This is a genomic window from Streptomyces sp. NPDC093510, from assembly GCF_040683555.1.
Lineage (GTDB): Bacteria > Actinomycetota > Actinomycetes > Streptomycetales > Streptomycetaceae > Streptomyces.
The window spans coordinates 1-55,622 of the sequence record NZ_JBFBEE010000002.1 but is presented as its reverse complement, the minus strand read 5'-3'; the positions used below and the strand labels follow the sequence as shown (position 1 = coordinate 55,622).

General features: G+C 70.1%; 56 protein-coding genes, 1 rRNA gene and 1 pseudogene (1 of these 58 running past the window's edge). 43 read left to right on the top strand and 15 right to left on the bottom strand.

The annotated features are described in order from the left end of the window. Positions 1 to 811, bottom strand: partial view of an alpha/beta fold hydrolase gene (locus AB0N81_RS02500; protein WP_365354939.1) — the 5' portion only. Its footprint begins 56 nt before the window's first position; the window shows 811 of its 867 coding nt (coding positions 1-811); its start codon is at positions 809 to 811; its stop codon lies beyond the left edge, outside the window. 199 nt (positions 812 to 1,010) lie between these two features. Here AB0N81_RS02500 and AB0N81_RS02495 point away from each other — a divergent pair, with 199 nt between their 5' ends. From AB0N81_RS02495 to AB0N81_RS02475, 5 genes are all read left to right on the top strand, one after another. Next, a complete protein-coding gene (locus AB0N81_RS02495; protein WP_365354937.1) occupies positions 1,011 to 1,766 on the top strand; it encodes a response regulator transcription factor in 756 nt (251 codons plus the stop codon). A gap of 23 nt (positions 1,767 to 1,789) precedes the next feature. Continuing rightward, entirely contained in the window at positions 1,790 to 2,812 is a 1,023-nt protein-coding gene (locus AB0N81_RS02490; RefSeq protein WP_365354935.1) for a LacI family DNA-binding transcriptional regulator, read from the top strand. Between the two features lie 111 nt (positions 2,813 to 2,923). Next, positions 2,924 to 3,958, top strand: a complete 1,035-nt coding sequence (locus AB0N81_RS02485; RefSeq protein WP_365354933.1) for a trypsin-like peptidase domain-containing protein — start codon at positions 2,924 to 2,926, stop codon at positions 3,956 to 3,958. Positions 3,959 to 4,054: 96 nt separating this feature from the next. Continuing rightward, entirely contained in the window at positions 4,055 to 4,792 is a 738-nt protein-coding gene (locus AB0N81_RS02480) for a response regulator transcription factor (protein WP_365354932.1), read from the top strand. Next, on the top strand, positions 4,789 to 6,237 hold the full coding sequence (locus tag AB0N81_RS02475) for a HAMP domain-containing sensor histidine kinase (protein ID WP_365354930.1): 1,449 nt from the start codon (positions 4,789 to 4,791) through the stop codon (positions 6,235 to 6,237). The genes AB0N81_RS02480 and AB0N81_RS02475 overlap by 4 nt, the downstream gene beginning before the upstream one ends. Positions 6,238 to 6,303: 66 nt before the next feature. Here AB0N81_RS02475 and AB0N81_RS02470 read toward each other — a convergent pair whose 3' ends face one another. Both AB0N81_RS02470 and AB0N81_RS02465 read right to left on the bottom strand, forming a co-directional pair. Then, a complete protein-coding gene (locus tag AB0N81_RS02470; protein ID WP_365354928.1) occupies positions 6,304 to 7,635 on the bottom strand; it encodes a DUF2993 domain-containing protein in 1,332 nt (443 codons plus the stop codon). A gap of 103 nt (positions 7,636 to 7,738) precedes the next feature. Further along, the gene (locus AB0N81_RS02465; protein WP_365354927.1) at positions 7,739 to 9,580 is read right to left on the bottom strand and encodes a bifunctional metallophosphatase/5'-nucleotidase; all 1,842 of its coding nucleotides are present in this window, start codon (positions 9,578 to 9,580) and stop codon (positions 7,739 to 7,741) included. Positions 9,581 to 10,017: 437 nt separating this feature from the next. On the opposite strand from AB0N81_RS02465, the gene mshD reads away from it, so the two are divergent. From mshD to AB0N81_RS02435, 6 genes and pseudogenes are all read left to right on the top strand, one after another. Next, a complete protein-coding gene (mshD, locus tag AB0N81_RS02460; RefSeq protein WP_365354925.1) occupies positions 10,018 to 10,965 on the top strand; it encodes a mycothiol synthase in 948 nt (315 codons plus the stop codon). 19 nt (positions 10,966 to 10,984) lie between these two features. Then, positions 10,985 to 11,169, top strand: a pseudogene (locus AB0N81_RS02455) (ABC transporter ATP-binding protein); the annotation flags it as partial. A 356-nt stretch (positions 11,170 to 11,525) separates the two neighbouring features. After that, the gene (locus AB0N81_RS02450; protein ID WP_365354924.1) at positions 11,526 to 11,750 is read left to right on the top strand and encodes a hypothetical protein; all 225 of its coding nucleotides are present in this window, start codon (positions 11,526 to 11,528) and stop codon (positions 11,748 to 11,750) included. Positions 11,751 to 11,983: 233 nt separating this feature from the next. After that, entirely contained in the window at positions 11,984 to 14,230 is a 2,247-nt protein-coding gene (locus tag AB0N81_RS02445) for an RNA degradosome polyphosphate kinase (protein ID WP_365354922.1), read from the top strand. 1 nt (position 14,231) lies between these two features. Further along, positions 14,232 to 15,362, top strand: coding sequence for a CHAD domain-containing protein (locus AB0N81_RS02440; protein WP_365354920.1), 1,131 nt, complete (start codon positions 14,232 to 14,234; stop codon positions 15,360 to 15,362). Next, positions 15,356 to 15,799, top strand: coding sequence for an NUDIX hydrolase (locus tag AB0N81_RS02435; RefSeq protein WP_365354919.1), 444 nt, complete (start codon positions 15,356 to 15,358; stop codon positions 15,797 to 15,799). The genes AB0N81_RS02440 and AB0N81_RS02435 overlap by 7 nt, the downstream gene beginning before the upstream one ends. On the opposite strand, the gene AB0N81_RS02430 is transcribed toward AB0N81_RS02435, so the two are convergent. Beyond that, positions 15,796 to 15,933, bottom strand: coding sequence for a hypothetical protein (locus AB0N81_RS02430; RefSeq protein WP_365354917.1), 138 nt, complete (start codon positions 15,931 to 15,933; stop codon positions 15,796 to 15,798). The two genes, AB0N81_RS02435 and AB0N81_RS02430, sit on opposite strands and share 4 nt — an antisense overlap. Positions 15,934 to 16,162: 229 nt before the next feature. On the opposite strand from AB0N81_RS02430, the gene pstS reads away from it, so the two are divergent. The 4 genes from pstS (at position 16,163) to pstB (ending at position 20,324) form a co-directional block, all read left to right on the top strand. Continuing rightward, positions 16,163 to 17,287, top strand: coding sequence for a phosphate ABC transporter substrate-binding protein PstS (gene pstS, locus AB0N81_RS02425; protein ID WP_365354916.1), 1,125 nt, complete (start codon positions 16,163 to 16,165; stop codon positions 17,285 to 17,287). A gap of 113 nt (positions 17,288 to 17,400) precedes the next feature. Next, positions 17,401 to 18,423, top strand: coding sequence for a phosphate ABC transporter permease subunit PstC (gene pstC, locus AB0N81_RS02420; protein ID WP_365354914.1), 1,023 nt, complete (start codon positions 17,401 to 17,403; stop codon positions 18,421 to 18,423). Continuing rightward, entirely contained in the window at positions 18,420 to 19,493 is a 1,074-nt protein-coding gene (pstA, locus tag AB0N81_RS02415; RefSeq protein WP_365354913.1) for a phosphate ABC transporter permease PstA, read from the top strand. Before pstC ends, pstA begins: the two co-directional genes overlap by 4 nt. Before the next feature lie 54 nt (positions 19,494 to 19,547). Further along, a complete protein-coding gene (gene pstB / locus AB0N81_RS02410; RefSeq protein WP_365354912.1) occupies positions 19,548 to 20,324 on the top strand; it encodes a phosphate ABC transporter ATP-binding protein PstB in 777 nt (258 codons plus the stop codon). Positions 20,325 to 20,454: 130 nt separating this feature from the next. On the opposite strand, the gene AB0N81_RS02405 is transcribed toward pstB, so the two are convergent. Both AB0N81_RS02405 and AB0N81_RS02400 read right to left on the bottom strand, forming a co-directional pair. Continuing rightward, positions 20,455 to 21,453 carry an inorganic phosphate transporter gene (locus AB0N81_RS02405; RefSeq protein WP_365354910.1) on the bottom strand — a complete coding sequence of 333 codons (999 nt, stop codon included), beginning with the start codon at positions 21,451 to 21,453 and terminating at the stop codon, positions 20,455 to 20,457. Between the two features lie 9 nt (positions 21,454 to 21,462). Continuing rightward, positions 21,463 to 22,083, bottom strand: coding sequence for a DUF47 family protein (locus tag AB0N81_RS02400; protein WP_365354908.1), 621 nt, complete (start codon positions 22,081 to 22,083; stop codon positions 21,463 to 21,465). Between the two features lie 227 nt (positions 22,084 to 22,310). On the opposite strand from AB0N81_RS02400, the gene AB0N81_RS02395 reads away from it, so the two are divergent. After that, positions 22,311 to 22,670 carry a metal-sensitive transcriptional regulator gene (locus tag AB0N81_RS02395; protein ID WP_365354906.1) on the top strand — a complete coding sequence of 120 codons (360 nt, stop codon included), beginning with the start codon at positions 22,311 to 22,313 and terminating at the stop codon, positions 22,668 to 22,670. A 42-nt stretch (positions 22,671 to 22,712) separates the two neighbouring features. Here the strand turns inward: AB0N81_RS02395 and AB0N81_RS02390 are convergent, their stop codons facing one another. Together AB0N81_RS02390 and AB0N81_RS02385 are read right to left on the bottom strand one after the other, a co-directional pair. Then, on the bottom strand, positions 22,713 to 22,904 hold the full coding sequence (locus AB0N81_RS02390; RefSeq protein ID WP_365354905.1) for a hypothetical protein: 192 nt from the start codon (positions 22,902 to 22,904) through the stop codon (positions 22,713 to 22,715). A 121-nt stretch (positions 22,905 to 23,025) separates the two neighbouring features. Beyond that, a complete protein-coding gene (locus AB0N81_RS02385; RefSeq protein WP_365354903.1) occupies positions 23,026 to 23,844 on the bottom strand; it encodes a hypothetical protein in 819 nt (272 codons plus the stop codon). 113 nt (positions 23,845 to 23,957) lie between these two features. Here AB0N81_RS02385 and AB0N81_RS02380 point away from each other — a divergent pair, with 113 nt between their 5' ends. Next, on the top strand, positions 23,958 to 24,113 hold the full coding sequence (locus AB0N81_RS02380; protein ID WP_365354902.1) for a hypothetical protein: 156 nt from the start codon (positions 23,958 to 23,960) through the stop codon (positions 24,111 to 24,113). Between the two features lie 85 nt (positions 24,114 to 24,198). Further along, positions 24,199 to 25,782 (top strand): FAD-binding oxidoreductase, encoded by a 1,584-nt coding sequence (locus AB0N81_RS02375; protein WP_365354900.1) that lies wholly within the window; start codon positions 24,199 to 24,201, stop codon positions 25,780 to 25,782. Between the two features lie 15 nt (positions 25,783 to 25,797). On the opposite strand, the gene AB0N81_RS02370 is transcribed toward AB0N81_RS02375, so the two are convergent. Together AB0N81_RS02370 and AB0N81_RS02365 are read right to left on the bottom strand one after the other, a co-directional pair. Beyond that, positions 25,798 to 26,511, bottom strand: coding sequence for a phosphatase PAP2 family protein (locus AB0N81_RS02370; protein ID WP_365354898.1), 714 nt, complete (start codon positions 26,509 to 26,511; stop codon positions 25,798 to 25,800). A 259-nt stretch (positions 26,512 to 26,770) separates the two neighbouring features. After that, positions 26,771 to 27,781: a bifunctional lytic transglycosylase/C40 family peptidase gene (locus AB0N81_RS02365; protein ID WP_365355641.1), complete on the bottom strand. Its 1,011-nt coding sequence runs from the start codon at positions 27,779 to 27,781 to the stop codon at positions 26,771 to 26,773. 232 nt (positions 27,782 to 28,013) lie between these two features. Here AB0N81_RS02365 and AB0N81_RS02360 point away from each other — a divergent pair, with 232 nt between their 5' ends. The 5 genes from AB0N81_RS02360 to AB0N81_RS02340 all read left to right on the top strand — a co-directional run bounded on the left by AB0N81_RS02360 (position 28,014) and on the right by AB0N81_RS02340 (position 31,043). Then, positions 28,014 to 28,679 (top strand): hypothetical protein, encoded by a 666-nt coding sequence (locus tag AB0N81_RS02360; RefSeq protein ID WP_365354896.1) that lies wholly within the window; start codon positions 28,014 to 28,016, stop codon positions 28,677 to 28,679. Continuing rightward, on the top strand, positions 28,676 to 29,722 hold the full coding sequence (locus AB0N81_RS02355; RefSeq protein ID WP_365354895.1) for a hypothetical protein: 1,047 nt from the start codon (positions 28,676 to 28,678) through the stop codon (positions 29,720 to 29,722). The genes AB0N81_RS02360 and AB0N81_RS02355 overlap by 4 nt, the downstream gene beginning before the upstream one ends. 336 nt (positions 29,723 to 30,058) lie before the next feature. Continuing rightward, the gene (locus AB0N81_RS02350) at positions 30,059 to 30,415 is read left to right on the top strand and encodes a DUF5753 domain-containing protein (RefSeq protein WP_365354893.1); all 357 of its coding nucleotides are present in this window, start codon (positions 30,059 to 30,061) and stop codon (positions 30,413 to 30,415) included. Beyond that, on the top strand, positions 30,381 to 30,695 hold the full coding sequence (locus AB0N81_RS02345) for a DUF397 domain-containing protein (protein WP_365354891.1): 315 nt from the start codon (positions 30,381 to 30,383) through the stop codon (positions 30,693 to 30,695). Before AB0N81_RS02350 ends, AB0N81_RS02345 begins: the two co-directional genes overlap by 35 nt. 81 nt (positions 30,696 to 30,776) lie before the next feature. Continuing rightward, positions 30,777 to 31,043, top strand: a complete 267-nt coding sequence (locus AB0N81_RS02340) for a DUF397 domain-containing protein (protein ID WP_365354889.1) — start codon at positions 30,777 to 30,779, stop codon at positions 31,041 to 31,043. Between the two features lie 27 nt (positions 31,044 to 31,070). Here AB0N81_RS02340 and AB0N81_RS02335 read toward each other — a convergent pair whose 3' ends face one another. Continuing rightward, entirely contained in the window at positions 31,071 to 31,541 is a 471-nt protein-coding gene (locus AB0N81_RS02335) for a GNAT family N-acetyltransferase (RefSeq protein ID WP_365354888.1), read from the bottom strand. 113 nt (positions 31,542 to 31,654) lie between these two features. On the opposite strand from AB0N81_RS02335, the gene AB0N81_RS02330 reads away from it, so the two are divergent. The 13 genes from AB0N81_RS02330 to AB0N81_RS02270 all read left to right on the top strand — a co-directional run bounded on the left by AB0N81_RS02330 (position 31,655) and on the right by AB0N81_RS02270 (position 45,869). Then, the gene (locus AB0N81_RS02330; RefSeq protein WP_365354887.1) at positions 31,655 to 32,341 is read left to right on the top strand and encodes a hypothetical protein; all 687 of its coding nucleotides are present in this window, start codon (positions 31,655 to 31,657) and stop codon (positions 32,339 to 32,341) included. 242 nt (positions 32,342 to 32,583) lie between these two features. Further along, entirely contained in the window at positions 32,584 to 33,267 is a 684-nt protein-coding gene (locus AB0N81_RS02325) for a DUF4232 domain-containing protein (protein ID WP_365354885.1), read from the top strand. A gap of 302 nt (positions 33,268 to 33,569) precedes the next feature. After that, positions 33,570 to 33,896, top strand: a complete 327-nt coding sequence (locus AB0N81_RS02320; protein WP_365354883.1) for a hypothetical protein — start codon at positions 33,570 to 33,572, stop codon at positions 33,894 to 33,896. Next, entirely contained in the window at positions 33,893 to 35,125 is a 1,233-nt protein-coding gene (locus AB0N81_RS02315; RefSeq protein ID WP_365354882.1) for a putative T7SS-secreted protein, read from the top strand. Before AB0N81_RS02320 ends, AB0N81_RS02315 begins: the two co-directional genes overlap by 4 nt. 27 nt (positions 35,126 to 35,152) lie before the next feature. Beyond that, positions 35,153 to 35,839, top strand: coding sequence for a hypothetical protein (locus AB0N81_RS02310; RefSeq protein ID WP_365354880.1), 687 nt, complete (start codon positions 35,153 to 35,155; stop codon positions 35,837 to 35,839). After that, a complete protein-coding gene (locus tag AB0N81_RS02305) occupies positions 35,836 to 36,558 on the top strand; it encodes a hypothetical protein (protein WP_365354878.1) in 723 nt (240 codons plus the stop codon). Before AB0N81_RS02310 ends, AB0N81_RS02305 begins: the two co-directional genes overlap by 4 nt. A 78-nt stretch (positions 36,559 to 36,636) precedes the next feature. Then, a complete protein-coding gene (locus AB0N81_RS02300) occupies positions 36,637 to 38,286 on the top strand; it encodes a hypothetical protein (RefSeq protein WP_365354877.1) in 1,650 nt (549 codons plus the stop codon). A 216-nt stretch (positions 38,287 to 38,502) separates the two neighbouring features. Continuing rightward, entirely contained in the window at positions 38,503 to 38,811 is a 309-nt protein-coding gene (locus AB0N81_RS02295) for a hypothetical protein (RefSeq protein ID WP_055570172.1), read from the top strand. Between the two features lie 223 nt (positions 38,812 to 39,034). Further along, complete coding sequence (locus AB0N81_RS02290; protein WP_365354875.1) at positions 39,035 to 39,874, top strand: hypothetical protein; 840 nt, start codon at positions 39,035 to 39,037, stop codon at positions 39,872 to 39,874. After that, on the top strand, positions 39,864 to 41,237 hold the full coding sequence (locus AB0N81_RS02285; protein ID WP_365354873.1) for a hypothetical protein: 1,374 nt from the start codon (positions 39,864 to 39,866) through the stop codon (positions 41,235 to 41,237). The genes AB0N81_RS02290 and AB0N81_RS02285 overlap by 11 nt, the downstream gene beginning before the upstream one ends. Further along, on the top strand, positions 41,234 to 42,793 hold the full coding sequence (locus tag AB0N81_RS02280; protein ID WP_365354872.1) for an SCO6880 family protein: 1,560 nt from the start codon (positions 41,234 to 41,236) through the stop codon (positions 42,791 to 42,793). The genes AB0N81_RS02285 and AB0N81_RS02280 overlap by 4 nt, the downstream gene beginning before the upstream one ends. 30 nt (positions 42,794 to 42,823) lie before the next feature. After that, positions 42,824 to 44,251 (top strand): ATP-binding protein, encoded by a 1,428-nt coding sequence (locus AB0N81_RS02275; RefSeq protein WP_365354870.1) that lies wholly within the window; start codon positions 42,824 to 42,826, stop codon positions 44,249 to 44,251. Continuing rightward, positions 44,241 to 45,869 (top strand): type IV secretory system conjugative DNA transfer family protein, encoded by a 1,629-nt coding sequence (locus AB0N81_RS02270; protein WP_365354869.1) that lies wholly within the window; start codon positions 44,241 to 44,243, stop codon positions 45,867 to 45,869. The genes AB0N81_RS02275 and AB0N81_RS02270 overlap by 11 nt, the downstream gene beginning before the upstream one ends. Before the next feature lie 23 nt (positions 45,870 to 45,892). Here the strand turns inward: AB0N81_RS02270 and AB0N81_RS02265 are convergent, their stop codons facing one another. Next, positions 45,893 to 46,615 carry an SDR family oxidoreductase gene (locus tag AB0N81_RS02265; RefSeq protein WP_365355640.1) on the bottom strand — a complete coding sequence of 241 codons (723 nt, stop codon included), beginning with the start codon at positions 46,613 to 46,615 and terminating at the stop codon, positions 45,893 to 45,895. A 111-nt stretch (positions 46,616 to 46,726) separates the two neighbouring features. Here AB0N81_RS02265 and AB0N81_RS02260 point away from each other — a divergent pair, with 111 nt between their 5' ends. Continuing rightward, entirely contained in the window at positions 46,727 to 47,692 is a 966-nt protein-coding gene (locus tag AB0N81_RS02260) for a helix-turn-helix transcriptional regulator (RefSeq protein WP_365354867.1), read from the top strand. 154 nt (positions 47,693 to 47,846) lie between these two features. Here the strand turns inward: AB0N81_RS02260 and AB0N81_RS02255 are convergent, their stop codons facing one another. Next, positions 47,847 to 48,467, bottom strand: a complete 621-nt coding sequence (locus AB0N81_RS02255) for a TetR/AcrR family transcriptional regulator (RefSeq protein WP_365354865.1) — start codon at positions 48,465 to 48,467, stop codon at positions 47,847 to 47,849. Positions 48,468 to 48,651: 184 nt separating this feature from the next. Here AB0N81_RS02255 and AB0N81_RS02250 point away from each other — a divergent pair, with 184 nt between their 5' ends. Together AB0N81_RS02250 and AB0N81_RS02245 are read left to right on the top strand one after the other, a co-directional pair. After that, positions 48,652 to 50,187: an MFS transporter gene (locus tag AB0N81_RS02250; protein ID WP_365354863.1), complete on the top strand. Its 1,536-nt coding sequence runs from the start codon at positions 48,652 to 48,654 to the stop codon at positions 50,185 to 50,187. A gap of 114 nt (positions 50,188 to 50,301) precedes the next feature. Beyond that, the gene (locus tag AB0N81_RS02245) at positions 50,302 to 50,895 is read left to right on the top strand and encodes an NAD(P)H-dependent oxidoreductase (protein WP_365354862.1); all 594 of its coding nucleotides are present in this window, start codon (positions 50,302 to 50,304) and stop codon (positions 50,893 to 50,895) included. Between the two features lie 52 nt (positions 50,896 to 50,947). Here AB0N81_RS02245 and AB0N81_RS02240 read toward each other — a convergent pair whose 3' ends face one another. Beyond that, on the bottom strand, positions 50,948 to 51,505 hold the full coding sequence (locus tag AB0N81_RS02240) for an N-acetyltransferase (protein ID WP_365354860.1): 558 nt from the start codon (positions 51,503 to 51,505) through the stop codon (positions 50,948 to 50,950). Positions 51,506 to 51,643: 138 nt separating this feature from the next. On the opposite strand from AB0N81_RS02240, the gene AB0N81_RS02235 reads away from it, so the two are divergent. Genes AB0N81_RS02235 through AB0N81_RS02220 form a run of 4 tightly spaced genes read left to right on the top strand, consistent with a single transcriptional unit; the run spans position 51,644 to position 55,271 of the window. Then, complete coding sequence (locus tag AB0N81_RS02235; RefSeq protein WP_365354858.1) at positions 51,644 to 52,588, top strand: ATP-binding cassette domain-containing protein; 945 nt, start codon at positions 51,644 to 51,646, stop codon at positions 52,586 to 52,588. Continuing rightward, complete coding sequence (locus tag AB0N81_RS02230; RefSeq protein WP_365354856.1) at positions 52,585 to 53,343, top strand: ABC transporter permease; 759 nt, start codon at positions 52,585 to 52,587, stop codon at positions 53,341 to 53,343. The genes AB0N81_RS02235 and AB0N81_RS02230 overlap by 4 nt, the downstream gene beginning before the upstream one ends. A 36-nt stretch (positions 53,344 to 53,379) precedes the next feature. After that, positions 53,380 to 54,600 carry a histidine kinase gene (locus AB0N81_RS02225; RefSeq protein ID WP_365354855.1) on the top strand — a complete coding sequence of 407 codons (1,221 nt, stop codon included), beginning with the start codon at positions 53,380 to 53,382 and terminating at the stop codon, positions 54,598 to 54,600. After that, positions 54,597 to 55,271 carry a response regulator transcription factor gene (locus tag AB0N81_RS02220; protein WP_365354853.1) on the top strand — a complete coding sequence of 225 codons (675 nt, stop codon included), beginning with the start codon at positions 54,597 to 54,599 and terminating at the stop codon, positions 55,269 to 55,271. The genes AB0N81_RS02225 and AB0N81_RS02220 overlap by 4 nt, the downstream gene beginning before the upstream one ends. A 74-nt stretch (positions 55,272 to 55,345) precedes the next feature. Here the strand turns inward: AB0N81_RS02220 and rrf are convergent. Next, positions 55,346 to 55,462, bottom strand: a 5S ribosomal RNA gene (rrf, locus tag AB0N81_RS02215). Positions 55,463 to 55,622: the final 160 nt, after the last annotated feature.

Here is a 55,622-nt window from a genome sequence, read left to right as displayed (position 1 = left end):
CCCAGGAGGCGATCCGTGCGACGAGCCCGTCCGTCGCCGCGTGCTCCGCGTGTCCCATGCCTTCTTCCAGCCACAGCTCCGCCCCGCCGTCGGCGGCCGCCGCGAGCATCCGCGGGTGGTCGAGCGGGAAGTACGGGTCGCGGTCGCCGTGGACGACGAGCAGCGGCGTCGGTGCGATGAGGGGGACGGACTCGACCGGCGAAAGGGGGACGGGGTCCCACTCGTGCGGGTGGATTCTCGTCCGCAGTCCGAAGCGGCCGACCACGCGGCCCGAGGGCCGCGTGACCACCCAGTGCAGCCTCCGCATCGGCGCCGTCCCCCGGTAGAACCAACGGGCCGGGGCACTCACGGCGACCACCGCGTCGGTCCGCGCTTCCGTGCGCCCCCTGTGCAACGCGGCGTGACGCAGGACGACCGAGCCGCCCATCGAGAAGCCGACGGTCACCACGTGCGCGTAGCCGAGCTCCCGTGCCCACTCCACAGCGGCCGCCAGGTCGAGCACCTCGCGGTCGCCGACGGTGGAGTGCCCGCCGGACCTGCCGTGCCCCCGGAAGGAGAAGGTGATCACTGCCGCACGCTGGGCGAACACGCCCGCGATCCGGCGCACGTGCGGGCGTGAGAGATCGCCGGTGAAGCCGTGCGCGACGACGATCGCGAGCTCTCCCGCGGGGTCGGGCCCGGGGTCGTGGGCGGCCTCGACGGCCACGCCGTCCTGTGTACGCAGCGTTGCGTGCCGCTGAACGTGACGCCGACCGCGAGTGATCGGCGGCACAGAAGATCGCTCGACTTGACCTGCCGGACCGGAACTCATGTGGGCTATTGTGCTGGGCAGAGGATCCGGGCAGCGCAGCCCCCGGGTCCTTTCGTGCTTTCAGGACTCCGGGCGCGGGTCCGCCGAGCACGGTACGAAGCAGTGCCGCATACGTCCTCGCAGGGACCGAGGAGGAACCAGACGTTATGGGCGAGCGAAACGTGCACGACAGTCGAACGACCCGGGCAGGTGGTCGGCGGTGAGTTCTCTGCTGCTCCTGACCAATGCCCTCCAGCCGTCGACGGAGGTGCTCCCCGCTCTCGGCCTGCTTCTTCACAATGTGCGCGTCGCCCCCGCGGAGGGGCCCGCTCTCGTCGACACCCCCGGCGCCGACGTCATCCTCGTCGACGGGCGCCGCGACCTTCCGCAGGTGCGCAGCCTCTGCCAGCTGCTCCGCTCCACGGGGCCCGGCTGTCCGCTGGTCCTCGTCGTGACGGAGGGCGGCCTCGCGGCCGTCACCGCGGACTGGGGCATCGACGACGTACTCCTCGACACGGCGGGACCCGCCGAGGTCGAGGCACGGCTGCGGCTCGCGATGGGCCGCCAGCAGATCACCTCCGACGACTCCCCCATGGAGATCCGCAACGGTGACCTCTCCGTCGACGAGGCGACGTACAGCGCGAAGCTGAAGGGCCGGGTCCTCGACCTGACCTTCAAGGAGTTCGAACTGCTCAAGTACCTGGCGCAGCATCCGGGGCGGGTCTTCACGCGCGCCCAGCTGCTCCAGGAGGTGTGGGGCTACGACTACTTCGGCGGCACCCGCACGGTCGACGTGCACGTGCGGCGGCTGCGGGCGAAGCTCGGCGTCGAGCACGAGTCGCTCATCGGCACGGTCCGCAATGTCGGCTACCGCTTCGTCATCCCGGAGAAGGTCGAACGCGCGGCCGAAGCCGAGAAGGCGAAGGCCGCGAAGGCCGCCGGGAAGGAAGCTGCCGTACGCCCTGCCCAGCGGTAGTTCCATCCGCGTAGACTCCGCGCGTGGCCAAGGTGACTCGGGATGACGTGGCAAGACTTGCGGGTACTTCGACCGCGGTCGTCAGTTACGTCATCAACAACGGACCCCGGCCGGTCGCCCCGGCCACGCGCGAGCGGGTACTCGCCGCGATCAAGGAGCTGGGGTACCGGCCCGACAGGGTCGCCCAGGCCATGGCGTCGCGGCGCACGGACCTCATAGGCATGATCGTGCCGGACGCGCGCCAGCCCTTCTTCGCGGAGATGACGCACGCCGTCGAACAGGCCGCGTCCGAGCGCGGGAAGATGGTCCTCGTCGGCAACTCCGACTATGTGGAGGAGCGCGAGACCCACTACCTCCGTGCCTTCCTCGGCATGCGGGTCTCCGGCCTCATCCTCGTCAGCCACGGCCTGACCGACCAGGCCGCCGCCGAGATCGACGCGTGGGACGCGCGCGTGGTGCTCCTGCACGAGCGGCCCGAGGCCATCGACGACGTCGCGGTCGTCACGGACGACCTCGGCGGCGCGCAGCTCGCCACCCGGCACCTCCTGGAGCACGGCCACGAGTACGTCGCCTGTGTCGGCGGCACCGCCGACACCCCGACCGTCGGCGACCCGGTCTCCGACCACGTCGAGGGCTGGCGGCGCGCGATGCGGGAGGCCGGGCGGTCGGTGGAGGGGCGGCTCTTCGAGGCCCCGTACAACCGCTACGACGCCTATCAGGTGGGCCTGGAGCTCCTCGCCCGCCCCGACCGGCCCACCGCGATCTTCTGCTCCACGGACGACCAGGCCATCGGCATCCTGCGGGCGGCCAGGGAGCTGCGCATCGACGTGCCGGGCGAGCTGGCCGTGGCCGGCTTCGACGACGTCAAGGAGGCGGGCCTCACCGACCCGCCGATGACGACGGTCGCCTCCGACCGGCCCGCGATGGCCCGCGCCGCGGTGGACCTCGTCCTGGACGACGGTCTCCGGGTGGCCGGCTCGCGGCGGGAGCGGCTGAAGCTGTTCCCGTCCCGGCTGGTGGTACGGCAGTCCTGCGGCTGCGCGTAACCCCGGCCCGCCCCTTCGCCCCGCGGCCTTTATATCGGGCATACGCACTTCTGCCGGGCTTCTCAGGACGTACTCAGGCAGCTCTCATCTACGGCCGCCAGTCTCAGAACCATGACCGAGACCTTCCGCCACAGCGGCGAGTACCCCCAGCAGCAGTCGGCAGCGTCTGTGCACCACGGCGGTACGCAGGGCGCGTACCCGCACGGCGCGTACCCGCCCCCGCCCGCTCACGCGCCGGAAGCACCTCAGGCGCCCGCACCCGCGCGAAGGCGCCGCGCCAGGGGGCCCGCGGCCCTGCTCGCCGCCGTCGCCATCGCGGCGGCCGCGGTCGGCGGCGGCACCGCGTACGCCGTGCAGACGCTCACCGACAGGGGCGGCGGCTCCACCGCCACCAGCACGGACGTCGTGCCGACGAGCAAGAAGGGCACCGTCGCCGGGGTCGCGGAGGCGGTCAGCCCCAGCATCGTCGAGATCAGCGCCACGACGGGGCAGGGCAAGTCGACCGGCTCCGGAGTGATCACCAAGAGCGACGGCGAGATCATCACCAACAACCACGTCATCGCCGGGGCGTCGTCGATCAAGGTGCGGACGAACGACGGCAAGACGTACGACGCCGAGGTCGTCGGCACCGACAGCAAGAAGGACCTCGCGCTCATCCAGCTGAAGGACGCCTCCGGGCTCAAGCCCGCCACCCTCGGCAACTCCGACAACGTCAGGGTCGGCGACGAGGTCGTCGCCATCGGCTCCCCCGAGGGCCTCACCGGCACCGTCACCAGCGGCATCGTCTCCGCGCTCGACCGCGACGTCACCGTCTCCACGGGCGACGGACAGCAGCAGCCGCAGGACCCGCAGGGCGGCTGGCCCTTCGAGTTCGACGGGCGCGAGTTCAACGGCGACACCGGGTCGTCGAAGACCACGTACAAGGCGCTGCAGACCGACGCCTCGCTCAACCCCGGCAACTCCGGCGGCGCCCTCATCGACATGAACGGCAACATCATCGGCATCAACTCGGCGATGTACTCGCCCAGTTCGTCCGGCCAGGGCACGGGCGAGTCCGCCTCGGGCAGCGTCGGCCTCGGCTTCGCCATCCCGATCGACGCGGTCAAGGACGACCTCGGCAAGCTGCGGTCCGGCTCGCAGACCTGACGGCGGCCGCACCGCGCCCCCGCGTGCGAGGCTGATACCGGCAATACCCGCAGTACCGGCCCCGTTCCGCCCCTGACCCGAGGAAGTCCGAAGCCCATGAGCCCCGCCGAAGGCGACCGCACCGGTGACCGCGAGCAGCTGCGCATCCTGATCGTGGACGACGAACCCGCCGTGCGCGAGGCCCTGCGGCGCAGCCTCGCCTTCGAGGGGTACGGCACGGAGGTCGCCGTCGACGGCGCCGACGCGCTGGAGAAGGCCGCGGCGTACCGCCCCGACCTCGTCGTGCTCGACATCCAGATGCCTCGCATGGACGGCCTCACCGCGGCGCGCAGGCTCCGCGCGACGGGCTCCCTGACCCCCATCCTGATGCTCACCGCGCGCGACACCGTCGGCGACCGCGTCACCGGACTCGACGCGGGCGCCGACGACTACCTGGTCAAGCCGTTCGAGCTGGACGAGCTCTTCGCCCGCATCCGCGCGCTGCTGCGCCGTAGTTCGTACGCGGCCGGGGCCGGGCAGGCCGCCGAGGGCGACACCCTCGCCTTCGCCGACCTGCGGATGGACCTGGCGACGCGAGAGGTCACGCGAGGTGCGCGGACGGTCGAGCTGACCCGTACGGAGTTCACCCTCCTGGAGATGTTCCTCGCGCACCCGCGTCAGGTCCTCACCCGCGAACAGATCCTCAAGGCGGTCTGGGGCTTCGACTTCGAGCCGTCGTCCAATTCGCTCGACGTGTACGTCATGTACCTGCGCCGCAAGACGGAGGCGGGCGGCGAGCCGCGCCTCGTGCACACGGTGCGGGGCGTCGGCTACGTGCTGCGGGGCGGCGAGTGAACGGGCTGCTCCGACGCTTCCGGGGTCTGCCGTTGCGCTCGCGCTTGGCGTTGCTGGTGGCGACGGCGGTGGCGCTGGCGGTCGCGGCGGCGGCGGTGACCTGCTGGTTCGTGGTGCGCAACGCGTTGCTGGACTCGTTGGACGACGCGTTGAGCAGCAACCGCCCGAAGCCGGGCGAGGTGATCCAGCAGATCGACATCGACGCGGTGGCGGGCGGCGCGCGCTGCCTGCGCGAGATTCCCGGCCGCGACCAGTCGGATCTCTACAATCAGATCATCCAGGTCGTCGCCAAGAACGGCACGAACTGCGTGATCCTGGGCCGCCAGTCGATCAAGGTCAGCGACACGGACACCTCGGTGGCCGCCCGCGACCGTACGGCGACGTACCACAACACCACCGCGGCGAACGGCGAGAAGTACCGGGTCTACACCTACCCGCTGGAGGACTACCCCGAGCTCCGGCTCGCGGTCTCCGTGGCCCGCCCCTTCAGCGAGATCGACGACACCCTCGACAACCTCGCCCTGATCCTGCTGCTCGTCGCCGGAATCGGCGTCCTCGGCGCGGGCGCGGCGGGGCTCTGGGTCGCCCGCACCGGACTGCGCCCGGTCGACCGGCTCACCGAGGCCGTCGAGCACGTCGCCCGCACAGAAGACCTCGGCCTCCGCATCCCGGTCGAGGGCGACGACGAGATCGCCCGCCTCTCGGAGTCCTTCAACTCCATGACCGCCTCGCTGGCCTCCTCCCGCGACCTGCAACAGCAACTGATCGCCGACGCCGGCCACGAACTCCGCACCCCTCTCACCTCCCTGCGCACGAACATCGAGCTGCTCGCCCGCAGCGAGGAGACGGGCCGGGCCATCCCGCCCGACGACCGCAAGGCGCTCCTCGCCTCGGTCACCGCGCAGATGACCGAACTGGCCGTGCTCATCGGCGACTTGCAGGAGCTGTCCCGCCCCGACACCGGGGCCGGCGGCGCCAAGGTCCAGGTCGTCGCCCTGCACGACGTCACCAGGACGGCCATCGAACGGGCCCGGCTGCGCGGCCCCGAGCTGACGATCACCGCGGAGCTCGCGCCCTGGTACGTGCGGGTGGAGCCGCCCGCCCTTGAGCGGGCCATCGTCAACATCCTGGACAACGCGGTGAAGTTCAGCCCGCGGGGCGGCACGGTGGAGGTCACCCTAGACCGGGGCCGCCTGACGGTACGGGACCACGGTCCCGGCATCCCCGCGGACGAACTCCCGCACGTCTTCGACCGGTTCTGGCGCTCCCCGTCCGCACGCTCCCTGCCGGGTTCGGGCCTCGGCCTGTCGATCGTGGCCCGTACGGTGCGCCAGTCGGGCGGCGAGGTGACACTGGAGGCGGCGGAGGGGGGCGGGACGGTGGCGACGATGCGGCTTCCCGGGGCGGCGACACCGCCACCGGAGACTCCGGCCACCACTATCTGAACGAGACGCAACGTCTTGCAGGGCGTGTTGCGCGGCGCCTGGAGCCCGCTGATCGCTGATCGCTGACTAGCGGCCGATTCCGATGCCGGACCCCTCGATCCGCACCCGGATGCCCTCCTGCTCCACGGTCACGTCACGCAGCGACATCGCGCCGGCACCCGGCAGCTTCGGCAGTTGGAAGGCGAGGGTGAGGCGGTCGGCGAGGACGGGGCGGGTGAGCTGGGAGAGGCCGTTCAGGAGGGCGGGGTCGAGGCCCAGCTTCTTGAGGAGCTCGGGGTGGCCCATCGCGACGTCGATGAGGTTCAGGCCCATCACGTCGTTCACGAACCGCGGCGAGCCGGTGAGCTCGTTGAGCTTGGTGTCGCTCTTCAGGGCGCCGCGGACCACGTTCTCCGGGACGCCGAGCCGCTCGACGATCGCCGGGACGGACAGCAGCGCCTTCGCCTTCGCGGTCTCCTTCGCGACGCGGTCGGCGGAGCTCTTCGACAGGTGCAGGCCCTCCTTCTCGCGCGTACCGGGGCGGTAGGTCGCCAGGTCGCCGAGTTGCAGGCTCATGCCGCCGATGTCGGTGGAGATGCCGCGGTCGCCGTTGCGCTGGATGCGGGCGTCGGCACGCACCTTCAGGTCGTGGCCCGCGACGGGCAGCGTGCCGCGCGCGAGGACCTTGTCGGTGCCGTGACCGGTGAACGTGACCTGGGAGGCGCCCAGTTCGCGGTTGAGGTCCTCGAAGGAGAGCAGGACCTCTCCCTCCATCTGCCCGATGGAGGCACCCGTGATCGAGGTGGGCCCGTCACCGTCGATGGTCACGTCTGTGGCGGTCGCGGAGACCTTGGCGAGCGAGACCCGGTCGGCCGCGACGTCCGGGACGGTCACCTTCACCTTGTCGACGCGCTTGTCGAAGACCTGTGTGAGGAAGGGGAACCCTTCGATGTCGACCTCGGGCGCCGCGCTCAGGTTCATCTGGTCCTTGAGCTTCTCCGCGGCCTCGTGCTCGGCGTAGAGGAGCGCCCAGCGGTCACCGAGCGCGAGGAACGCGGTGGCGACGAGGACGGCGACCAGGGCCTTCGCGGCGAGCGGAAGGCCCGCGAAGCGGTTGCGGCGACGGCGGCTGCGGGAGCGCGTGCGGCTGCCGCGGCGGTGGTTCGGCGGCGTCCAGGGTGCGTCCGCGTCGGGCCCGGCCTTGTCCCCGCGGAGGAACTCCTCCAGCGGGTTCGGCGCGAGGGCGCCCAGCTCGTCGTACGGGTTCGTGTACGAGGTGACCGGCAGCCGAGCGGTGTCGTTCTCTCGTCCGCTGTGCGCGCGGGGCTCCTTGCCGTCGTACTCGCCGTCCGACGTGCCGTCGTATGTGTCGAGTGGTGCTTCCGAAGGTCGCGTGGCTATGCGGTGGGGGGAACGCATCAAGTGATCTCACCATACGTTCACACCCCACCCCAAGCCTTACACCCGGTAAGAACCGATATCGGCCAGTTCTTTAACGCGCTGTTTTCACTTCACTACGTCTTCACTTCACCACGGTAATGCGGTCCGCCTTCGGCGGCGCGATCGGCTTGTCCGCCGAGGAGTTGGCGGTCAGGTAGTCGTTGAACGCCTTCAGGTCGTCCGCGCCGACCAGCGGCTTCGTGCCCTTGCCCAGCTCGGGGAGACCGTCGCCGCCGCCCGCGAGGAAGGAGTTCAGCGCGACGCGGTAGGTGGCGGCCGGGTCGAGCGCCTTGCCGTTCAGCTTGACCGACTCGGCGACGACACGGTCCGCACCGCTCTTGGTCAGGTCCAGCGTGTACGTCAGCCCGTCCGACACCTGAAGAATCTTCGGAGACGCCTGGTTCGCCCCACTGACCTGCTGCTTCAGCGCGGTGAGGAGCTGCGCGCCGGTCAGGTCGACCAGATTGACGGTGTTGCTGAACGGCTGCACGGTGAACGCCTCGCCGTACGTGACGACACCGTCGCCCTCTCCGCCGCTCGCCTTGAAGACGATGTCGGAGCGGATCCCGCCGGGGTTCATCAGCGCCAGGTCGGCCTCGGGGTCGAGGGACTTGGCGTGCGCGAGCTGCGCGTCGGCGATGAGGTCGCCGAGCGGGGATTCGGGGGTCGTGGCACCGCGGCCCGGGATGTCCGCGGAGATGTATCCGATGGCCTTGTTGGCGACGGGCGCGGCGAGCTTGTCCCAGCGCGAGATGAGCGAGGTCATGTCGGGCGCCTTGGCCTGCTCACGGCTGACCACGTGGTTGGCGGACTTCACGCTGGTCCGCACGATGTCCTTGGTCCTGCGGTCGTACGTGAGCGTGGTGTCGGTGTAGAGCTTCCCGAAGGAGGAGGCCGAGGTCACCATGCGCGGCTTGCCCGACGGGTCGGGGATCGTGCAGACGTACGCGGCGTGGGTGTGCCCGGTGACGAGCGCGTCGACCTTGGGCGTGATGCCCTTGGCGATGCTGGTGATCGGCCCGGATATCCCGTCACCGGCGCCGGGCGAGTCACAGTCGTAGTTGTACGCCTGACTGGCCGGCGCCCCACCCTCATGAATGAGGGTGACGATGGACTTCACGCCCTGCTTGTCGAGGATCTTCGCGTACTTGTTGACGGTCTCGATCTCGTCGTGGAACTTCAGCCCCTTGACGCCGTCGGCGGAGACGATGTCCGGAGTGCCCTCCAGGGTCACCCCAATAAATCCGACCTTGACGCCCTTCTCCTTCCACACCCAATAGGGCTTGAGGATGGGCTTGCCGGACTTCTCGTTCGTGACATTGGCGGCGAGATACGGATAATCCGCGCCCTCGAACTCCTTCGCCTCCCCCTTCCGGTCCTTCTCGAAGCAACCGTCCTTGGGGTGGCAGCCGCCGTTCTGCATGCGGGCCAACTCCTTGGCCCCCTCGTCGAACTCGTGATTGCCGACGCTGGTGACGTCCAGGCCGAGCTTGTTCATGGCCTCGACGGTGGGCTCGTCGTGGAAGAGCCCCGAGAGCAGCGGGCTGGCACCGATGAGGTCGCCGGCGGCGGCGGTGACGCTGTAGGGGTTGCTCTTCCTCGCATTCCGCAGCGACGTGGCAAGGTACTCGACCCCGCCCGCGTCGATCTTCTTCTCGGTCCCGTCGGCCTGCTTCTCCGTGACCTGGCCCGAGGAGCCGGCCGGGGGCTGCAGATTGCCGTGGAAGTCATTGAACGACAACAACTGCACGTCCACCGTGCGCTTCTTCCCACCGTTACCCCCCTTCCCGCCGTCCGCCCCGTCCTGCCCCGCACTGGCGGGAAGCGAAGCGGCCAACGCGCCGACGGTGGCGAGCCCCGCCGCAACGGCGAGGACGCGAGTGGCACGGCGTCTGGGCCTTCGGTGCTTAGCTGTGGCGGGCACGTGTTCCCCCGGGGAGGTGTAGGAAGACTGGAACCGACTGGAACCGTCCGGAAGCCTAGAGTCAACGCGCGTAGCGCAACAGAGGGTTCCTGGTTACATCCTGGTTGCTGCTCGCCCTGAGCCACCTAGCGCTCGTGGACGAGTGCGGATTCCAGCCTGTCCGGCGCGTGAGGACGAGCGCGAAGCGCGACAAGCCCGTCCGGCGATTGAGGACGCGAGCGCGCAGCGCGATGCAGCACCCACCCGTCCACCGGGGCAGCGGATTCCAGCCCGTCCGGCGCTTGAGGACGAGCGCGGAGCGCGACAAACCCACCACCCGCCGCCAGGCGACAACGCAGCAGCAAGCCGCGGACCAAGCCCGTCCGGCGATTGAGGACGCGAGCGCGCAGCGCGATGCAGCACCCCCAAAGGCGCCCCGCCCGAATACGCTCGGAAGCATGACTGACGACCGCCCCCCCGAGCCCCCCGCCCCCCTCCGAAAGATCGACACCCTCACCGCCCTCACCCCGGCGCAGGCCGACGCCGTGCTCGGGCTGCTCGCCGAGGCCGCCCGTACGGACGGCCAGCAGGCGGTGTCCGAGCAGGGGCGGCTGCAGCTCCGGGGAGGCGCCCGCGACGGCGTCCGGCACCTGCTGCTCACCGTCGGCGACCAGCTCGTCGGGTACGCGCAGCTGGAGGACACCGACCCCGTCGAGGCCCCCGCGGCCGAGCTCGTCGTGCACCCCTCGCGGCGCGGGCACGGGCACGGCAGGGCGCTCGGCACGGCGCTGCTGCACGAGTCGGGGCGGCGTCTTCGCGCGTGGGCGCACGGCGGGCACTCCGCGGCCCGGCACCTGGCGCAGGTGCTCGGCCTCGCCCTCTTCCGCGAACTGCGGCAGATGCGGCTGCCCTTGGCGGACCTGGATCCGGATCAGAACCTCGCCGAGCCGGTCTACCCCGAGGGCGTCTCCGTACGTACCTTCGTGCCGGGCCGGGACGACGCGGCCTGGCTCGCGGTGAACGCCGAGGCCTTCGCGCACCACCCCGAGCAGGGCTCCCTCACCCAGCGCGATCTGGACGACCGGAAGGCGCAGCCGTGGTTCGACCCGGCGGGCTTCTTCCTCGCGGTGCGGGAGAGCGACGGCGAGCTGGTCGGCTTCCACTGGACGAAGGTGCACGCCGAGGAGCGCCTCGGCGAGGTGTACGTGCTGGGCGTGCGGCCGGGAGCCCAGGGCGGCGGCCTCGGCAAGGCGCTGACCACGACGGGGCTCCGTCACCTCGCGCAGGCCGGCCTGCCGACCGCGATGCTGTACGTGGACGCGGACAACAAGGCGGCCGTGAGCGTCTACGAGCGCCTCGGCTTCGTCACGTACGAAACGGACCTGATGTACCGCACGGAGTCCTGACGGCACGGAGTCCTGGGGCGGCGTCGCCACGTACCTGCTCACCCTCGCGGCGGGCCTCGACCGCCCCGCCGAGGGCACGCTCACCGTCCTCGGCGCGAGCCCCGGCGACGCCCGCGAGCGTATCGCGACGTCGCCCAGGACAAGCCGCTCCATCCGCAGCTGACCATCGCGGACACGCTGCGGTTCGGCGCTGAACTCAACCCCGTGTGCGCCGCGCTCGTGGTGACCGGAGTGGTCCTGTTCACCGCGGTCCAGCGCTGGGCGTGGACCACCGGTCCCGGGCTCGAGTACGAGCGGGCGCCCTGGTACGAGCGGGCCATGTACGGCTCCCTGGGCCCCGTCGCCATCGGATACGCCCTGCTGGGCCTCGCCGTCGGCGCCCTCACCGGGCTCCTGGTGCGCCGCACGCTGCCCGCGATGGCGGCCGCCACGGGCGTCACCTCGATCGCGGTCGTCCTGCTGCCGCCGGCCCGCCCCACCTGTGGGCCACCGGAACGACCACCTGGGCACGTACGTATCCCCAGGCCACGCCCGACTTCGGCTACCCGGTGGAACGCGGCATGCTCACCGCCGACGGGAACCGGCTGCCGGAATCGCTGTGCCGGCGCCCCGACCGCGACTCCGACCGGTGCTACGCGGAGCACCAAGTCACCGGCTGGTACAACGACTTCCACCCCTCGTCGCGCTTCTGGCCCCTCCAGCTCGTGGAGACCGGCCTCCTGCTGGTCCTGGCCGCCGCCGTCACCTACGCCGCCTTCCGCCTCCTGCGCCGCCTCGTGGCCTGAACCGCACGGCCCGAACCGTACGATCGGCCGAAGGCTGCACGCTGTAGACGCCTCGGAGCCTTCGGCCGATGTCCCGCACGTCATGTCGCCGTAACCGCTGATTCAGACAGCCTTGCGACGCTCGCTCAATGCAGCCCGCCGCGCCCGACCCCGCCCCGGAGAACGGGAGGCTCCGCCTCACTCCCGCGCTCTCCGACGCGCCCATCGGCGTACCCGCGCGGAACAATGGGTCCATGAGCCAGCAGAACACGCAGGGACGAGTCCAGCACCCCCAGCCTTCCGTGGGTTCCATCGCCGCGCACCGGCCCGCCACCATCGCCGCCACCGTCTCCGACCTGGACCCCGACATCGACGCGGATCTCGACGCGTACGACGAGGACGCCGCGGTCGGCCACGACGGCACCGAACTGCCGCAGGGGCGGTTCCTGGACCGGGAGCGCAGCTGGCTCGCCTTCAACGAAAGAGTGCTGGAACTCGCCGAGGACCCGCACACGCCCCTCCTCGAACGGGCGAATTTCCTGGCGATCTTCGCCTCGAACCTGGACGAGTTCTTCATGGTCCGCGTCGCCGGGCTCAAGCGCCGCATCGCGACCGGCGTCGCCACCCGTTCGGCCTCGGGCCTGCAGCCCCGCGAGGTCCTCGACCTCATCTGGAACCGCTCCCGCGAGCTCATGGCCCGGCACGCCGCCTGCTACCAGGACGACGTCGCGCCCGGCCTCGCCGACGAGGGCATCCAGCTGGTCCGCTGGCACGAGCTGACCGAGAAGGAGCAGTCCCGGCTCTTCACGCTCTTCCGGCAGCAGATCTTCCCCGTCCTGACCCCGCTGGCCGTGGACCCCGCGCACCCCTTCCCGTACATCTCGGGGCTCTCCCTGAACCTCGCCGTGGTCGTGCGCAACCCGGTCTCCGGACACCAGCACTTCGCACGTGTGAAGGTCCCGCCGCTGCTCTCCCGCTTCCTGGAGGCCTCCCCGCAGCGGTACGTCCCCATAGAGGACGTGATCGCCGCGCCCGCGCACCTCCAGGAGCTCTTCCCGGGCATGGAGATCCAGGAGCACCACATGTTCCGGCTCACCAGGAACGAGGACCTGGAGGTCGAGGAGGACGACACCGAGAACCTGCTCCAGGCCCTGGAGAAGGAGCTCATGCGGCGCCGCTTCGGGCCGCCCGTGCGCCTGGAGGTCGAGGAGTCCATCGCCCCGAACGTCCTCAGCCTGCTGGTGCGCGAGCTGAAGATCAGCGAGGCCGAGGTGTACCCGCTGCCGGGCCCGCTCGACCTCACCGGGCTCTTCAGCATCGCCAAGCTGGACCGGCCCGAGCTGAAGTACCCGAAGTTCGTGGCGGGCACCCACCGCGACCTCGCCGAGGTCGAGTCGGCGTCCGCACCCGACATATTCGCGGCTCTTCGCGAACGCGACGTACTCCTGCACCACCCGTACGACTCGTTCTCCACGTCCGTACAGGCCTTCCTGGAGCAGGCGGCTTCCGACCCCGACGTCCTCGCCATCAAGCAGACGCTGTACCGCACCTCGGGCGACTCCCCGATAGTCGACGCGCTGATCGACGCCGCCGAGTCCGGCAAGCAGGTCCTCGTCCTCGTCGAGATCAAGGCCCGCTTCGACGAGCAGGCCAACATCAAGTGGGCCCGCAAGCTGGAGGAGGCCGGCTGCCACGTGGTCTACGGCATCGTCGGCCTGAAGACCCACTGCAAGCTCTCGCTCGTCGTGCGCCAGGAGGGCGACACCCTCATCCGCTACTCGCACGTGGGCACCGGCAACTACCACCCGAAGACCGCCCGCCTCTACGAGGACCTGGGCCTCCTCACCTCCAACGCGGAGGTCGGCGCGGACCTCTCCGACCTCTTCAACCGGCTCTCCGGCTACTCCCGCCGCGAGACCTTCCGCCGGCTGCTCGTGGCCCCCAAGTCCCTGCGCGACGGCCTCGTCTCCCGCATCAACAAGGAGACACAGCACCACAGGGCGGGCCGCCCCGCCTACGTCCGCATCAAGGTCAACTCGATGGTCGACGAGGCGGTCGTCGACGCGCTGTACCGCGCGTCGCAGGCGGGCGTCGAGGTGGACGTGTGGGTGCGCGGCATCTGCGCGGTGCGCCCCGGCGTCGCGGGCCTCTCGGAGAACATCCGGGTACGTTCCGTCCTCGGCCGCTTCCTCGAACACTCCCGTGTCTTCGCCTTCGGAAACGGCGGCGAACCGGAGGTGTGGTTCGGCAGCGCCGACATGATGCACCGCAATCTCGACCGCCGTATCGAGGCGCTGGTCAGGGTCCAGGACCCGGCGCACCGTGCGGCCCTCAGCCGGCTCCTGGAGACCGGCATGTCGGACACCACCGCCTCCTGGCACCTGGGCGCGGACGGCAACTGGACCCGCCACTCGGTGGACCCGGACGGCCAGCCCCTGCGGAACGTACAGGAGATGCTCATAGACGCCCGGAGGCGCCGGCGTGGCACAGCAACACCATGAGATGACGAGTACCGGTACGAACACGGGCACGGGCACTGGTGCCGCGGGCGAGGCCCTCACGGCCTACTTGCAGGACCAGGCCACCGGGTTCCTCCGCTCGCTGCGGCTGCACCGCGAGTCCACGGCGGACGCGCAGGGCGCGGAGGAGTCCCTGGAGGCGGCCTGCGCGCTGCGGCGTGCGGCCCGCCGCATCGGCGGCACCCTGCACACGTTCCGGCCCCTCCTTGACCCGGACTGGTCCTCGTCCCTGCGCCCCGAACTGGCGTGGCTCTCCGGCACGTTGACCCAGGAACACGCGTACGCCACCCGCCTGGACCGCCTCCTGGAAGCCTTGCACCGCCTCTCGGGCCCGCCTCAACTCCCCTCTCCCAGCGAGTCCGTGTGCGCTGTCCCTGCTGCGGGCAGGCGTTCCGCGGGGCGATTGGGGCGTCCCCTGCTCGAGCGCGGCCGAGAGCTCGGGGAAGGGTGGGCACAGCCCACGGTGCCGGGTGCGGTTGACGGGGGCGGTACCCCGCGTGGCCTGGCGGTAGGCGCGGCCAAGGCCGCAGCGCTCCTGGAGCGGCAACTCACGCTCGCCAAGACCCGGGCCCACTCCACCGCCCTGCAAGCCTTCGGCTCCTCCCGCTTCCACGCGGTGGCGGACAACGTGGCCGTACTGGCCAGCGAAGTCCCCCTGAGCGGGACGGCGGGGGACGGCCTCGAACCGCTCGCGGAACAAGCAGCGACCGCCCTGGTGGACGCCGTCGCCACCCTCCCCCTCCACCAGGCCGGCCACCCCTACAACGCGGGCGCCCTCTCCCACGGCCTCGCCCCCACGGACTCCGCCCCGGACGCCCAGGACGCCCCCTGGCTGAAGGTCCGCTCGCTGCTGCGCCTGCACCGGTACGCCCAGGAGGTCCTGGGTCACGCCCACGCGGAGCCCCGTATCGCGGACGCGAGCCACGCCCTGAACGTCCACCGCGAGGCGGCGTCGGCGGCGGCCGCCGCGGCCCACGCGGCGCGGACCCCGCGGATCGCCCCGGCCACGGCGTACGCGCTGGGCGTGCTCCACGCCGACCAGCGCCACGAGGTGGAGGCGGCACGTTTCGCCTTCCAGCAGGCGTGGCTGCGCGAGGAGGCGAGGACATGGTGACGTACGGGGAAGGCGCTCCCGGCGAGGACGTCGTCCGGGCGGCCGGCTGCCTCCTGTGGCGCCCCGCGCCGACCGCACCGCACGGCATCGAACTCGCCCTGGTCCACCGCCCCAAGTGGTCGGACTGGTCCCACCCGAAGGGCAAGCTCGAACCCGGGGAGACGGCGCGGGGCGCGGCCGTGCGCGAAGTGCTGGAAGAGACCGGCATGACGTGCGAGCTCGGCGCGGAACTGCCCACCGCCCGCTACAGGGACGCCCGGGGGCGCCCCAAGGAGGTCCGCTACTGGGCCGCCGAAGCGCTGTCCGGCACCTTCGCCCCCAACTCCGAGGTCTCGGAGCTCCGGTGGCTGTCCCCCGACGCGGCCCGTCGCCAACTGTCGTACGACAGGGACGCCGAACTCGTCACGGACCTGCTGGCCGCACTCACCGCGTCCTAGAGGGCCGCGCCCTGGCCCTCCGCGTCCTGAGCCTTCCGCTCGCGGAGGGCCTTGCAGAACTCCAGGCAGATCCAGACGCCCACACCGGCGACGGTGAGCAGGACAGCCACGCCCAGGAGGAACGGGTGGATCATGCGCTGATCGTATCCCGCGTGCTGGACCAGCCCCATTCACTCTGCGTAGTCTGGGCGTTACGTTTTGTAGCGCATTGTCTAACCGGGCCGACCGCCGAGGTTCACCCGCCGTTCACTCGCGTCCATCGGCCGCTTCACTTGCCCTGCCTAATTTCGGCCTTACAACACGACGTAAGTCATCGCACGCCGCCAGCAAAGGGTCGGCGGCTCCCGGAAGGAAGACCCGAAAGTGAAGCTTCAGCGCAAGAACCGGCTCCGCGCCCTCTCCCTCGGCGCCCTCGCCGTCTCCGGCGCCCTGGCCCTCACGGCGTGCGGCTCCGACGACACGAGCTCGGGCGATGGCGGCAAGGAGACGAACGCCAACGCCAACATCAAGTGTGACGACGCCAAGGGCCGGCTCGCGGCCTCCGGCTCGTCCGCGCAGAAGAACGCGATCGACGCCTGGCGGAAGGTCTACACGACCAACTGCAAGGACGTGCAGCTGAACTACAACCCGACGGGTTCGGGTGCGGGCATCACCGCGTTCATGCAGGGCCAGACCGCGTTCGCCGGTTCGGACTCGGCGCTGAAGCCCGAGGAGATCGAGAAGTCGAAGAAGGTCTGCAGCAACAGCCAGGCCATCGGTCTGCCGATGGTCGGCGGCCCGATCGCCATCGGCTTCAACGTCCCCGGCGTCGACAAGCTGAACCTCGACGCCAAGACCCTGGCCGACATCTTCAACAACAAGATCAAGAACTGGGACGACAAGGCGATCGAGAAGCTCAACCCCGACGCCAAGCTCCCCAGCACCAAGGTCCAGGCGTTCCACCGCTCCGACGAGTCGGGCACGACGGACAACTTCACCAAGTACCTGAAGGGCGCCGCGCCGAGCGCCTGGCCTTACGAGCCGGGCAAGTCGTGGGAGCCCAAGGGCGGCCAGTCCGCGAACGGCTCCGCCGGTGTCGCGGGCCAGGTCAAGCAGACCCCGGGCGCCATCTCGTACTTCGAGCTCTCCTACGCCGGTGAGGGCGTCAAGACCGTCGACCTGAAGACCGAGGCCAAGGAGCCGGTGAAGGCCACCGTCGACAACGCCTCCAAGGCCATCGCCGAGGCGAAGGTCGTCGGCAAGGGCAAGGACCTGTCCCTGAAGCTGAACTACAAGCCGACCGCCGAGGGCGCCTACCCGATCACCCTGGTGACGTACGAGGTCGTCTGCGAGAAGGGCAACAAGGCCGACACGCTCGCCGCCACGAAGTCCTTCCTGACCTACATCGCCAGCGAGGACGGCCAGAACGTCCTCAAGGAGAACGACTACGCGCCGATCCCGGCCGAGATCATCTCCAAGGTCCGCACCACCGTCGCGGGCCTGAGCTAGCTGAACCGAGTGCGGCCGGCCCCGCAAGGCCGGGCCGGCCGCACCGTCCGGTGCACCGCCGCCACGGAGCGCCTGCGACACCCGCACGGCGCCTCCGCAGACCGGAGAACCCCATGGACATACCAAGCAATACGACCGCACCCCCGCCCGTCGACGACGTGAAGCCGACGGCCCCGGTGAGCAAGGCAGCCGCCCGCGGCGCCACCCGCCCCGGTGACAAGATCTTCCTCGGCCTCTCCCGCGGCTCCGGGATCGTGCTCCTCGTGATCATGGCCGCCATCGCGGCGTTCCTCACGTACCGCACGGTCCTCGCCCTCGCCGACAACACGGGCAACTTCCTCACCACGTTCGAGTGGGACCCGGCCGGCCTCAGCACCGGGGGCAAGCCGTACTTCGGCATCGCCGTCCTGGTCTTCGGCACCGTGGTCAGCTCGATCATCGCCCTGTTGATCGCGGTCCCCGTCGCCATCGGCATCGCGCTCTTCATCTCGCACTACGCGCCGCGCAAGCTGGCCTCCCCCATCGCCTACGTGATCGACCTGCTGGCCGCCGTGCCCTCGATCGTGTACGGCCTGTGGGGCGCCCTCGTGGTCGCGCCCAACCTCACCGGCTTCTACAGCTGGCTCGACGACTACCTCGGCTGGACCGGCGTCTTCGAGTACGAGGGCGGCGCCCCGCGCTCCCTGATGACCGTCGGAATCCTCCTCGCGATCATGATCCTGCCGATCATCACGAACGTGAGCCGCGAGGTATTCCTCCAGGTTCCGAAGATGCACGAGGAGGCCGCGCTGGCCCTCGGCGCCACGCGCTGGGAGGTCATCCGCATGTCGGTGCTGCCCTTCGGCCGCTCCGGCATCATCTCCGCCTCGATGCTGGGCCTCGGCCGCGCGCTCGGCGAGACGATCGCCGTCGCCACCGTGCTCTCCCCGAACTTCCTCATCAACGCGTCCGTGCTCGACTACGGCGGCGGCACCTTCGCGCAGAACATCGCCAGCAAGTTCAACGAGGCCAGTGAGTACGGCCAGGACGCGCTCATCGCCTCCGGCCTGGTGCTCTTCGTCATCACACTGCTGGTCAACGGCGCGGCCCGCCTGATCATCGCGCGCCGCAAGGAGTACTCGGGGGCCAACGCATGAGCACCACGACACCCACCCCGCCCGCGCCGCTCACCAAGCGGCCGTCCACCCTCAAGGCCGCGACGCTGCCCCGCTGGTCCCCGCCGGCCATCGCCGCGGCATCGGCCGCCGTCGCGGTCGGCATCGGTCTCGGGGCCGGCCTGGACAGCCGCATCCAGTGGGGCCTGATCGCCGCCATCCTGTTCATCGTCGGGTCGTACGTCCTCGCGGTGGCCGTCGAGGGCGGCCGGCAGGCCAAGGACCGCCTCGCCACCTCGATGGTGTGGGTCATGTTCCTGCTCGCCGTCATCCCGCTGGCCTCGCTGATCTACGAGACCGTGCAACGCGGCGTCAAGGTCTTCGACGTCTACTTCCTGACCCACTCCATGGGCGTCGTCGCCGACGAGGACACCGGCGGCGGCATCTACCACGCGATCATCGGCACCCTGGAGCAGGTGCTCCTGGCCTCCGTGATCGCCGTGCCGATCGGCCTGCTCACCGCCGTCTACCTCGTCGAGTACGGGCGCGGGAAGCTCGCCAAGACCGTCACGTTCTTCGTCGACGTCATGACCGGCATCCCCTCCATCGTCGCGGGCCTCTTCGTCCTCAGCTTCTGGATCCTGATCCTCGGCTTCGACTTCTCCGGCTGGGCCGGCGCCATGGCGCTCGCCATCCTGATGATGCCGGTGATCGTGCGCTCCACCGAGGAGATGCTCAAGCTCGTCCCGAACGAGCTGCGCGAGGCCTCTCTCGCCCTCGGCGTGCCGAAGTGGCGGACCATCCTCAAGGTCGTCCTGCCCACCGCGATCGGCGGCATCACCACGGGCGTCATGCTCTCGGTGGCCCGCATCGCCGGCGAGACCGCGCCGGTCCTGCTCCTGGTCTGGGTGAACCCCCTGATCAACACGAACCCGTTCGACGGGGCGCAGGGCTCGCTGCCGCTGTACATCTACCAGCAGTACGCGGCCGGCACCGACGCGTCGTACGACCGCGCCTGGGGCGCGGCCCTCGCCCTCATCGGCTTCATCATGATCCTCAACCTGGCGGCACGCGGCGTAGCCCGCTGGAAGGCCCCCAAGACGGGCCGCTGAGCGGCCAATCAGCGACCCTCTCGCACCGAAGACCCGAAAGAAGCAGTGATCCCCATGGCCAAGCGAATCGACGTATCGGGCCTGACCGCCTATTACGGCTCCCACAAGGCGATCGACGACATCTCGATGACCGTGGAGCCCCGCTCCGTGACGGCCTTCATCGGCCCGTCCGGCTGCGGCAAGTCCACGTTCCTGCGCACCCTGAACCGCATGCACGAGGTCACCCCCGGCGGCCGCGTCGAGGGCAAGGTGCTCCTGGACGACGAGGACCTGTACGGCAGCGGCGTGGACCCGGTGAACGTGCGCCGCACGGTCGGCATGGTCTTCCAGCGCCCGAACCCGTTCCCCACCATGTCGATCTTCGACAACGTGGCGGCGGGCCTGAAGCTCAACGGCTCGTACAAGAAGTCCGAACTGAACGACGTCGTCGAGAAGTCCCTCAAGGGCGCGAACCTCTGGAACGAGGTCAAGGACCGCCTCAACAAGCCCGGCTCGGGCCTCTCCGGCGGTCAGCAGCAGCGTCTGTGCATCGCGCGGGCCATCGCGGTCGAGCCCGACGTGCTCCTCATGGACGAGCCGTGCTCGGCCCTCGACCCGATCTCGACCCTCGCCATCGAGGACCTGATCGGCGAGCTGAAGGAGCGCTTCACGATCGTCATCGTGACGCACAACATGCAGCAGGCGGCCCGTGTCTCGGACCGCACCGCGTTCTTCAACCTGGCCGCCGTCGGCCAGCCCGGCAAGCTCGTCGAGATCGACGACACGGAGCGGATCTTCTCCAACCCGTCGGTGCAGGCGACCGAGGACTACATCTCGGGCCGCTTCGGCTAGGCCCCCCGACTCCCCGCGGTGCTGCATGGCGGTGCCACCGCAGGGACAACAAGAGAGGCCCGCCCCTGGCTCCCGGGGGCGGGCCTCTCCTATGTGTTCTGGGCTCTTCTGTGTTCTGTGCTCTGCGGGGCTACAAGAACGCGAGGTTCACGATCCAGAAGCTCACCGCGGCCACCAGCGCCGCCGCCGGCATCGTGATGAACCAGCCCAGGATGATGTTCTTGGCGACACCCCACCGCACCGCGTTCACCCGCTTCGTCGCGCCGACGCCCATGATCGCGGACGTGATGACGTGAGTCGTCGAGATCGGCGCGTGGAACATGAACGCCGTGGTGAACATGATGCCCGCGCCGGTCGTCTCCGCGGCGAAGCCCTGCGGCGGGTCCAGCTCGATGATCTTGCGGCCGAGGGTCCGCATGATGCGCCAGCCGCCCGCGTACGTACCGGCCGAGAGCATCAGCGCACAGGCGATCTTGACCCAGATCGGGATGGGCGCGTCCGCGCTCTGCACGTCGGAGATGACGAGGGCCATCACCACGATGCCCATCGTCTTCTGCGCGTCCTGCAGACCGTGACCGAGGGCCATACCGGCCGCGGACACCGTCTGCGCGATGCGGAAGCCGCGCTTGGCCTTGTGCGGGTTGGACTTGCGGAACATCCACATGATCGCGCACATCACCAGATAACCGGCGATGAGGCCGACCACCGGCGACAGGAACATCGGGATGACGATCTTGTCGACGACCCCGGACCAGATGACCCCGATCCCGCCGGCGAGCGCCGCGCCGACCATGCCGCCGAACAGCGCGTGCGACGACGACGAGGGCAGTCCGAAGTACCAGGTGACGAGGTTCCACACGATCGCACCGATCAGGGCTGCGAAGAGGATCCACATGCCCTTGTCGCCGTGCGGGGTCTCGATGATCCCCTCACTGACGGTCTTGGCGACCCCGCTGCCCATGAAGGCACCGGCGAGGTTCATCACCGCGGCCATGGCGAGCGCCGCGCGGGGCGTCAGCGCACGGGTGGAGACGGATGTGGCGATGGCGTTCGCCGAGTCGTGAAAGCCGTTCGTGTACGTGAAACCGAGCGCGACGCCGATCGTCACGATCAAAGCAAAGGTGTCCATGGCTAGGCCTCAGGACTCCTTGACCGCGATGGTCTCCACAGTGTTCGCCACGTGCTCGAAGGCGTCGGCGGCCTCTTCGAGGACGTCCACGATCTGCTTGAGCTTCAGCACCTCGATGGCGTCGTACTTGCCGTTGAAGAGCTGCGCGAGGAGCTTGCGGTGGATCTGGTCGGCCTGGTTCTCCAGACGGTTGACCTCGATCCAGTACTCGGTGAGGTTGGACATCGTCCGCAGATTGGGCATCGCCTCCGCCGTGAGTTCGGCGGCTCGCGCGAGCACCTCGATCTGCTGCTCGACGCCCTTGGGGAGCTCTTCGACCTGGTAAAGGACGACCAGGTCGACGGCCTCCTCCATGAAGTCCATGATGTCGTCCAGGGACGACGCGAGGTTGTAGATGTCCTCGCGGTCGAACGGCGTGATGAACGAGGAGTTCAGCTGGTGGAAGATCGCATGCGTCGCGTCGTCTCCCGCGTGTTCCGCGGCCCGCATACGCTCTGCGATCTCGGCCCGCGCGGAAGAGTCCGCTCCGAGCAGTTCCATGAGGAGCTTCGAGCCCGTGACGATGTTGTCCGCGGATGCGGCGAACATGTCGTAGAAACTCGTCTCCCTCGGGGTCAGACGAAAGCGCACGTGGGGTCCTCGGGGTGCTCTGGATGCGGTCAGGCTGATGCTAGGCGCATCATCCGGCCACGGCTAACCGGCCGCCCCCCAGTGTCGCCCATCAGGCACAGTGATCAGCACACCCCCCGAGAAATCGGCTAACATATACCCACCCGGGGTATATGGTCCCGCAGAATCGCGGGAAGGTCCGACGGGGAGCCCCGTAACCCCCGCAGGAAGACCAGGAGGAGGACGCGATGACGACCACCGAGGCGGCCGACGCGGCCGTGCCGACCCCGGAGGCGCCCGCAGCGCCCACCGACCACGATCGCGGGGTGCACGGGTACCACAAGCAGAAGGACGAACACCTCAAGCGCCTGCGCCGCATCGAGGGCCAGATCCGCGGCCTGCAGCGCATGGTCGAGGAGGACGTCTACTGCATCGACATACTCACGCAGGTCTCCGCGAGCACCAAGGCCCTGCAGTCCTTCGCGCTCCAGCTCCTGGAGGAGCACCTGCGGCACTGCGTGGCCGACGCCGCGGTCAAGGGCGGCCAGGAGATCGACGCGAAGGTCGAAGAGGCCACGAAGGCCATCGCGCGCATGATGCGTACGTGATCGCTGCGGCCCGCGCCGCCGAGGGGACCCGGGCGGGTCCCCTCAGCGGCGGTCGTCGCCGGGGCCGCCGCCCTCTCGCGCGTCGGCCACCTTCAGAACCTCGTCGATCCGGTCGACGCTCAGGCGCTCGGCCGCCGCACTCGCCGCGATGATGAGGTCGCCGCACAGTTCGATCTCGGCGAGGGCGACGTGGTCCTGAACCGCCGTACCGCCACGCATCGGAGCCACGTTCATCACCTCTTCCTGAACCGCGTATCCGCTGACCCGTGCCCGCCGATCGCCGACTTCCCAGGGTAGGGAGCGGTCTACGCACCGCGCATGGCACGGACGGACCATTTCCACCAGTCGTACGCGACTACTGCTCGGCAATCTTCCCGGCGAAGATGTCCTTCTCGGCCGGAAGCAGCACCCTCGCGGGCACCCCGAAGTCGTAGAGCAGTGTGGTCGATGCCACGTTCGCCTCGGCCACGGTGAACTGCTGCCGCAGCTTCCGCACCCGCCCCCGCTCGTCGAGGTAGACGTCGAAGGGCACGCTCCCCCTGCTGAACCCTTTCGCCGACGCGACCCCCAGCGCACCGCGCTGACCTGCGGAAGCCGCCCGCGCCGCGGCCCGAAGGCCGGCGATCCCGCGGTAGTGCCGCACCTCCGTCCCCCCGACCCTCTCCTCCCCCACCAGCCTCACCTTCCGCGCCCCTCGCAGCAGTTCCGCCGCCGCGAGAGGGTCCGTGGCGCCGCCGGTGACGAGATTGCCGTCGGAGAGCGAACGTGTCTCGATCCGCACCCACTTGTCGGCGGGCACCCCTGCCCCGCGGTTCTTCATGTAGAGCGCGCCCGGGGCCATCAGCTCGGTGATGGGCCGGTGCTCGTCGGCCCCCGCCGGATCGCGCGGCAGCACCACCTCGAACCGGCCCAGCTGGCGCCGGTAGTCGTAGACGCCCTTGCCGCGGATGGTGACGCGCGTACCGCCGCTGGCCATCTCCATGGACGTGCTCGCCTTCGAACTTCCCGCACGCACCAGTGAGTCGGCGGACCGCCGCACCACGTCGCCGGGGTCGCCCGCGCCGCTGCCGTCGGCGGCCGCTCCCGTGGGCGAACACCCGGCGGTGAGGGCCATCAGTCCCAACGCGGCGACCACGGCGGCCGCTCCACCCGTACGCCTGTGCCGATGCACCATCGCCTGTGTACCCCCAAGCGTCTTCCGCGCCTGCACGTTCCCCCGTCGTTCCGATAACGACCGGTACGTTGACCCGTCACGCGAGCGTCACCCGGGGTCGGTACGGTGACCGCGTGGCCGATGAGCATGTCCCCGCACCCCATCGCACGACGACCGTCGAGAAAGGCCGCTTCATCGCGGCCCACTGCACCTGCGGCTGGCGCGGCCCGGCCCGGCGGGCCCGCAGCAAGGCGCGTACGGACGCGGCCGAACACGAAGAGGCTCCCTGAACCTCCGCACGGCCCCACGCCCCTCCGGGCGGAACCCCGGCGCCCCGCACACCGTCTCGTTCTCCGGGAAGCAACAGGAGGCGGCATGGAACGGCGTACGTTCATCGGTACAACGGCGGCCACGCTCGCCGCGGCCACGGCCGCGGGCTGCAGCGGCGGCTCCGGCGGCAGCGGGGCGGGCGGCACGGCGTCGCGGGGCGGCAGCGGCGGCAGTTCCAGCGGCACTCCCATCAGAACGTCGAGCGCCGCGGCCTCCGCCCCCGCGTCCCTCAAGGCCCTCGCCCGCGACATGGACGGCACCCTCGTCCAGCCCGGCGAGGCCAAGTGGGCGGCGGCCCGCCAGCTGTACAACACGCGCTACGACGACCTGAAGCCCACCGCCGTCGCGTACGTCGCGCACCCGGACGACATCCGCACCGCCCTCGCGTACGCCCGCGCCCACCGCACACCGGTCGCGATACGTAACGGCGGCCACTCGTACGCGGGTTGGTCCTCCGGCAACGGGCGGCTGATCATCGACGTGTCGAAGCTGAGCAAGATACGCGCGAGCGGCGGCACCGCCACCATCGGCGGCGGCGCCAAGCTCATCGACGTCTACCGCTCGCTCGCCGCGAAGGGTGTCACCATCCCGGCGGGCTCCTGCCCGACCGTCGGCATATCGGGGCTCACCCTCGGCGGCGGCCACGGCGTGGTGTCGCGGGCGTACGGCCTGACCTGCGACAGCCTCACCTCCGCCAAGCTGATCACGGCCGACGGCAAGGAACTCATGGCCTCCAAGTCCGAGAACAAGGACCTGTTCTGGGCGCTGCGCGGCGCGGGCAACGGCAACTTCGGCATCGTCACCGAACTCGGCTTCCGCACGCACGCCGCACCCCAGGGCGTCTCCGCGTACATGACCTGGCCCTGGTCGAAGGCGGCGGCGGTCATCAAGGCCTGGCAGGCGTGGGGTCCCGACCAGCCGGACGAGATCTGGTCGTCCGCGCACCTGGCGAACACCCCGGGCGGCACCCCGACCGTGTCCGTCGCCTGCTTCTCCCTCGGCACGTACGGCGAGCTGCAGAACGCCGTCGACCGCCTCGCCGACAAGATCGGCGCCCCCGCGCGCAGCGTCTCGCTCAAGCGGCGTACGTACGAGGAGGCGATGGAGGTGTACGCGGGCTGCTCGTCCTTCGCGTCGGACGCCCAGTGCCACCTCCCCGGCACGACCCCGGGCCGCAGCCCGCAGGGCGCCCTCAACCGCGAGACGTACGCGGCGAGTTCGGACTTCTTCGACCGCTCCCTCTCGGCGGCGGGCATCCGCGCGCTGCTCTCGCAGATCGAGAACGTGACGGGCGCGAGCGCGGGCAGCATCGCGCTCACCGCGCTCGGCGGCGCGATCAACCGCGTCGACCCGACGGCGACGGCCTTCGTGCACCGCCGCTCGCGGATGCTTGCGCAGTACATCGCGTCGTGGCGCCCCGGCACGTCGGGCAAGCCGGCCCAGGCCTGGCTGAAAAAGGCCCACACGGCGATGGGGCGGTACGCGTCAGGCGCTGCGTACCAGAACTACACGGACTCGACGCTGACGAACTGGCGCGAGGCGTACTACGGGGACGCGGCGCCGCGCCTGAAGAAGCTGAAGAAGCAGTACGACCCGAAGAGGTTCTTCGACTTCCCGCAGGCGCTGTAGGGGTTCGGGCGTGCGCTACGCGGCGAGGTCCCGCTCGTCGGGGTCCGCCGACGCGCCCGAGGGCGACGCCGTCCCGTTCAGCGGCGCGGCCACGGGCCCGACTTTCCGGTCCCACACCAGCCGGCCCACGCGCCCGGACCGCCCGATCATCTTGGTGAGCGGCGTCAGCAGCGCCATGGCGAGCGGCGAGAGGAGCAGGGCGACGGCGGTGCCGAGCGCGAAACCGCCGACGACATCCGTCGGGTAGTGGACGCCCATGTAGACCCGGCAGAAGCCCTCCAGGGCGGCCAGGCCGAGGCCGGCGAGCCCGAACTTCCGGTTGGCGACGAAGAGCCCGGCGCCGATGGCCATGGCGAGCGTCGCGTGGTCGCTGACGAAGGAGTAGTCGGTCTTGCCGTCCACCAGGAGCTCGATGCCGCGGTGGTCGCGGAACGGGCGCGGCCGCTCCACGAAGCCGCGGATGGGGATGTTGACCAGGACGGCGATGCCGGCGGCGAGCGGCGCCCAGACGACGGCGGCGACCGACGACGCGGCCTCGTCGAGCGTGCCGCGCCTGCGCTGGCCCCACCAGCACCACACCACGAGGAGCACGAGGGCGAGCAACAGCCCGTACTCCCCGACGAAGGCCATGGTGCTGTCGAACCAGGACGGGGAGTCCTTCGCGAGGCCGTTGATGTCGTAGAGCAGGCTGACATCGGGGTTCGACCCGGATTCATCGAGTCCAGCCATGGCGCTGCGGCCCCTTGTCTCCTAGCCCACGGGCGCACCTTTCTGTGCACCCTTCCCATCAACCCCCGTTGTCGGTCCAGTCAAGGGAACGCCCACTCCCCCGTCCTACGTTCCACCCTCCACCGAAAGATCACTCAGACGTTACCGAAGAGTGATGCATCGCTGCAGCTCAGAGGAGTGTTCTGACGGAGAGTTCAAGCCACATCACACCGTGCGTACGCCCCCACGCGCCCCCGTACGCCATCCGTCCCGGCCGCTCTCAGACCTGTGTCGGCTCGGGCGGCACGGCCTTGGCCCCGTCCTCGGTGACACGAGTCGCGCCAAAATAGTCCGGGGTGTCGATCGGATCGAACCGGATCACGGCACCCGCCCGCGGGGCGTTGATCATGTAGCCCCCGCCCACGTAGATCCCGACGTGCCGGATGGCGCGCGAGTTCGTGAGGTCGTCCGAGAAGAAGACCAGGTCCCCGGGGAGCAGCTCGTCGCGTTTCGGGTGCGGTCCCGCGTTGTACTGGTCGTTGGCGACGCGCGGCAGCGTGATGCCGACGGAGCGGTACGCGGCGAGGGTGAGCCCGGAGCAGTCGAAGCGGCCGTTCTGTTCGGCGGTGCCGTTGCCGCCCCACAGGTAGAGGGTGCCGAGCTTCTTCTGCGCGTAGTAGATGGCCCCGGCGGCCTGCCGCGACGGCTCCACGCGCCCGACGGGCCGGGCGAAGCTCTTCGACAGGTCGGTGATGGTCTTCACGTAGTTCTGGGTCTCGCGATAGGGCGGCACCCCGCCGTACTTGATGACGGCGTACGCCCCCGCGTTGTACGCGGCGAGCATGTTCTTCGTCGGATTCCCCGGGGCGTCCTTCACGTACCCGGCGAGCTTGCAGTCGTACGAGGCGGCCGACGGGATGGCGTCCTTGGGGTCCCAGACGTCCCGGTCCCCGTCCTTGTCGCCGTCGACGCCGTGCGCGGCCCAGGTCCCCGGAATGAACTGCGCTATCCCCTGGGCGCTCGCCGGGCTCTGGGCCCGCGGATTGAACCCGCTCTCCTGATAGAGCTGGGCGGCGAGCAGCGCGGGGTTGATGGCCTTGCAGAGGTTGCCCCACTTCTGCACGAGGGGCTGATAGGTGGCGGGCACGGCCCCCTTGGCGAGCCCCACGGACCCGCCGCTCCCGCCGCTCGCGATGCTCCCGGCCGCCATGTACGTCCCGAAGACGAGCAGCGCGATGAAACTGAGGGCACCGCCGATCCCGACGGACGCGACCAGCCACGCCTTACGCACCGTCAACCACCCCTCAGCCGCCGGTAGTCCACCGGCGCTAAGTGTAGAGGCCGCATGCGACATCGAGGGGAGCCACCGCACATCGGACAAGGAACACCGACGCTCGGTATGAACCCATATGAGACACCATTCGGCGAACCTCCCATTGGAGCCGCCCAGCCCTCATCGATAGCTTGGTTCACTCCAGCGAAGGTTCACTCCAGCGAACCTCCCTCCCCCTCAGGAGCCGACCTTGAACCGCCGCCCCGCCCTGCTCGCCGCTGCCGCCCTGACCACGGCCGCGGCCCTGACGCTCTCCGCCTGCGGAGGAGACGACGGAGCGTCCAAGGACAGCGAGAAGATCGCGGGCGCGGACTCGGGCACCCAGAGAGACAAGTCCCCGTCCCCGAAGGCCTCGGAGGACGGGACCGACCGCCCGGAGATCGAGCTGCCGAAGGACGTGAAGAACGTCTTCGAGGGCGGCAAGACCGGTGATCCCAAGAAGGACGCGGTCCTTGCGGACAATGAGCGGTGGGTCAATGCCCTGATCGAGGCGGTGACCGTCGTCGACTCCAAGGATCATCCGGCACTGAAGTTCTATGGGTCGGGCGACGCCCTGTTGTCGGCGGCGGACTACGTCCAAGGGTTCCGAAAGAAGAACGCGAGCTTCATCGGAACGATTCGGTACTACGACCGTCAGGTCACCTTCCTCAAGGACGGCGTCGCAGCGGTGACGTACTGCAAGGACGGCACCAAGACGTATCCCAAGGACTTGAAGACGGGCAAAGTGGACCGGTCGATCGAGGGCTCCGCGAGTGATTACGCGTTCGTCAACACTCGTGTGCAAAAGAATGACAAGGGTGTCTGGCAGACGGATTCGATCACGTCTGTGACGGGGTCCAAGAAGTGCATCTCGTGAGCGTACGAACGAAGCCGGCGACCCGCTGGACTGTCCCCGTCCTCGCCGCTGCTGTGGCTCTGATCCCTGGCACCGCGTACGCCGGAGGCGGCGACACGGTCGGCAATGGTGACGTCGGAGGCGAGCAGCAGTCCCAGGGCACCCGCCAGGGCAGGAACCTCGGCATCAAGACGAGGATCCAGACGAGGGTCGAAGGCAGCCCCCAGTCCGCGAAGACCGGCACGCTGACCCCCGCCAACAGCAACTGGGACCCGCCCGCCTGCTGGTACGAACCCGCCTACACCCCGAAGCAGATCGAGGCCACGGTCAAGGCGATCCGCAAGTTCAAGATCTACGGAATCGGCGACTTCGTGGGCGGAATCTTCGACTCGTACTTCAAGGACGGCGCCCCCTACAAGGACTACAACCTCGACAAGCAGGGCGAGGGAAAGTTCTGGGCGGCGGCCGTCGACGAGAAACGCAAGGACGAACCGGAGGCGAAGGCCTGTAACCGGATGCCGTTCTGGGTGAAGGACGGGGCGCCCCCGAAGGAACCGCTCGCGGTCACGCCAAGGATCCTCGCCGAGTACGCGTACGGCCAACTCCCGGTGCCCGACACCGAGGTCGAGATGGCTCCCGACGGCGAGACGAAGGTCAACCTGCCCACCTGGGCCTGGCTGGACAAGGTCAGGTTCAAGGAGATCTCGGTGACGGCGAGCCTGCCCGGTACGGGCCTCTCCGCGACCACGACCGCCGAGCCGGTCTCACTGAGGATCGAGCCGGGAACGCCGGACGCCGAGACGTACCCCGCCTCCGGCGAGTGCCCGATCGAGGACGGCCACATCGGCACGCCCCGGGCCAAGGGCACCCCGGCGGACACGGACCCGCCGTGCGGCGTGCGGTACTTGCGCTCCTCGCGCGACGGCTCGTACGAGCTGAAGGCCACCCTCACGTGGAAGGTCCGCTGGACCAGCACGAACGGCCAGGGCGGCGGCCTGCCCCCAGGCGAGTTCGGCACGACGCAGGACGTCGCCGTACGTGAGATCCAGTCCGTCAACCGCTGAGCCACCGCCCCGGAGAACCGGGGATGACCCCGGCCCACAACAGTTTCCCCGCGCCCACCGACCCCACGAGGTGCAGCCCCCGGCCACTCTCCGCCATGTCCGGTCCCGGGGCGCGGGGGCCGTGGGGGAGTTGAAGGATGTAGGCCCAGGGCGGCGATACGGTTGCGTCTACGGAAGTCTCCGTTGTGAGTGGGTAGTTGCCGGGCGCTGCCCAGTGACAATGCCGCTCCGTCGAGCGGGATTCTTCTGGGCAGGTGGCCGGGGCTATAACGTAGCGAGGTATGGATAAGGCGTTATCGATATCGCGGGAAAGGGCTGATCTGCCACTACACCCCGATGCCGTACGAGGCGGTCGTCCACGAGGCTGCGCTGCGCATGAAGGTCGGCGGCGCAGCGGTGGCCCGGAAGCAGTTGCGGCACCTGCTCGACATGAGTGAGCGCGACGACATCACCCTGCGGGCCCTGACCTTCGACGTAGGCGCCTACCCGGGGTCGGGCCAGTCGATCTACTACGCGTACGGCCCTGTACCGCAGCTGGACACTGTCAACATCGACCAGTCGCATGGGCTCGCGTTCCTCGACGCCGAGGCCCAGCTGCACAAGTACCGCACGCTCTTCGACCGCGTCAAAGCCGTCGCCCTCGAACCGGCACAGACCCGTGATCTCATCCATACCGTCATACAGAGCCTGTGAGGGAACCCCTACGACCCCGGCATGGCAGAAGTCGTCCTACTGCTCCGAGGGCGACTCGTGCCTCCACGTCTCCGCACCCGCGGAAGCGATACAACTCACCGAGAGCAGCGACCCCACCGGCGCGACAGTCCGGACGACCCCGCCGCCTTCGCCGCCCTCGTGCGGGACGCCAAGCGGGCGCGCGGGCGCTGAACCGGCCGGAGGGGACGTGGGGGTATGTGCGCACGGAGCACCGAGGAGACATCGGCGTTTTTGTCCTTGTGCCGTGGCGAAGGGATAGCGAGTACGTACATACCCCCGCGGCCCCGCCCCACGACCGAACCGCCGCGCCCACGCCCGGCCCCACCCAGAGAAGCGGAAAATGACCGAGACACCCCGCCCCGAAATCCCCGCCGACCTCGACTGGATCCGCGCCGCCCCCGAGGACGAACAGGGCCCCGGCCCCTGGATCGAGATCGCCTTCGGCAAGGACGACGCCGTCTACCTGCGGGAAACCAGCGACCCGGACAACGTCGTCACGACCACGCAGAAGAAATGGGACGCGTTCGTACTCGGCGTACAGGCAGGCGAGTTCGACCACTTCGTAGAGGGAGTGGAGGACGGCACCGGCACCGGGGCCGGCACCTGAGGCCCCCGTCCCCGCCCCCGCCCCGCGCTACAGAGCCATCTCCCCGACAACTTCGTCCCCGCTCATCTCCCCCGTCGGCCGGAACCCGAGCCCCAGATAGAACCCCTCGGGCCCGCCCTCCCCCGGAGTCCACGTCACCGTCACCACCGAATCGCCCCGCCGCCGCAGCTCCTCGCACACACTCTCCACAGCGAACCGCCCGTACCCGCGCCCCTGGTGTCCCGCCGCCACGTTCAGCCGCCAGAGCCCGGACCGCAGCCGGTCACCGGGGGCATCGGGGTTGAACCGCACCCCGAGAAACGCCATGACGAAGCCCACCAACTCCTCCCCGTCGAAGATCAGGCGGGGCCAGGCGACATCCGGCGAGGCGTAGGCCTCAGCCAGCGACTTGGCGACCGGCGAGACGAACTTCTCCTGGTCGGGGCGGACTTTCAGCTGGATCGCCGCCTCGACGTTGTCGGGCGTGATCTCCTCCAGGCGGAGACGGGACTTCGGCATCCGCGCACCCTAACCGCCGCAGACCCGCCCCACCCCACCCCGTCCAGCCCAGCCCAGCCCAGCCCACAAAAATCCCTGGTCACGCCCTACCCAGCCGCTGCTACGGTCCCGCCATGCCCGACACCACCAGCGCCGGCCCCACCGGCCCCACCGGCTCCGCCGCCCCCGTCACCGCCGAAGACGTCACCACCGCCGTACGCCTCGCCGTATCCACCCTTCGCGAGGCCCCCGCCGACGCCGACTGGAGTGCCAAGGCGGGCGGGCTCGACTGGGACTGTTGGGAGACCGTGGAGCACCTCGCGGACGACCTCTTCGCGTACGCCGCGCAACTCGGCCCGGAGCAACCGCCCCTGGACGCCGAGGTGCCCTTCCTCTGGTACCGCCGCAGGCCCGGCGGCCCCTCCAACGTCACCTTCGCCGACCGCGAGGCAGGCGTCGCGGGTCTGCTCCAGGTCGTGGAGTCGTGCGGCGCCCTGCTGACCGGCATGGTCGCGACCAAGCCCGCCACGGCCCGCGCCCACCACGGCTGGGGCGTCTCCGACCCGGAGGGCTTCGCCGCGATGGGCATCGTGGAGACGCTGGTGCACACGTACGACATCACAGGCGGCCTCGGCATCCGCGACGCGTGGACCCCACCCGCGGACCTCTGCACCCGCGTCCTGAACCGCCTCTTCCCGGACGCCCCGACGGAGACGGAGCCATGGCCCAGCCTCCTGTGGGCGACAGGCCGCGGCGACCTGCCGGGCCGCCCCCGCCTGACCAAGTGGCGCTGGTACGGCGCCCCGGAGAACGAGCGCTGAACCGGACGCTTCCGAGCCCCACCCCGTAACGTCCCACGACGGCGTTCCAGGGAACACCCGTTTGCGCAGGTCAAACCCCCTGGGAGCGTTCCAGCGTCCCTGATCATCCGGCGTCCCTTGCCCCGCCCCGAGGCCACCCGCTTCGCTGTTCACCAAGCCGAACACGACGGCTCACGGGGGCCGAACACTCCGCCCCCCTACAGGCACCACACCCACACCCACACCACCTCACGGGGACCCTCATGAAGCACAAGCACGCCACCAAGACGCTCCTCGCCGGCCTCGCGCTGATCACCAGCCTCGGACTGACCGCTTGCAACGGCGACGACACCGGCAGCTCGGGCCAGGGCTCCACGGGCGGCTCGTCCGACAACGGAGCCGTCGGCGACAACGGCACCGGTGGCGGCAACAGCGGCAAGGGGAGCAGCGGCGACGGCACCGTCGGAGGCACCGGCACCGGCACCGACACCGGCTCCAACGCGAACGGCAGGGCCGGCATCTGCCGCAGCGACGAGTTGGAGGTGTCCGCCGTCGACAACTCCACCGGCGAGACGGAGGGTGTCGTCACCGTCGTGTTCAAGAACGGCGGCGGCCGCGACTGCACGATCAACGGGTACGCGGGTGTCGACCTGAAGGCGGCGTCGGGGGACACGCTGTCCGTGAACCGCAACGGCGAGAAGGCCACCCCCTCGGTCATCAAGGACGGCGAGTCCGCCGCCTTCAACATCACGTTCCCGGTCAACAACAGCGGCGGCTCCGGCGTACGCATCGCCAAGATCCTGGTGACGCCGCCGAACGAGACGAAGACCGTCACCATCGACTGGCCCGCCGGGTCCCTCCCGGTGGACAACCCGGATGCCCCCGCCGGGGGCCCCAAGCTGTCGATCAGCCCGGTCGGCAAGGTCAGCGACTCCCCGGCAGGCTGACCCGCCCCGCCCCGCCCTGCCCCGCCCTGCCCTGCCGTCGCCCGGTATCTCCAGGTACAGCCGCATCTACCGGAACCTCCGGAAACTTCGCACTGGCGAAAACGTGCACCTCACAGATAGCGTCGGTCGACTCTTCTCCTCGGCCGTCCGCGCAGCCGGGGCCGTGAGGACGGCGGCAAGATCCTCCACCGCGAAGAACGCACGTGCGAATCCCGCCGAAGCCCCGGTCCCCTCCTCCCGCTGACGTCACGATGGACATCGAGTCCGAGACGACAGGTGATCGACCGAAGGCGGGGACAGCAATGGCCGAGAAGCTCAGAGTCGACGCGGTCGAACTCGAACAGTTCATGAAGCTGCTCGACGGGTCCGTCACGTCCCTGAAGGGCCTGCGCGGCGCCCTGGCCGACGCGACCGTCGGCGGGTTGGGGACGGACGAGCTCGACAAGGCCTGCGAGGACTTCCAGGCGGACTGGAAGTACGGCGCGGAGCAGATCGGTGAGCAGACGGAGGACCTCTCCAAGATCATCGAGCAGAACAAGAACGCCTTCATGGAAGTCGAAGAGGCGCTGACGAAGGCCATGAACAAAGCCGGGAAGACCAAGGACGACGTGGTGGAGATCCCGAAGTGACGAGCGCCGCCACGTACCCCGATCTCGGCTTCGATCCCACCCCCGGCGACTGCGACACCGTAAAGAGCCTGCACAAGAAGCTGGACAGCTGCGTCACCGTCCTCCGTGACACCCGCAAGGTGGTCACCAAGTTGATGGACGGCAGTTACTGGGAAGGGGACGCGGCCGTAGCGTTCCGCGAGGCCATCGATGAGGGTCCGCTCACCCTGAACCTCAAAAACGCCGCACGCTCCATCGAAAAGGCCGCCAAGCAGCTGGAGCGCTGGGAACACGACCTGGACGACTACCAGCGCCGCGCGAGGGAGCTGAACCGCAAGGCCAAAGACGCCCGGGAGGCGCTGAAGGCGGCGAAGGGGCACGCCGATACGGCCGGTGCCGATCCCGACCTGGACAAGAAGGGCAAGAACCAGGACGACGCGAAGAAGGCGCTGAAACTCGCCGACGGAAAGGTCGAGGACGCCCAGGCGGAGCTCGACCGGATTCTGGGCAGGGCGCGGAGTCTGCAGAGCGAGCACGAGGAGCGGTCGAAGTACCGCGCGGAGAAGATCCGCGACGCGACGGACAAGCTGGCGCCGCATGAGCCGGGGTGGTTCGAGAAGGCTTGCGAGTGGGTCAAGGAGAATCTGCCGGATATTCTCAGCGCGGTTGCCGGGGTTCTCGCATTGGCAGCCCTGATCTTCACCGGTCCTGTCGCACTTCCCATTCTCCTGGTGGGCGCGGGGCTTCTCAGCGCAGGGGCGCTGGCAAGCCGATTGTCGGCCCCGGAAGTGCGGGCATCCCTGTGGGACGGGGTCACCAAGGGAGAGTTCGACGCCGACTTCTTCAGCAACCTGGTTTCGGTGGGAGCCGACACCCTGGGCATGGTGCCCGGGCTCGGAGCCGCCGCCAGGGGCGGCATCGAAGCCACCTCGACGATCCGCAGTGGCAGTGAGGTCCTGACCCTCGGGCAGAAAATGGCCAAATACGGTACAGCGGTCTCTGAAAAGGCCGACGAGGTCAGCAACCTGGGTAATCCCTTGCTCCAGCGGGTGTTCAGCTGGTCAGCGAATCCTCAGACCTGGACCGACAGTGTGGCCAAGGCCTCCAGCGGCATCGGTCTTGTGACGGCCGGCTACGGCTTGTTCGACGACGACGAACGCAGGGGCGAGGTCGGGACCGGAATCGATGGCACGCGACTCGGCATCGACATTCCCGGATTCCCGGCTACCGCGCGCTACCTCTTCTCTTGACCTTTCCACTGAAGAAAGAGTGACCCTGTGAACCCTGTCGACTTCGCAACCGCCTGGGACCATCCGCCGACGCGTCGCGTCTGGAACCTACTCGTGGTCAAAGATGTGGCCGGACTGATCGGTTGGCTCGGCGTCTGGATCGCTCTCCTGGGCATCTCCCTCGAAACACCCGACTGGGCCGTATGGATCTTCATGCCGTACTGGATCTACAGCCCATGGCGCATGCTCGTCCAGTTGAGCTACATCCCTACGGCTCTGCGCATGCGGCGAATCCTGCAGAGCTACCCGTGGCAGGTACTGCGAGATGTCCCGAACGGCCTGACGAAGAAACCCGAGATTCAAGGCAACCAGCTCGGATGGTTCGAGTTCCCCAACCCTGCCCAGCCGGAGCAGCAGCTGCCGCTGGTATTCGCCAAACACCCCCGCGTCACCTGGTGGCACCGCCGAATCGCCCCCCGCGCCAAGCCTCAGCTGAAGGCCCAGATCGAGACAGTCTGGTTCGCCGGTGACCCCCGCATGGTCGGCCTCATCGCCGCACCCACTCCGAGCGGCGCGGCTCCCCGCCGCATGATGATCCTCAGCCAGCGCCTGCGAAAGGCCCACGACGGCGGCTTTACGGACTGGGGTGTCACTCCCTCGGACTTCGAGCAGGCCCGGCGTGCCGGATTCGTCCCGGCCGCAGATCCGCTCCGCAAAGGGGGGACACCCCGTTGAATACGCCCCGGTTCGTCCTCGATGGCTCCGTCAACGCCCCTGACGCCCACTTCTGGTTCGCCGAACCAGCAGGTTTCACCCCCATCCCCGTCGACACACTGCTAGCCAGGCCGGGCTCTTCCGGCGCCGAGGTGTTGCGCACAGCACTTGAGCCGCTCCTGGCTTCCGCCCCCAACGACATCGCCCGGCAACGGTTTCTGGGCCAATTTGCCCTCATCCAGCAGCTACTGGCGGCCCTGGTCGAGGCCACCACCGTTCACTGCGCCATCGGCCTGCACCGAGACGACATCTCCACCCCCGGCGAGAGCGCGACCAGCGCCGGTCTCCTGTTCTCCCTCTTCACCGTGTCCTGGCGGGACATCGCCCCCGCCGCCCCCGCCGTCACCGCCGCCCGGGCCGTCGCGGGCCGCGAAGACCACACGCACATCGAGTACGTCGAGCTGCCCTGCGGCCCGGCGACGTTCAGCGAGACCGTGCGCACCGCGAACGCCGACTCGGGCCTCCCCCAGAACCCCGTGCTCCAGATCTTCGCCCACCTCCCCCACCCGGACGGCAAACGCCTGGTGGTGCTGGCGCTCGGCACCACCGCCGTGAGCCGGCGTGCGGAGTACCGAAGCCTGCTGCACCAGATCGCCGATAACGTCAGTTTCGAGGACCCCCTCGTCGAACTCGATGCGCTCACCGACTCCGACGGACACAGCAGGCCCCCGCGCGGTTGACGCGTGTCCAACTCTCCTCGATCGTGGGGGAATTGGGCGCAATCATCGCCCTGCATGTGACGGCTGGGGGGAGCCGGGATGCGAGCTGGGGACGAGTACGACGCGGTGCCGGGTGGGACGCCTCAGGGAGGGCGATTCGGGCCGCCACCCGAAGTCCCGCCGCCACCTCAGGCTCCGCCACCACCCGCTAGTCCGCCCACCATCGGACCACCCCAGCCACCCCAACCGGCCCCACCACCCCCCAACCCCCTCCACGCCCTCTCCACCGCCCTCCTCAACCTCAGCGGCCTCGGTCTCGGATACGTCCTGCTGAAGCGATGGCTGCCGGCCGCGCTCTGCTGGGCCGCGACCGCCGCGCTGCTCTTCGTGGCGCTGCCCGCCGACGTGGACGGCGTCCCCGGCGGCGTGGTGATCGGATACGTCGTCTTCCTGGTTGTCGTAGCGGCCGACGGGGCGCGGCGTGCCGTACGCGCAGGGCCCACGGGATACGGCCGGTCACTCCGCACACCCCTCACCGTCGGACTCGGCGTCGTCCTGCTGGCCGTGCCCGCCGGCGGCGCCTTCGCGTACGAGGCCGCGCACGACGAGGCGGTCGAGCAGATGCTCCTCGACCGCCTCGACAACGCCGACCGCATCGTCGCGGGCCTCGACGGCCGGCCCTTCGGCGGCGCGACGGAGCAGCAGTACAAGAAGGCCCTCCGCGTCTACCGCGGCCTCGCCGAGGACCACAACGGGTCGCAGGCCGCGGACCGCCTGCCCGACAGCTTCGACGCGTACTACAAATCCGTCGCCACCCCGTACGCCGCCGGCCGCCACTGCGACGCCGTCACCCCGCTCAAGCACCTGCGGACCGTCCCCGAAACCCTCGGCGCCCCCGGCAAGGACCGACTCGGCTCCCTCGCCGCCTGGCCCGACGACCGCCTCGCCACCTCGCTGTACGAATGCGGGGCCGCCGCCCTCGGCCGGGCCGACGCGAACGCCCCGCTGAGCGAACTCCTCCGCACGTTCCCCGAGTCGGACCAGGCCGCGAAGGTCGGGCCCGCGCTGCGCGCCGCCGTCGACACCAGGGCCGCCGCGCTGGGGGGCTCCGACCCCTGCCCCGACGTCGTGGAGCTCCGCGCCCTCGGCGCGACCGCCGACGCCCTGCCCGGCGGCAAGACCGACGCGGGAACCCTGCGCGCCGCCGTCGACCGCGCCGTGGAACGCGGCGTCTACGTCTGCGGTGTGGACGAGTTCGAGGACGCCGACTTCGCACAGGCCGCCAAGACGCTCGACGACTTCGCCCGGCAGTACCCGGACAACGACAAGCGCGACCGCGCCAAGGACATCGCCGTCGCCGCGGAGATCGCCGTCGAGCGCCCGAGCGCGGGCCGCCGCCTGCCCCCGGCCCGCTCCTCCGGGGGCGGCACGGTCGAACTCGTCGTCGCCAACCTCGGCCCCGGCGAACTGGAGGTCCTCTACACCGGCCCCACCACCGGCACCGTCACCCTCAAGGACTGCGCGTCATGCCGCATCTACACCACCAGGTCCCAGGGCGACGCCGCCTGCCGGGCCGGCGTCCAGAAGTACCCCCGGACCACGCTCCGGCTGCCCGCCGGCGAGTATCACTTCCTCTACAAGCGGGCCACCGTACGGAATCGAGCCGACGGCGCGACACTCAGCACCGCCTACCGCTACACCGACTGCTCCTTCGTGACCCGCGGCACCGCCGGGCTGGGGCTTACTTAACACCTGGTCAGGGGCACGCCGGGCCGTCATTGCCCGGCGTCGTACCGCGTGATACACAGAGTCACCGAACCTCGCGTACGAGGAAACGTACGAAGTCAGCCAACGAATGGCGCCAAGGCGACATGCGCGGGCCCGATTGTCGGCGACAATGAGCTGTCCTCTGCACCGAGGTGGGCAGAGGTGACAGAACAACCCACTAGGGGCGGTGAGTTACACATGCTTATGGCAGCCGAAAAAGGCGACATCACCACCATCATCGGCGGGATCGCCCCCGACTGGGGTCCCTTCGGGAGCCTGGGCAACGAGGCACGCGTAATGATCGAGGTCGTGATGGCGATCGCCATCCTCCTCTGTCTCGGCATCGCGATCTGGGGCGCGGCGAAGCAGCGCATCGGTGCGACGGCGTTGCGTGACACGTTCAGCGCCGAGCAGGGCAAGGGACTGATCATCGCGGGTCTGACCGGCGTCTTCATCATCGGGTCGCTGGGCACACTGTTCACGATCGTCTACGGCATGGCGGTCTAGCGGTCCCACGCCGACCGCCGCCATCCCCTCCCACGTCCCCACTCCCCACGTCCCCTTCTCTCCCTGTCCTCCCTCTCCCCCACCCGTCCGTCGTGCCCACCGGCTGAGGTTGCAACTCCCTGATGTCGAGTCACCACACCGCGCCCGCGCGGGAACCAGCAGGGCTACCGTCATACGTGTCCTATGTGACGGTCCAGCGAGACGTTGAGGGGGCGTACGCGGCATGAGTCCCGACGACGAGCGGAACGACGGCCTCTTCGGCGGCTCGGGGGAGACCCGGACGCGGCTTCCGGAGGGGGAGGGCGGGGACGACCTCTACGGCGCCCGCAGATCCTCCCGTTCCGGGCGGACGTCCTCCCGCAGCATGGTCACGGTGATGGGCGTCGTGGTCCTCCTGATCGCGGCGATCGCCTTCGCGAACCGGGGAGGGGACGAGTCCTCTTCGGGCCGCGCGGACGAAAAGAAGCCGGACACTGCGGCGACGGCCCCTACGGCGGAGAAGCCGGTGGGGGGCAAGAACGGGGGCATCCCGTCGGGGTTCGCCCATGACGAGCAGGGCGCGCAGAGCGCGGCGTCCAACTATGCGGTGTCCCTGGTCTCGGCCGACATCCTCAAGCCCGCCCGCCGGACCGAGATCGTCAAGCAGCTCTTCGTCGCCGACAAGGTGAGCGAACTGCAGGGCAAGTTCGACAAGACGTACTCCAAGGAGTTCCTGAACAAGGTCGGCCTGGACGACAAGGGCAACGCCGCGCCCGGCCATACATATGTCTCCCGCACCGTGCCGGTGGGCACAAAGGCAACGGCGTACTCGGACAGTGCGGCGACCGTCGAGGTCTGGTGCACGGGCGCCTTCGGCACGGCCGGTCAGGACACGACCAACCCAGTCAGCAACGACTGGTTCACACTGACGCTCAAGCTGCGGTGGGCGGACAACGACTGGAAGGTCCAGAGCTTCCAGTCGAAGGACGGCCCAGCTCCCGTGAACGGCGACAACAAGGTCTCCACCGCCGACGAGATCGCCAAGGCCGTCCAGGAGTACGGAGGGTTCACGTATGCCCGTTAACCGTCACGCAGTGAAGCTCACAGCCGCCGTCTCTGCCGTACAAGTAGCGGCGGTCGTGCTGGCCTCACGTGCTCATGCCGCCCCGGAACCGAAGGACGAGCGGTGCGACCTCATCGTCGGCCCCGCCAAAAAATACTGCGAAAAAGGCCAGAACAGGGAAGGCATCAGCGGCGAGGGCAAGTACCCCACCGAGAGTCCCCTCGGCGACTCCCTCGACCCCCTCAGCTCCCTGGCCAAGGGCTGCGCCGAAGCCGCCTCCTGGACCGTCGACAAGCTGTCGGACGCCGTGAAGGAGACGGCGAACGTCGACTTCACGAACCCCAAGTTCCTCCAGCAGTACGCCGTCGTCTTCGCCGCGTCGACCATCCTGACGCTGCTCCTGTGGCTGCTCGCGGTCGCCAAGCGGGCGGTGCGCGGCGTGCCGCTGACCACCGCGATCTCCGAGGCCATCGGGTTCCTCTGGCTCACCGTCCTCGCCTCCGCCTTCACCCCGCTGATCCTGTACACCGTCGTCTCGGCGGCCGACGGGGTCTCGGACGTCATCGCGAAGGCGACGGGCGGTCAGACGGACACGTTCTTCGGGACGTTCTCCGAGGCCCTGAAGAAGGGTGACGACATCGGCGGCGGCCCGATCATGCTGATCGTCGTCTCGCTCGTGTCGATCCTCGCCGCGGGCGTCCTCTGGCTGGAGCTCGTGATCAGGGCGGCGCTCCTCTACGTAGGAGCGCTCCTCGGCACCGTCGTGTACGCGGGCCTCGTCGACAAGAACCTGTGGTCCCACGTCCGTCGCTGGGCGGGCATCATGATCGCCGTCATCCTCGTCAAACCGATCATCGTCATCGTGCTCGGGCTCGCCGGCGCGCTCTCCGCCGACGACGGGCCCGACTCCTTCTCGGCGGTCGTCTCCGGGCTCTCGATCATCCTGCTCGCCATCTTCGCGAGCGCCATGATCTACCGCTTCGTGCCGGGCTTCGGCGACGAGATCGCGGGCTCCCGCAACAACCGGATCATGCGCGGCGCCGAGAACAAGGCCGCCGCCGTGATCAGCTCCCCCGCCTCCCTCGTCTCGCAGGGCATCAAGACCCACAGTGCCCGCGGCAACGGAAACAGCGGAGGAGCGGGAGGCGGCGGCAACAGTCAGGCGCGGCCCGCCAACCCCGCCAGCGGCGGCGTCGCCGCCCACAGCAGCCGCGGGTCCGGTCCCGGTTCCGGCGGCTCGTCCAACGGCGGCGGATCCGTCCCCTCCGCCGCACCCGCGCCGCGCAGCAGCAGCGCGACGAACACACCGCACGCGGGCAACCGCGGCCGGTCCCGCAACATCGGCACCAGCAGTACCAACCGCACGGGAGGTGAAGGGCGTTGACGACCCAGTCCCACGTGTCCCAGCCGGTCGCGCCCCGCCGCACATATCTGATCGGCCGCGCCCGGCCGAACGCGATCGTCGGCAAGAACCGCGAGACCGGGGAGATCGCCCTGATCATCGTGGGGGCGTTCCTCGGCATGATGTGCGGGCTCCTCGTCCCCGTCCTCTCCCTGCGCATCGTGCTGCTCACCGGTCTGCCGATGCTCGCCATCGCGGCGGTGTACGTCCCGTACAAGGGCCGGACGTTCTACAAGTGGTACGAGATCAACCGGAGTTACAAGCGCTCCCTGAAGCGGGGCACCACCTACCGCTCCGCCGTGCCCGAGGCGGGCATCCGGCTGGACGGAAGGGAAGTCGAGGTCGGGCCGCCGCCCGGCATCGGCCGCATCAGCTGGCTGGCGGCGCCCTTCGGGCCCGACGAGATCGCCGTGCTGCTGCACGCGGACCGCAGGACCGTCACCGCCGCCATCGAGATCGAGGGGCCGGGCGTGGGCCTGCGCGACAGCGAGGACCAGGAGGCCCTCGTCGACCGCTTCGGGACGCTGCTCAAGCACGTCGCGAACGGCGACGGCTTCGTGACCCGGCTCCAGATGCTCGCCCGTACGCTGCCCGCCGACCCGGACGCGCACGCCAAGGACGTCAGCCAGCGCGGCGACGACCGTGCGCTCCCCTGGCTCCAGCAGTCGTACGACCAGCTGCAGTCGATGGTGTCGACCAGCAGCGAGCAGCACCGCGCCTATCTCGTCGCCTGCATGCACTACTCCCGCGACCTGGCCGCGGAGGCCCAGGCGATGGCTCGCGCGGCCCGCCCGGTCGGCGGCAGGAAGCTCGACAAGGACGCCGGTCTCGCCGTCGTCATGGCGCGCGAGCTGACCGACATCTGTTCGCGGCTGCAGGAGGCCGACATCCGGGTCAGGCAGCCGCTCGGCCAGGGCCGGCTCGCTTCCCTCGTCCACTCCATGTACGACCCGGACCACCCCATCGACCACATCCAGGCGATGACGAAGCGCAACGCGTGGCCCGCCGAGCTCGACGCCATGGAGCCCACCTACCTCCAGGCCAAGACCCGCGAGTCCTCCACCCGCGCCCCCTGGTGCCATGCCACGGCCTGGGTGAAGGAGTGGCCGATGACGCCCGTCGGCGTCAACTTCCTCGCACCGCTGCTCGTCCACACCCCGGACGTCATCAGGACGGTCGCCGTGACGATGGACCTCGAACCCACCGAGGTCGCCATCGAGCGGATGCTGACCGAGAAGACGAACGACGAGGCGGAGGCGAGCCGCCAGGCCAAGATGAACCGCACGGTCGACCCCCGCGACATCGCCTCGCACTCCCGCCTGGACCAGCGCGGCGAGGACCTGGCGAGCGGCGCGGCGGGCGTCAACCTCGTCGGGTACATCACGGTCTCCTCCCGTTCCCCGGAGGCGCTGGCGCGCGACAAGCGCACCATCCGCGCGTCCGCCGGCAAGTCGTATCTGAAGCTGGAGTGGTGCGACCGCGAGCACCACAGGGCCTTCGTCAACACGCTGCCGTTCGCGACCGGCATCCGACGCTAGACGGTATCGACGTAGAGGCAGGCTGTTGCGATGCGGGATCCGCTGACCGTCCTCACGGACGCCTTCACCTCCTTCCTCTTCGGGAAGATTGAGACGACCAGGCTTCCGGTGCGTACGTCGACGGGGCAGGCCCAGGCGGTCTACCTCCCGACGGCCGCGCCGGGACTCGGCGACTCGGGCGTGATCATCGGGCGTGAGGTGTACTCCGGCAAGGGGTACATCTACGACCCTTTCCAGCTGTACGGGCAGCAGCTGCCGGCTCCGCACTGGCTGGTGCTCGGCGAGTCCGGCAACGGCAAGTCGGCGCTGGAGAAGACGTACGTCCTGCGGCAGCTGCGCTTCAAGGACCGCCAGGTCGTGGTCCTCGACGCGCAGGGCGAGGACGGCGTCGGCGAGTGGAACCTCATCGCGCAGGAGCTGGGGATAACTCCCATCCGGCTCGACCCGACGGCTGCCCTCGACATGGGCATCCGGCTGAACCCGCTCGACCCCGCGATCACGACCACGGGTCAGCTCGCGCTGCTCCGGACGATCATCGAGGTCGCCATGGGGCACGGGCTCGACGAGCGGTCGGGCTTCGCGCTGAAGGTGGCGCACGCGTACGTGAACGAGACGATCGTGGAGCGGCAGCCGGTCCTGACCGACATCGTGGAGCAGCTGCGCCACCCCGAACCGGAGTCGGCCGAGGCCATGAACGTGGCCATAGACGACGTACGGGCGTGGGGTCTGGACGTGGCGCTGGTCCTGGACCGGCTCGTCGACGGTGACCTGCGGGGCATGTTCGACGGGCCTACGACGGTCGGCGTCGACCTCGACGCGCCCCTGACCGTCTTCGACCTCTCCCACATCGACCGGAACTCCATCGCCATGCCGATCCTGATGGCGATCGTGGGCGTCTGGCTCGAGCACACGTGGATCCGGCCCGACCGCAAGAAGCGCATCTTCCTGGTGGAGGAGGCGTGGCACATCATCAACTCGCCGTTCGTGGCGCAGCTGTTCCAGCGGCTCCTGAAGTTCGGGCGGCGGCTCGGCCTGTCGTTCGTGGCGGTGGTCCACCACCTGAGCGACGTGGTGGACGGCGCCGCGGCGAAGGAGGCCGCGGCGATCCTGAAGATGGCGTCCACCCGGACCATCTACGCGCAGAAGGCGGACGAGGCGAGGGCGACGGGACGGGTCCTCGGGCTGCCCAGGTGGGCGGTGGAGATCATCCCCACCCTCACCCCCGGCATCGCGGTCTGGGACGTCAACGGCAACGTCCAGGTCGTCAAACACCTGATCACCGAGACTGAACGGCCGCTGGTCTTCACCGACCGCGCCATGACCGAGTCGTCGGCAGACCTCCCCCACGACGCACACGACCCACACGACCCACACGGCAGGCCGGCCGACGACGCGCTGCGGGCGGCCGAGCTGGAGGCGGAGGAGCGGGCGGCGTACATGGAGCAGCATGCGGGATGAGTGGGAGGACCGTCGCAGACGGCCCGAACGTGGCGTCCCGGACGGCCTGTTGGTGGCGTTCCTCGGTCTGTTGATCGGCGCGACGGTGCTCGTCTGGTCGGCGACGAACCTCGCGGGGCGTTTCGCGCACGGCGCCTGGCCGGAGAAGGTCTCCTTCGGCCATACGCCCCCGGCCGTACGCCACCTGATCGGCAACCCCGAGGACGTGGCGGGCGCCTGGCCGGGGACCCCACCGGACCAGCTGTCGGGCTACGGCCTGTTCTGGGGCCTGTTCATCGGCCAGCTGATGGTCCTGATCGTGCTGACCGTCTTCGTGCTGGGGACGGTGACGCGGTGGAGAGCGGTGCGCAAGGCCCGCCGAGCGGCGGCCACTGGTCCGGCGCCCGCCGCCACCACGGCCGCCGTGTCCGCCGAACCCGCCGCGCCCGCGCCCATGCCCGGGACCGCGGTGGCCGCCGAATCCGCCGCAGCCGCCGGGCCTGTGGCCGCCGCCGCGCCCATGCCTCCGGTCTCCGCACCACCCGCCTCCGCCCCGGCCCCCGGACCACTCACCGAACCGGTCGCCGTCGAGGCCTCCAGCCCTGCCCCTGCGCCTACCCCGGCCCCTGCCCCTGCCCCAACCCCGGCCCATCCCCTGGGCGCCGAACCGAACACCGCCCCGCCGACGACACCCCTCCCCACCCCCCGTTCCCCCCTGGTCCTCGGCAGCCCCACGACCCGCCGTCCTCTCGCCGTGCAGGCCGTCCAGGACGCCGAGGGCGCGGCTCTGGTCCTGACGTCCGACCCCACTCTGTGGGCCGAGACGAAGGACGCCCGGGCCAAGCTCGGGCCCGTCCTGCTCTACGACCCCTCCCACCTCTGCGATACCCCGGCCCGCCTCCACTGGTCCCCCACCTCTGGCTGCCAGGACAGGGCTACGGCGGACGCGCGCGCCACCGCCCTCCTCGCCCCGATAAGGCCGGCGGCCAAGCTGGACGTGGCCGTGGCCGACACCGCGCAGATCCTGATGCGCAGCTTCCTGCACGCCGCCGCGGTCGGCGACAAGCCGATGAAGATCGTCCACCGCTGGTCGCAGGGCAACCAGGTCCAGGAGGCGGTACGCATTCTCCGTACCCACCCCAAGGCCTCGCCCGGCGCCGCGGGCGAGCTGGAGGCCGCCCTCACCGCGCACGCCGAACGGCGTGACATCGCCCAGGAGTTGACGGCACGCGCCCTGTCCGCCCTCTTCACGGTCCACGTCCGCGAGTCGTGCACACCGAACCGAACTGATGCGCTCTCCCTGGATTCCTTCGTCGATGAAGGGGGCACGCTTTTTGTGGTGGGTGAGGCGATCGAGGATCCCAAGTCCCGCCAGGGCCCGGGTGCCATGCCACTGTTGACGGCACTCGCCTCCAGCGTGGTCGAGCACGGCCGGCGCATGGCCGAACGGTCATCCTCCGGTCGGCTCGACCCACCAATGACGCTCGTCCTGGATGACGTCGCCGCGGTGGCTCCGCTGCCCCAGCTGCCGGAGCTGCTGTCCACCGGGGCGGCCCGGGGTCTGCCGACCCTGGCCCTGCTCCGGTCGCGGGAACAGGGCAGGTCGCGCTGGCCGGGCGGCGAACTTCCGGTGACGTAGGCGTATGGACGTACGGGCGTACGTCAGCGCTTGCCGCCGTCCACGTCCAGCGTCGTCCCCGTGGTGAACGAGTTCTCCATGAGGAAAGCCGCCGCGTGCGCGACCTCCTCCGCCGTGCCGGGTCGTCCCACGGGCAGGCGTCCCGCGGTCTCCTCCCGATAGGCCCGGTGTTCGGCGGGGCTCATCAGATGCGCGTGCGTGTCGGTCGGGCCGGGCGCGACCGCGTTGACGCGGAGCGGTGCGAGCTCCATGGCGAGGGACTTCACGGCGGCCTCGACCGCTCCGTTGACGGCGGCGAAGGCAAAGTAGCCCGGGTCGGCCTTGCGGTAGAGATATCCGGAGACGAGTGTGACCGACGCCGTCTCCTTCGGCATGTACGGCAGCGCGGCCCGCAGGCACCGGTACTGCCCCCACCACTTCACCTCGAAGAACTGTCGCACCCGCGCCTCGGACAGCTCTCCGAAAGGCGCGATCGCGCTGCCGGACGCGCAGGTGAAGAGGTGGTCGATGGTGCCGACCGACCCCATGACCTCCTCGACGGCGGCACCGTCGGTGACGTCGAGCACCCTGTACTCGGCCTCGGAGCCCGTCAGTTCGGCGATCCGCTCCGCGTGAGGCCGCACCCTGTCCGCGCTGCGGTCGGTGAGTACGACGCGGGCGCCCCGCCGCGCGACGAGTTCGGCGGTGGCCAGCCCGATGCCGCTGCCCGCACCGGTGATGACGACGTTGCTGCCGGTGAGATCCATACGGACCACATCCCCACTATTCCTTCGATTCCAAAGCCGGTAAGGCCCTTTCCATCGAGTCTCACAGCTCCACGGCATCTAGACCTTGGAAATCGCGTGCATAATCGTGCGATGCACGATGCCGCAGAGGGCCCCGAAGCCGGTTGCCGGTGCACCGACACCGCTCGGGCGCCCTGCGCCGAAGGACTGAGCCGTTATCGGGCCGCCGTGGTCAAGGGCTGCCTGCCGCGCGCGACGGCGCCTCCCTGTCTCGTACACCTCGGCCTGTTGACGCCGCCCCCGGACGACCCGCGGGTCCTCGTCCCCGTGTCGCCGGACGTCGCGGAGTCGGAACTGCTGCGGCCCGTGCGGGAGTTGCTCGGCGCCCAGCAGGACCGGTTGCGCTCGATCAGTTCCGGGTTCTCACCCGTTCACGCGATCTACCGGGCCGCCCGGCGAGAGTCCCGCGACTGGCTGACGGTCGTCGACGGCGCGGACGCCGTCCCCGTACTCCTGGAACAGGCCGTGCGGGGCTGCCGCACCGAGCTGCTCACGGTACGGCCGACGGGCGAGCGCGGGCCGTACGACGTGCCGGACCCGGCCCTCGTCCCGGCGGGCGTCACCCACCTCGCCCTGTACCCGCACGCGGCCCGCACCCACGCCGTGCAGCGGCGGCACATCCAGGACATCGGACGGGCGGGCGGCCGGGTGCGCACCCTGCACCAGCTCGCAGGCCGCCTCGTCGTCTGCGACCGCACGACGGCGTACGTCTTCCACGAAGGCCAGGGCGTCGTGGAGATCCGGCACACCGCCGTCGTCGCACACCTCGCCGCCGTGTTCGACGACGCGTGGGAGCGGGCCAGGCCGGTGGCCGGGCCGGCCACTGCGCGCACCCGGGAGCCGCAGATCGTCGACGAGGTCCGCCGCGCGGTCATGAGGCTGCTGGTCTCCGGCCTCACGGACGACGCGATCGCGCGCCGCCTCGGGGTGTCGCGGCGCACGGTGGCGGGCCATGTCGCCGCGATCTCCGGGGACTTGGGATCGCAGTCACGGGCGCAGCTCGGCTACCTCATCGCCCGCACGGAACCCAACCTCTAAGGGCCCGCTCGCACACGTGCGGCCGCTAGGAACCCTCCGTCCCATGACGCCGCGGTCTCCGGGGGCTTGGGATCGCAGTCACGGGCGCAGCTCGGCTACCTCATAGCCCGCACGGAACCCGACCTCTAGGGGCCCGCTCGCACCCGTGCGGGCGCTAGGAGCCCTCCGTCCCGTACAGCCGCAGGAAGATCTCCACGCCGTCCCGCACGATCTCCTCGACCTCGGTCTCCTCCAGCGGTAGCGCGCCGAAATACGACTCGGCCGTGACGCCGCCGCCCACCATGAGCGCGAAGTGCCGTGCCGCCTTGCGCGCGTTCGACTCGTCGACGGCGATCTTCCCCTGCCGCCCCAGCTCCAGCATCCAGCGCCCCAGGGCCTCCTGGGACGCGCGGGGCCCGATCCGCTGCCACTCCTCCAGGACGTCCGCGGGCAGCCGTCCGCCCTCCGGGATGATCTGCCGTACGACGGAGAAGTGCCCGGGGTGCGCCTCCGCCTGCCCGACCCACTCGCGTGCGAGGTCGAGGAGGTCCTCCTCGATGTCGCGCACCTTGCGCAGATGCCGTTCGAAGAGGGCCTCCGCCGCGGCCGTCACGGACTCCGCGCTCTCCAGCAGGACGGCGCGGAAGAGGCCTTCCTTGTCACCGAAGTGGTTGTAGATGGTGCGCGTGGAGACGCCGGCCTCGGCGGCGATAGCGTCGATACTCGCGCGCGTGTAGCCCTCGCGGCCGAAGACGGTCCGGGCGCCGCTCGTGATGGCCCTGCGCTTCTCCAACATGCCTTTACGCAGGGGCTTCTGCCCGTCCGGGCCGGCCCCCGGGCCCGTCCCCGGGCTGGTCCCCGCGCCTGGCCCCTGACCCTGCCCCGGATTCTGCCGTTCTGTTCTGCTCGCCATCTCACCTCTCCCAGAAAAATTACAATGACCGTTGTAATTACTACAACGCTCGTTGTACTTTACTCGCATGCCCACCGAGACCGCTCCGCAGGCCCCGCAGCCCACCCGCAGGGGCCGTCCCGTCCCGACCCTCCTCGTCGTCCTCCTCGGCATGTTCACGCTGCCGATGGCGATGTCCGGCACCACCGTGGCCCTGCCCCGCATCGGTTCCGACCTCGACGCGTCGGGCGCGTCCCTCCAGTGGGTGGTCGTCGGCTACTTCCTGGCCGCCTCCTCCTTCATGCTCGTCGCAGGATCGCTCGGCGACGTCTTCGGCCGCCGCCGGGTCCTCACCACGGGCGCCGCCCTCTACTCGGCGGGCACCCTGGCCTCCGCCTTCGCCCACCACATCCTGCTCCTGGACGCCGCCCGCCTGCTCTCGGGCGTGGGCGCCGCCGGAGTGATGGCGAGCGGCGGCTCCCTGCTCGCCGCCACCTTCACCGGGCCCGCACGGACCAGGGTGTTCGCCGCACTCGGCACCACCGCGGGCGTCGGCCTCGCCGTCGGGCCCACGTTCTCCGGCTGGATGGTGGACGGACTCGGCTGGCGCACCACGTTCCTCGTCTTCGCCGCCGCCGGCACCGTCATCCTCACCGGCACCCGCCTCCTCACCGAGTCCCGTGCGGACGCCCCGCCGCGCGTCGACAGGACCGGCGCCGCGACCTTCATCGGCGGCCTCGCCCTGACCCTGTTCGCCGTCACCCAGGGCTCCAAGTCCGGCTGGGTGTCCGGGAGCACTCTGCTGCCGCTCGCCGTGGGCCTGGCGCTCCTGACCACCTTCGTACGCGTCGAGAAGCGCCTCGCCGCGACCGGCGGGCAGCCCGTCCTCGACCTCTCCCTGACCCGCGACCCCGCCTTCCTCGGCTGGTCCCTCGGTTCCTTCGGGCTCGGCGCGGGCACCACCGGCGTCCTCGTCTTCCTGCCCACCTACCTCCAGGGCACCAGCGGCACCTCGGCACGCGAGGCGGGCCTGACCCTGCTCCTGATGACCGTGCCGGTCCTCGCCCTGCCCCCGCTCGGCGCCCGCCTGGTCAACCGCGGCGTCCCGGCCCGCCACCTCCTCGTCCTGTCCCTGCTCCTGATCGCCGCGGGCAACGGCTGGCTGACCACCCTGCACCCCGGCATCTCCACGGCCGCGCTCGCCGGCCCCCTGCTGACCGTCGGCGTCGGCCAGGGCCTGTCCCTCGGCATCATCGACGCCCAGGCGCTCGGCATGGTCGAGCCCGCCAAGGTCGGCATGGCCTCGGGTTTCCTCAACACCGTCCGCGGCGGCACCGGAGCCGTCATGCTCACCCTCTTCGGCGCGCTGCTGCTCGCCCTCGTGGAGTCCCGGGTCGGCTCGGCGGAGGTCGCGGGCCGCGTCACGGCCGGCGCGGGCGGCCACGCCGACCAGTTCACCGATGCCTGGCGGATCACCCTGTGGGCCGTCGCGGGCGGCACCGCGGGCCTCGCGCTCCTGGTGCACCGGCTGCTGCGGCCGCGAGCCCGGCGACGTACGGCGGAGTCCACGAAGACCGTCCCGGCCGCCGCCAGGACCGAACCCGCCCCGGCACGGAGCAGCTGATCCCCACACTCCCCGCACGCCCCACATGCCCCGCACGCCCCGTGAGACCCAGCCCCACCCCAGCCCAACCCCGGCCCAACCACCGCTATAGTCACCACTTTTGAGGAGCACACCATGACCACCACCCCGGACACCCCCGCCCCCCTGCGGCTCGCCGTCATCGTCGGCTCCACCCGCGACGGCCGCTTCGGGCCCACCGTCGGCGCCTGGTTCACCGCGCTCGCCGGGCAGCACACCGGGTTCACGCTGGACGTCATCGACGTCGCCGACCTGGAACTGCCCTCGGCCCACCCGGACTGGGGCACCGAGCGCACCCCCGCCCTCACCGCACTCGCCGAGCGGGTCGACGCCGCCGACGCGTACGTGGTGATCACCCCGGAGTACAACCACAGCTTCCCCGCGGCCCTGAAGCACTTCATCGACCTGCACCGGAGCGAGTGGGAGGCCAAGCCGGTCGGGTTCGTCTCCTACGGCGGCGCCGGCGGCGGTCTGCGCGCCGTCGAGCAGCTGCGCCTGGTCTTCGCCGAGCTGCACTGCGTGACCGTCCGCGACGTCGTCAGCTTCCACAACGCGTGGGACCACTTCGGCGAGGACGGCCGCGCGCACGAGGAGAACGGCGCGGCCGGCGCCGCCAAGGTCCTCCTCGACCAGCTGGCCTGGTGGGCGAAGGCCCTGCACACGGCCCGCACGGAGAACCCGTACCGCTAGGGCCCATGGTCAGGGCCCCCGCCCTCTGTTCGAGGGCCCCCAACCCCCGCCCTCAAGGCCGCTTCAGCACCAGCTCGAACTCCCGCGAAGAGGGGTCGCCCGGCACCGGAGCGACCCCTCCGCTGCGTACGAAACCGAACCGCCGGTAGAACGCCTGCGCCCGCGGATTGCCCTCGTGGACGTACAACCGCACCCGCTCCACCCCCTCCAGGGACCACGCCCACCCGACGGCCGCCTCGAACAGCGCGTCCGTCGCGCCGCTCCCCCGGTGTTCGGGACGCACGTAGACCCCCACGAGGTGCGCCTGCCGCCGCTCGATCACCCCGCCGAACACGTCGGCCGTCCCCGCCTCCTCGACCAGCGCGGTCACCGAGCCCGCCCACATCCCGTCCGGCCCCTCCGCCACGAACTGCCGGACATGCCGCCCCCGGGGAGCCCCCGCCGCCCGCTCCTTCCAGTACGCGTCCGGTTTCGCGGCGGCGTCCTCGTACGTCTCCAGGAAGGCGACCGGCGCCGCCGGGTCCCGCAGCGCGGCCAGCCGCAACTCCCTCACACGCGGCCACTCATCGGCACGGACCGCCCGCACGACGTACACGCACTCCTGTTCCATGCCGTGATCCTAAGTCGGCGGCCGCCCGGACCCCGGGGCGTCCTCAGGGTCACCGTCGTACCCCGGTACTAGCCCAGGACCGCACCACCCGCCCCCGGTCCGACGATCCGCGCCCCCGCGAACGCCAGGATCGAAGACATGATCAGGGCATACGGATTGACCAAACGCTACGGCGACAAGACCGTCGTGGACGACCTCGGCTTCGAGGTCCACCCGGGCACCGTCACCGGCTTCCTCGGCCCCAACGGCGCAGGCAAGTCCACCACCATGCGGATGCTCCTCGGCCTCGACGCCCCCACCCGCGGACGCGCCACCATCGGCGACCGCGCCTACGCCGCCCACCCCGCGCCCCTCCACGAAGTGGGCGCCCTCCTCGAAGCACGCTCCGTCCACCCGGGCCGGTCCGCCTACCACCACCTCATGGCGCTCGCCCACACCCACTCCATCCCGAAGAGCCGCGTCGACGCGGTCCTGGAGCTCGCCGGCATCCACGAGGTCGCCCGCAAGCGCGTCAAGGGCTTCTCCCTCGGCATGGGCCAGCGCCTCGGCATCGCGGCGGCCCTGCTCGGCGACCCGGCCACGGTCATCCTCGACGAGCCCGTCAACGGCCTCGACCCCGAGGGCGTGCTGTGGATCCGCAACCTCCTCAAGTCCCTCGCCGCGGAGGGCCGCACGGTCCTCGTCTCCTCGCACCTCATGAGCGAGATGGCACTGACCGCCGAGCACCTCGTCATCATCGGCCGCGGCAGACTCCTCGCGGACACCACCGTCGAACGCTTCGTACGCGAATCCGGCACCGGTGCCGTCAAGGTCGTCACCCCCGAGGCCGGCCACCTGACCGAGCTGCTCGCCGGGCCGGGCGTGCGGATCTCCGGTGACGCACCCGGTGTCCTCGACGTACGCGGCACGGACGCCGAACACATCGGCCGCACCGCCGCCGCCCACGGCATCCCCCTGTTCGAACTGACCCCGCAGACCGCGTCGTTGGAGCAGGCGTTCATGGACCTCACCCGCGACTCCGTCGAGTACGTCGCCACGACCGACCTGCCCGCCGCCCGCCGACCGGAAGGAGCCGCCGCATGAGCGCGCTCACCGCCAAGGGAATCGTCCGATCCGAATGGCACAAGCTGTGGACGCTCCGCTCCACCTGGATCACCCTGCTCACCGGGTGCGCGCTCGTCCTCACCGTCGGCATCACTATGGGCGCCACCTACGACGGGGACGACGCCGAGATCGACACGATCGTCTTCACCCTCTTCGGCACCCAGCTCTCCCAGATCTGCCTCGCCGTCCTCGGCATCCTCGTCACCGCGGGCGAGTACTCGACGGGCCTGATCCGGGCGTCCCTCGCGGCCGTCCCGAGCCGCCTGCCCGTCCTGTGGTCCAAGGCCGGCATCTTCGCGGCCGTCGCCTTCACGGTGTGCTTCGTGACGAACCTCGTCACGTTCCTCACCGCCCAGATCTGGCTCTCCGGCACCGACAAGGAACTGTCCCTCACCGACTCCGGTGTGCTCGGCGCCCTCGCGTCCAGCGCCGCGTCCCTCACCCTGCTCAGCCTCATCGCGCTCGGCCTCGGCGCCCTGCTCCGCTCGGTGCCCGGAGCCATCGGCGCGTTCGTCGGCGCCGTCCTGATCCTCCCCGAGGTCCTCTCGATGATCCCGTTCAGCGCCGTGGAGACCACCGTCAAGTACTTCCCCGCCCAGGCGGCCGGCTCCCTCGGCTCGATCGACCGCGTGGAGAACACCATCGCCCCGGGCACGGCCCTGCTCACGCTCGCCCTCTGGTCGGCGGTGGTCATCGCCACGGCATCCGTGCTGCTCAAGCGACGCGACGTATGACGCCCACACCGTCAACTCCTGTACGAGGATGAGGCCGTGACCGAGCCACACCCCCTCACCCAGTTCCTCCAGCGGTCGACCCAGCGGGTGCGCGCCCTCGACAGGCGCCGCCCGCTCCTCTGGGACCTGCTGGTCACCGGCTTCTTCGTGACCGCCGCCCTCGTCGACGCCAGCGGCGGCTGGCGCAACACCGCCCCCGAGACCGAGGTGCCCGGGTGGCTCATCTTCCTGCTCAGCGTGGCGCTCTCGCTTCCGCTGCTGTGGCGCCGCCGCCACCCGATGACGGCCCTCGCCGTCATGGTCGCCGCGAGCCTCGTCAGCAACTGGGCCGGCGCCATGCTCCAGGCATCGCTGATCCAGATGGTCGTCCTGTTCAGCATCGCGATGCGCCTTCCCCTGAAGACGCTCGGCCGGGCGGGCCTGATGATGACCGCACCGCTCGTGGTGGGCGCCGTCCGCTACCCCAAGGGCAGTTGGGACCAGCACATCATCCCGTACGTCTGGGCGTACGCCCTGGTCGCGCTCCTCGGCATCGCGGTGCGCTCACGCCAGGACTACACCGAGGCACTCGTAGAACGCGCACACCGGCTGGAGGTCGAGCGCGACCAGCAGGCCCAGCTCGCCGCCGCCGCCGAACGCACCCGCATAGCCCGCGAGATGCACGACGTCATCGGCCACAACCTCTCCGTCATCACCGGCCTCGCGGACGGCGGTTCGTACGCCGCCGCCAGGTCCCCCGAGCGCGCCGCCCAGGCGCTCCAGGCCATCGGCACCACCAGCCGCCAGGCCCTCACCGAACTCCGCCGCCTCCTGGACGTCCTGCGCGACGACGCCCCCGTCACGGCCGAACTCGCCCCGCAGCCCGCCCTCACCGACCTCGACCAGCTCATCGACGGCGTACGCGCCGCGGGTCTTCCGGTACGCGCCACGGTGCACGGCCACCCGGACGTGTTCCCCGCGGGCCGCCAGCTCACCGTCTACCGGGTGGTGCAGGAAGCCCTCACGAACACCCTCAAGCACGGCGGCCCCGGCGCGACGGCCACCGTCGGCGTCTCCTACGGCGACGACGGCGTGACGGTGGAGGTCACGGACACAGGCGCGGGCGGCAGCCCCGGCGCCGGGGGCGGCCGCGGCCTGACCGGAATGCGGGAGCGAACGGCCTTGTACGACGGCACACTTGAGGCGGGGCCACTGCCTCACCCGCCGGGCGGCTGGCGGGTCCGCCTCCACCTCCCGAAGGACAACGAAACACCGTGACAACCGTGCTCATCGTCGACGACCAGCCCATGCAGCGCTTCGGTTTCCGCATGCTCCTGGAGAGCCAGGACGACATGACGGTGGCGGGCGAGGCGGGCAACGGCAGCGAGGCGGTCCGCATGACGGCCGAACTCCACCCGGACGTCGTCCTGATGGACATCCGCATGCCGGGCCTGGACGGCATAGAGGCCACGCGCCGCATCGTCGCGTCGGGCGCCCGCACCCGCGTCCTGATCCTCACGACGTTCGACCTCGACGAGTACGCGTACGCGGGGCTGCGCGCGGGCGCCTCCGGCTTCCTCATCAAGGACGCCCTGCCGGAGGAACTCCTCTCCGGTATCCGCGCGGTCGCCTCGGGAGACGCGGTCGTCGCCCCGAGCCTCACCCGCCGGCTCCTCGACGCGTACGCGGACCAGCTGCCGACAACCGACGCCGCCTCCTCCGCCGACCCGGCGGACCACCCGCGTCTGGCCTCCCTCACGCACCGGGAACGCGAAATCCTGACGGTCATCGGCCAGGGCTGGACGAACGCGGAGATCGCTTCCCGACTGCACCTCGCGGAATCCACGGTGAAGACACACGTGGGCCGCATTCTCGCGAAGACGGGAGCGAGGGACAGGGTGCAGGCGGTGATTCTGGCGTACGACACGAAACTGGTGAGCCCGTCATAGGGTTCTTGAGGGCCGGCCCCTGAACGCAGAAAACCCCCGCACCATAAGGTGCGGGGGTTTCCCGTCTAAAAGGAGTTCGGCGGCGTCCTACTCTCCCACAGGGTCCCCCCTGCAGTACCATCGGCGCTATGAGGCTTAGCTTCCGGGTTCGGAATGTAACCGGGCGTTTCCCTCATGCTATGACCACCGAAACACTATGAAACTGTCAACCGCACCATGCGTGACCTTGCATGGGGTTGTTCGTGGTTTCAGAACCAACACAGTGGACGCGAGCAACTGAGGACAAGCCCTCGGCCTATTAGTACCAGTCACCTCCACCCGTTACCGGGCTTCCAGATCTGGCCTATCAAC

Excerpts from the sequence above, each read along its gene's own strand:
- AB0N81_RS02485 (WP_365354933.1), top strand. The coding sequence starts at position 2,924 with ATGACCGAGACCTTCCGCCACAGCGGCGAGTACCCCCAGCAGCAGTCG.
- AB0N81_RS02480 (WP_365354932.1), top strand. The coding sequence starts at position 4,055 with ATGAGCCCCGCCGAAGGCGACCGCACCGGTGACCGCGAGCAGCTGCGC.
- AB0N81_RS02470 (WP_365354928.1), bottom strand. The coding sequence starts at position 7,635 with ATGCGTTCCCCCCACCGCATAGCCACGCGACCTTCGGAAGCACCACTC.
- mshD (WP_365354925.1), top strand. The coding sequence starts at position 10,018 with ATGACTGACGACCGCCCCCCCGAGCCCCCCGCCCCCCTCCGAAAGATC.
- AB0N81_RS02450 (WP_365354924.1), top strand. The coding sequence starts at position 11,526 with ATGCTCACCGCCGACGGGAACCGGCTGCCGGAATCGCTGTGCCGGCGC.
- AB0N81_RS02445 (WP_365354922.1), top strand. The coding sequence starts at position 11,984 with ATGAGCCAGCAGAACACGCAGGGACGAGTCCAGCACCCCCAGCCTTCC.
- AB0N81_RS02440 (WP_365354920.1), top strand. The coding sequence starts at position 14,232 with ATGACGAGTACCGGTACGAACACGGGCACGGGCACTGGTGCCGCGGGC.
- AB0N81_RS02435 (WP_365354919.1), top strand. The coding sequence starts at position 15,356 with ATGGTGACGTACGGGGAAGGCGCTCCCGGCGAGGACGTCGTCCGGGCG.
- AB0N81_RS02430 (WP_365354917.1), bottom strand. The coding sequence starts at position 15,933 with ATGATCCACCCGTTCCTCCTGGGCGTGGCTGTCCTGCTCACCGTCGCC.
- pstC (WP_365354914.1), top strand. The coding sequence starts at position 17,401 with ATGGACATACCAAGCAATACGACCGCACCCCCGCCCGTCGACGACGTG.
- pstA (WP_365354913.1), top strand. The coding sequence starts at position 18,420 with ATGAGCACCACGACACCCACCCCGCCCGCGCCGCTCACCAAGCGGCCG.
- pstB (WP_365354912.1), top strand. The coding sequence starts at position 19,548 with ATGGCCAAGCGAATCGACGTATCGGGCCTGACCGCCTATTACGGCTCC.
- AB0N81_RS02405 (WP_365354910.1), bottom strand. The coding sequence starts at position 21,453 with ATGGACACCTTTGCTTTGATCGTGACGATCGGCGTCGCGCTCGGTTTC.
- AB0N81_RS02395 (WP_365354906.1), top strand. The coding sequence starts at position 22,311 with ATGACGACCACCGAGGCGGCCGACGCGGCCGTGCCGACCCCGGAGGCG.
- AB0N81_RS02390 (WP_365354905.1), bottom strand. The coding sequence starts at position 22,904 with ATGAACGTGGCTCCGATGCGTGGCGGTACGGCGGTTCAGGACCACGTC.
- AB0N81_RS02385 (WP_365354903.1), bottom strand. The coding sequence starts at position 23,844 with ATGGTGCATCGGCACAGGCGTACGGGTGGAGCGGCCGCCGTGGTCGCC.
- AB0N81_RS02375 (WP_365354900.1), top strand. The coding sequence starts at position 24,199 with ATGGAACGGCGTACGTTCATCGGTACAACGGCGGCCACGCTCGCCGCG.
- AB0N81_RS02370 (WP_365354898.1), bottom strand. The coding sequence starts at position 26,511 with ATGGCTGGACTCGATGAATCCGGGTCGAACCCCGATGTCAGCCTGCTC.
- AB0N81_RS02350 (WP_365354893.1), top strand. The coding sequence starts at position 30,059 with ATGCCGTACGAGGCGGTCGTCCACGAGGCTGCGCTGCGCATGAAGGTC.
- AB0N81_RS02340 (WP_365354889.1), top strand. The coding sequence starts at position 30,777 with ATGACCGAGACACCCCGCCCCGAAATCCCCGCCGACCTCGACTGGATC.
- AB0N81_RS02335 (WP_365354888.1), bottom strand. The coding sequence starts at position 31,541 with ATGCCGAAGTCCCGTCTCCGCCTGGAGGAGATCACGCCCGACAACGTC.
- AB0N81_RS02330 (WP_365354887.1), top strand. The coding sequence starts at position 31,655 with ATGCCCGACACCACCAGCGCCGGCCCCACCGGCCCCACCGGCTCCGCC.
- AB0N81_RS02325 (WP_365354885.1), top strand. The coding sequence starts at position 32,584 with ATGAAGCACAAGCACGCCACCAAGACGCTCCTCGCCGGCCTCGCGCTG.
- AB0N81_RS02320 (WP_365354883.1), top strand. The coding sequence starts at position 33,570 with ATGGCCGAGAAGCTCAGAGTCGACGCGGTCGAACTCGAACAGTTCATG.
- AB0N81_RS02300 (WP_365354877.1), top strand. The coding sequence starts at position 36,637 with ATGCGAGCTGGGGACGAGTACGACGCGGTGCCGGGTGGGACGCCTCAG.
- AB0N81_RS02295 (WP_055570172.1), top strand. The coding sequence starts at position 38,503 with ATGCTTATGGCAGCCGAAAAAGGCGACATCACCACCATCATCGGCGGG.
- AB0N81_RS02290 (WP_365354875.1), top strand. The coding sequence starts at position 39,035 with ATGAGTCCCGACGACGAGCGGAACGACGGCCTCTTCGGCGGCTCGGGG.
- AB0N81_RS02285 (WP_365354873.1), top strand. The coding sequence starts at position 39,864 with ATGCCCGTTAACCGTCACGCAGTGAAGCTCACAGCCGCCGTCTCTGCC.
- AB0N81_RS02275 (WP_365354870.1), top strand. The coding sequence starts at position 42,824 with ATGCGGGATCCGCTGACCGTCCTCACGGACGCCTTCACCTCCTTCCTC.
- AB0N81_RS02270 (WP_365354869.1), top strand. The coding sequence starts at position 44,241 with ATGCGGGATGAGTGGGAGGACCGTCGCAGACGGCCCGAACGTGGCGTC.
- AB0N81_RS02265 (WP_365355640.1), bottom strand. The coding sequence starts at position 46,615 with ATGGATCTCACCGGCAGCAACGTCGTCATCACCGGTGCGGGCAGCGGC.
- AB0N81_RS02260 (WP_365354867.1), top strand. The coding sequence starts at position 46,727 with ATGCACGATGCCGCAGAGGGCCCCGAAGCCGGTTGCCGGTGCACCGAC.
- AB0N81_RS02255 (WP_365354865.1), bottom strand. The coding sequence starts at position 48,467 with ATGTTGGAGAAGCGCAGGGCCATCACGAGCGGCGCCCGGACCGTCTTC.
- AB0N81_RS02250 (WP_365354863.1), top strand. The coding sequence starts at position 48,652 with ATGCCCACCGAGACCGCTCCGCAGGCCCCGCAGCCCACCCGCAGGGGC.
- AB0N81_RS02245 (WP_365354862.1), top strand. The coding sequence starts at position 50,302 with ATGACCACCACCCCGGACACCCCCGCCCCCCTGCGGCTCGCCGTCATC.
- AB0N81_RS02240 (WP_365354860.1), bottom strand. The coding sequence starts at position 51,505 with ATGGAACAGGAGTGCGTGTACGTCGTGCGGGCGGTCCGTGCCGATGAG.
- AB0N81_RS02235 (WP_365354858.1), top strand. The coding sequence starts at position 51,644 with ATGATCAGGGCATACGGATTGACCAAACGCTACGGCGACAAGACCGTC.
- AB0N81_RS02230 (WP_365354856.1), top strand. The coding sequence starts at position 52,585 with ATGAGCGCGCTCACCGCCAAGGGAATCGTCCGATCCGAATGGCACAAG.